The sequence below is a fragment of the Streptomyces shenzhenensis genome (assembly GCF_003688995.1).
GTDB classification, from domain to species: domain Bacteria; phylum Actinomycetota; class Actinomycetes; order Streptomycetales; family Streptomycetaceae; genus Streptomyces; species Streptomyces shenzhenensis_A.
Map to the genome: position 1 here is coordinate 57179 of NZ_PENI01000028.1, position 57671 is coordinate 114849.

The window sequence follows — 57671 nt, forward strand, 5'->3', positions numbered from 1 at the left end:
ACGATCATGGCCTTGCTGGTGGCGGGCTGCACGGCGCGGCACCGCCCGGTGGACGACGGCCGCGGCCGGGAGGTCCGCCCGGCGCCGTCGACGAGCGCCACGACGGGCGCGGGGCCCGGCACCGCGAGCGGCCCGGTACTCGCGGTGAAGATCGACAATGTGGGTGCCGCCCGCCCGCAGACGGGCCTGGACGCGGCGGACGTGGTGTACGCGGAGCAGGTCGAGGGCGGGCTGAGCCGGCTGATGGCGGTGTACGCCGCCAGACTGCCCGCGGTCGTGGGACCGGTACGCAGCGCCCGCGAGTCCGATCTGGAGCTGCTGCGTCAGTTCGACCGGCCGACGCTCGCCTTCTCCGGGGCGCAGCACAAGCTGCTCCCGCTGATCGACCGGGCGCCGCTGCGGCCGGCGACGCCCGACGACACGCCCGACGCGTACTTCCGCGCGGGCGACAGACCCGCGCCGCACAACCTGTATCTGCGCCCGCGGCGGCTGCTGTCCGAGCCGCCCGGCGCGGCGGCCCTGACCACGGGCTTCCACTACGGCGCCGCGCCCTCGGGGGGCCGGGCCGAGAGCTCGCGCACCGTGCGCTATCCGTCGGCCCGCTTCACGTTCACCTGGTCCGCGGACCGCGGTCGCTGGCTGGTCTCCATGGACGGCAGACCCGCCGAGACCGCCGACGGTGCGCGGGTGGCTCCCGCGACGGTCGTGGTGCAGTACGTGACGGTGCGCCCGTCCGCCTACCACGATGTGCTCGGCAACAACACGCCGTACACGGAGACGGTGGGCTCCGGGACGGCGGAGGTGCTGCGCGGCGGCCGGGCCTACGACGCCGTCTGGAAACGGGCGGACGCGAGCGGCGGCACCGAGTTCAGCACGGCGGACGGGGAACCGCTGAACTTCGCCGAGGGCCAGGTGTGGGTGGTGTTCGCGCGGGCCGCCCGCTGAGCTCAGGGCCGGGCGGCCAGGGGCTCCGCGGGATGGCGCAGCCCCTCCGCCGCGTCCGCGACCCGGCGGATCAGATCGAAGAACACGCCCTGCTCCGCGGCGGAGAGCGGGGCCAGGAAGACCTGGTTCATCCGGGCGGTGCGCACGGTCAGCTTGCGGTGGGTGCGCAGGCCGTCCTCGGTGAGCCGGAGCAGAAAGCGCCGGCCGTCCCGCGGGTCGCGCACCTTGCCCAGCAGTCCCCGGCGGCCGAGCCGGCTGATCACCTCGGCGACGGTGGACCGGTCGAGGCCCACCCGCTCCCCCACGGTGCGCTGGTCCAGGCCTGGCTCGACGACGAGCGCGTTCAGGACCGCGAACTGCGGCGAGGTGATCTCCTCCGAGACCATCGTGTTCCACAGCAGGTAGTGCGCCTGCTGGAGCCGCCGGGCCAGGTGCCCGGGATGGGTGGTGAGGTCCACCGCGGCCATGTGTGCTCCCGTGGTCGAATTCGTCGGTGCACTGAACGATACCCATCGGCAGCTCGCCTGTCTGCGGCCACTATCCGCGTCACCCGAGGTCTTGACGCCCTCGTGGGGCGGTGGCAGCGTGAGGGGCACTTCAGCGAATAGTCAGTGCCCTGATTAATTCCGGGCTTGAGCTTGACTTGGCGTGCTTGCTGCACCGTCGTCGGGGTGTTCGGACGAGAGAGGGCTTCACGGATGGACAAGGTGGTCGCCACGGCCCTGGAGGCGGTGGCGGATGTGCCGGACGGTGCGTCGCTGGCAGTGGGCGGCTTCGGGCTGAGCGGCGTGCCGAACGTGCTGATCCAGGCGGTGTACGAGCGGGGTGTCTCGGGTCTGGGCGTGGTCTCGAACAACTGCGGGGCGATGGAGTCCGGGCTGGCGGTGCTGCTGGCGGCGGGCCGGATCGCCCGGGTGACCGGGTCCTACATCGGGGCGAACAAGGAGTTCGCGCGGCAGTATCTGGCCGGTGAGCTGGAGGTCGAGCTGATCCCGCAGGGCACGCTGGCGGAGCGGCTGCGGGCCGGCGGTGCCGGGATCCCCGCGTTCTACACGCCGGCCGGGGTGGGCACGCAGGTCGCCGAGGGCGGGCTGCCCTGGCGCTACGACGGCTCCGGCGGCGTCGCGCTGGCCTCCCCGGCGAAGGAGGTGCGGGAGTTCGACGGCGTCGAGTACGTGCTGGAGCGGGGGATCCGGACGGACTTCGCGCTGGTGCGCGCGGCCAGGGGCGACCGGCACGGGAACCTCGTCTTCAACAAGTCCGCCCGGAACTTCAACCCGCTCGCGGCGATGGCCGGCCGGGTGACGGTGGCCGAGGTGGAGGAACTGGTGGAACCCGGCGCCATCGACCCGGACGCGGTGCAGCTGCCGGGCGTCTTCGTGCAGCGGGTGATCGCCCTGACGCCCGAGCAGGCCGCGGACAAGAAGATCGAGCAGCGGACGGTGAGCAGCTGATGGCCTGGAGCCGCGAGGAGATGGCCGCGCGGGCCGCACGCGAGCTGGCGGACGGCCAGTACGTCAATCTCGGCATCGGGCTGCCGACGCTCATCCCGAACCATCTGCCGCCCGGCGTCGAGGTGATCCTGGAGTCGGAGAACGGCATTCTGGGCACCGGCCCGTACCCGGCCGAGGACCAGGTCGACCCGGATCTGATCAACGCGGGCAAGGAGACCGTCACCGTGCTGCCGGGTGCGTCCTTCTTCGACTCGGCGCTGTCCTTCTCGATGATCCGCGGCGGGCACATCGACGTCGCGGTGCTGGGCGCCATGCAGGTGTCGCGGAGCGGCGATCTGGCGAACTGGGCGGTCCCGGGGAAGATGATCACCGGGATCGGCGGGGCGATGGACCTGGTGCACGGCGCCCGCACGGTGATCGTGGTGATGACCCACACCGCGAGGGACGGCTCACCGAAGATCGTGGAGCGGTGTGCGCTGCCGCTCACCGGCAAGGCATGTGTGAACCGGATCATCACCGATCTCGGCGTGATCGACGTGACCGACGACGGGCTGTCGCTCGTCGAGTGCGCGCCCCACGTGGACGCGGACGAGATCGTCGCGAAGACCGACGCCGAACTGAGCGTCGCGGAGGGACTGCTGTGAACCCGGTGTACATCGTCGATGCCGTACGCACGCCGATCGGACGGTACAACGGCGCGCTCGCGTCCGTCCGCCCGGACGACCTGGCCGCCCACGCGATCGGCGCGCTCCTCGGCCGTACCCCCGGCCTGGATCCGGCGCGGATCGAGGACGTGTACGTCGGCAACGCCAACGGAGCGGGCGAGGAGAACCGCAACGTCGGCCGCATGGCCGCACTGCTGGCGGGGCTGCCGGTCTCCGTGCCGGGCGTCACCGTCAACCGGCTGTGCGCGTCCGGTCTGGAGGCGGTCGTGCAGGCGGCCCGGGCCGTCGCGGCCGGCGACGCCTCCGTCGTCGTGGCGGGCGGGGTCGAGTCGATGACCCGGGCGCCCTATGTCCTGCCCAAGTCCGACCGGCCCTTCCCGGCCGGGCACGCCGAGCTGTACTCGACCACGCTCGGCTGGCGCATGGTCAACCCCCGGATGGACCCGCAGTGGACCGTCCCGCTCGGCGAGTCCGCCGAACTCATCGCGGAGAAACACAAGATCAGCCGCGCGCAGCAGGACGAGTTCGCCCTGGACAGCCACCGGAAGGCGGCAGCGGCCCAGGCGGCGGGCCTGTTCGACGCCGAACTCGCCCCCGTGACGATCCCGCGGCGCGCCGGCGACCCGGTCGTCCTCGCCGCCGACGAGTCCGTACGGCCCGACGCCTCGCTCGCCGCGATGGCGAAGCTCAAGCCGTCCTTCCGGGACGCGAACGGCACCGTCACCGCGGGCAACGCGTCCCCGTTGAACGACGGCGCCGCGGCCCTGCTGCTCACCGACGAGGAGGGCCTGCGGGCCACCGGGCGCGAGCCGCTGGCCCGCGTCGCGGCGACCGGGGTCGCCGCGCTCGACCCGCAGTACTTCGGGCTCGCCCCGGTCGAGGCCGTGCACCGCGCGCTCGCCAGGGCCGGCCGGGGATTCGGCGATCTGTCCGTGCTGGAGCTGAACGAGGCCTTCGCCGCGCAGGTCCTCGGCTGTCTCGCCGAGTGGCCCGAGTTCGACCCGGCGATCCTCAACCCGCGGGGCGGAGCCATCGCGCTCGGCCACCCGCTCGGCGCCTCCGGCGCCCGGCTCGCGGGCACCGTCGCCCACCAGCTCGCCCGGCGCGGCTCCGGCACCGGTGTGGCCACCCTCTGCATCGGCGTCGGCCAGGGCCTCGCCCTCGTCCTCGAACGGTAGCGCCGCGCCGCCCGCGCCCGATGACGACCGCGGGCCGGCTGCGGCTGGTCGCGCGGTTCCCGCGCCCTCGCCGGGGTGCGACACCGCCCCTGCTCCGATGAGCCCCTCCGGATCGCCAGGAAGCCCCCATGACTCTCACCCAGCACGACATCGACCAGGAGATCGCGGCCGCGCACGCCGCGTACGAGAAGCGGGTCGCCGAGGGCGCCCCCGTGGAGCACCATCCGCGCCGCGACTACGCCCCGTACCGCTCCTCGGTGCTGCGCCACCCGAAGCAGCCGCCGGTCGCCGTCGACGTACGGCAGGACCCGGAGCTGGTGGAGCTGCACTCCCCCGCCTTCGGGGAACGCGACATCACCGAGACCGACAACGACCTCACCCGGCAGCACACGGGTGAGCCGATCGGGGAGCGCATCACCGTCTCCGGCCGACTCCTGGACCGCGACGGCCGTCCGGTGCGCGGCCAGCTGATCGAGATCTGGCAGGCCAACTCGGCCGGCCGCTACGCCCACCGGCGCGAGCAGCACGACGCCCCGCTGGACCCCCACTTCACCGGCGTCGGCCGCACCCTGACCGACGCCGGGGGCCGCTACCGGTTCACGACCGTCCAGCCGGGCCCCTACCCCTGGCGCAACCACGTCAACGCGTGGCGCCCGGCGCACATCCACTTCTCGGTGTTCGGCACGGCGTTCACCCAGCGGCTGGTGACGCAGATGTACTTCCCGAACGACCCGCTGTTCCCGTACGACCCGATCCTGCAGTCCGTGACGGACGACGCGGCCCGGCAGCGGCTGGTGGCCACCTACGACCACAGCCTGTCGGTGCCGGAGTTCTCGTTGGGCTACCACTGGGACATCGTGCTGGACGGCCCGCGCGCCACCTGGATCGAGGAAGGACGCTGACCCGCCATGACGAGGATCGACACGGACCGGCCCGAGAGCGTGCTGCCCACCCCCTCGCACACGGTCGGCCCCTTCTACGGCTATGCGCTGCCCTTCCCCGGCGGCGGTGACCTCGCGCCGGTGGGCCACCCGGACACGATCACCCTCCAGGGGCATGTGTACGACGGCGCGGGCGAGCCGCTGCCGGACGCGCTCGTGGAGCTGTGGGGCCCGGACCCGGACGGCACCGTGCCGCGGGTCGACGGCTCGATCCGGCGCGACCCGGCCACCGGCGGCCATCTGGGCCGCAACGGCGTGGAGTTCACCGGCTGGGGGCGGATCCAGACGGACGCCGCCGGGCACTGGTACGCGCGCACGCTGCGGCCCGGCCCGCGCGGGTCCTGCGCCCCCTGCCTGAGCGTGTGCGTCTTCGCGCGCGGACTGCTCGTCCACCTGTTCACCCGGATCTATCTGCCCGGGGACGAGGCCGCCCTGGCCGCGGACCCGCTGCTCGCCCGGGTCGCCCCCGAGCGGCGCGGCACGCTGATCGCCACCGACGAGGGCCGGGGGACGTACCGGTTCGACATCCGGCTGCAGGGCGAGGGCGAGACCGTCTTCCTGGAGTACCGGTGACCCGCGGCGGGCGGGCGGCGCCGCAGGCGGACGGCGACGCCGGTCTGCTCGCCCCCGGGTGGACCGGCTCACCCGCCGCGAACGCGACGAGCGACACCGCGTATCTGCGGGCGCTGCTCGACGCGGAGGCCGCGCTGACCCGCGCCCAGGCCGCACTGGGGCTCGCACCGGCCGAGGCCGCGCGGGCGGTGACCGAGGCCGCCGGTACCGCCCGTTTCGACCTCCGTTCCCTCGCCGACCGCGCCCGGGCCGGCGGGAACCCGGTGCTCCCCCTGGTCGCCGATCTGACCGCGGCGGTCGGCGCGGAGTACGGACCGTACGTCCACCGGGGCGCCACCAGCCAGGACATCCTGGACACGGCGACCATGCTCGTCGCCGTGCGCACCCTGGCGCCGGTCCTCGCCGACCTCACCCGGACCGAGCGGGCCCTGGCCCGGCTGGCCGCCGAGCACCGCGACACGCCGATGCCGGGGCGCACGCTGACCCAGCACGCCGTACCGACCACCTTCGGGCTGAAGGCGGCGGGCTGGCGCTCGCTGGTGCTCGACGCGCGGGACCGCGGCACGCTGGTCCGCGCCGCGCTGCCCGCGCAACTCGGCGGCGCGGCCGGGACGCTGGCCGCCCTCGGCGCGTTCGGCGCGCCGGACGCGCTCGCCCTGCCCGCCGCCTACGCCCAGGAACTCGGGCTCGCCGCACCCCTGTTGCCCTGGCACACGCTGCGCACCCCGATCGCAGACCTGGCGGGCTGCCTGGCCTTCACGACCTGCGCGCTCGGCAAGATCGCCGCGGATGTGCTCACCCTGTCCCGCACCGAGATCGGCGAGGTCACCGAGGGCAGCGGCGGCGGCTCGTCCGCCATGCCGCACAAGGCGAACCCGGTGCGGTCCACGCTGATCGCGGCGGCGGCCCGGCGGGCCCCGCAGCTCGCCGCGACGCTCCACGGCTCGCTGGTGGCCGACGACGAGCGGCCCGCCGGGGCCTGGCACGCCGAGTGGGAGCCGCTGCGCGACCTGCTCCGGCTGACGGGCGGCGCGGCCCGGGACGCGGCGGAGCTGGCGGAGGGGCTGCGGGTGCACCCGGACGCGATGCGCCGCAACCTCGATCTCACCCACGGGCTGATCGTCTCGGAACGGCTGTCGGCCGAGCTGACACCGGTCCTCGGCCGCGCCCGCGCCAAGGAACTGCTCACCGGACTCGCCCACCGCGCCCGCACCGAGGGACGCGCCCTCGGCGCGCTCCTCGCGGCCGAACCCGAGCTGACGGACGTCGACCTCGACGACCTCACCGATCCCGCCCGTTACACCGGCTCCGCCGGAGCCCTCACCGACCGTGCCCTGGAGCGACATTGACCGGAAAACTCCTCAACCACCGTGCCGAAGGCTCCGCTTCGGCTCCCCCGCTGCTGCTCGGCCCCTCCCTCGGCACCTCGTACGCGCTGTGGGACGCGGTCGCCCCCGAACTGTCGACCTCACACCGGGTGGTCCGCTGGGACCTGCCGGGACACGGCGGTTCGGCGGCGGACCTGATCGGGCCGGGGGCCGACGTGGGCGACCTGGCCCACCTGGTGCTCGCGCTCGCCGACTCCCTCGGCATCGAACGCTTCGCCTACGCGGGCGTGTCGCTCGGCGGCGCGGTGGGGCTGCATCTCGCCGTGCACCACCCCGAGCGGCTCGACACGCTGGCCGTGATCTGTACCTCCGCCCACTTCAACGGCGCCGCTCCCTGGCAGGAGCGGGCCGAGCGGGTCCGCCGGGAGGGGGTCCGGTGGCTGGCGGAGAACGCCGACGCCCGCTGGTTCACACCGGGTTTCACCGTGCCGCGGCTCGTCCGGGACCAGCGGGACGCCGACCCGGCTGCCTACGCCGCCTGCTGCGACGCCCTGGCCTCGTTCGATCTGCGGGACCGGCTGGCCTGGATCTCCGTGCGCACGCTGCTGGTCGCGGGCCGGGAGGACCGCGCGACCCCGCCCGCCCACCTGCGGGAGATCGCGGACGCGGTGCCCGGTGCCGCGCTCGTCGAGATCCCCGGGGCCGCGCACCTGGCGCCCGCCCAGTGCCCGCGGGCCGTGCTGACCGCGCTGCGGACGCACCTGGGCGGCGCGGCCGCCGGTACCGGGCAGGGCATGGCGGTGCGCCGGGAGGTGCTGGGCGACGCGCACGTCGACCGGGCGCAGGCCCGGCAGACCCCGTTCACGGCCCGCTTCCAGGACTTCATCTCCCGGTACGCCTGGGGCGAGATCTGGACCGATCCGACGCTCTCGCGCCGCGAACGCAGCATGATCACGCTGACGGCCCTGGTCGCGCGGGGCCACCACGACGAACTCGCGATGCATGTACGGGCGGCCAGGCGCAACGGGCTCACCCCCGAGGAGATCGGCGCGGTCCTGCTGCAGACGGCCGTGTACTGCGGTGTCCCGGCGGCCAATTCGGCGTTCGCCACCGCCCAGCGGGTGCTCGCCGAGGAGGACACGCCGGGCACGGGACCGCACGGAGGGTGACCCTGGTGGTCGTAGCAACAGAAGCATCTGCCGCCCGCCGGCCCGCCGTGCCTAGGGTGGCGGCATGTCCACTGTTCTGATCACCGGCGCGACCTCCGGGCTCGGCCGGTACGTCGCCCTCGAACTGGTCCGCTCCGGCCATGTCGTCCTCGCCCACGGGCGGGACGCGCAGCGGACCGGGCGACTGGTCGACGAGTTGCGTGCGCACGGCGAGGCGGAGGGCTTTGTCGCCGATCTGGCCTCGCTGTGCGAGGTGCGCGAGCTGGGTGCCCGGGTGGCCGCGGCCCATGACGGCCTCGACGTGCTGGTCAACAACGCGGGCGTGGGCAGCGGGCCGCCCGGCGCGGGCCGCGAGCTGAGCGCCGACGGGCACGAACTGCGGCTGGCGGTGAACTACCTCGCGCCGGTCGTGCTGACCCGGGCGCTGCTGCCGGTGCTGCGGGCGCAGACGTCCGCGCGGATCGTCAACGTCGGCTCCGTCGGTCAGGAGCCGCTCGACTTCGCCGATCCCGAACTGCTGCGCGGCTACAGCGGGATGTCCGCCTACCGCCGCAGCAAGTTCGCGCTGGCCGCGTTCACGTTCTCGCTGGCCGCGGAGCTGGCCGGCAGCGGGGTGGCGGTGAACGTGCTGCACCCGGCGACCTTCATGGACACCGCGATGGTGCGCGAGGGCGGGATCACCCCGTGGAACTCGGTCGCGGACGGCGCGCCCGGCGTGCTGGCCCTGGCCACGCGCGAGTCGGGCTCCGGCGGGTTCTACGACGGCACCCGCCCGGCCCGGGCGCACGAGGGGACGTACGACCCCGAGGTGCGCGAACGGCTGACCGCGGTCACCGACCAACTGCTCAGGGTGTGACCGGACCCGGCCGTACGACACGGGCGGTGTGCATCCGGCCCACGGGCGGCACCACCGGCGCCACCGGCACGGTCAGTACAGCCCGCTCGCCGTCTCCAGTTCCTTCTCGGCCCGCGCCACCAGTCCGTCCGCGCCGCATGAACGCGCCAGTGACAGGCCCCGGTTGAGTTCGGTGGCCGAGTGGGCCGCGATGCCGTACTCGATACGGGCCGCCGCGTGCTCGTACTGGCAGGGGGAGGCCTCCAGATACGCCACGGCCTGGGCGGCGAGGCGCACCGCGCGCTGCCCGGTCTCCAGGGCCGCCGCACAGCGCAGCGCCTCGCCGATCGCCGTGTCGGTGCCGAACCGCTCGGCCTGTCGGCGGGCTTCGGTGGCGAGCTGGGCGGCCCGCGCCGGGTCCGTCACGGCGAGCACCCTGGCCAGGTCGACGGCCCAGGGCGCGAGGACCGGGTTGTGGCCGCCGCGGGACGCCGCCGTCTTCTCGGCGGCCTCCAGTTCGTTGATGCCCTCCTCGGTGCGGCCGACGGCGAGCAGCAGCCGGCCGCGCACGGAGCGGGTGTCGGGCAGCACGATGGTCGACGGATAGGGCGGCGCGAAACCGTACTGCTCGGCGACCGTCCAGGCCTCCTCGACCCGGCCGCGGGCCAGCAGGGTGTCGACGAGTCCGCAGGTCGCCGACCAGTGCAGGGGCAGCCGCCGGCCGACCCCCTCGGCCAGTTCCAGCGATTCGCGCAGGATGGTCTCCGCGTCCTTCAGCCGGCCCTGTCTGCGGTAGGCGAGACCCAGGAACGCGTTCGCCAGGGAGAGATGGCCGCCGCTCCAGCGCGCGGTGGTGTAGGCGCGCAGCGCCTCGGCGAACAGGCTCTCGGCACGGTCGAGGCGGTCGGCGTAGGTGTACGAACTGCCCAGCATCATCAGCAGTTCGATGCCCCACTCGGTGTCGGTCCAGCCGAGGCCCGGCGCCAGACGGCCGTTGACCAGGGCGCGGTCGCACAGCTCGACGACCTCCTCGGCGCTCTCGCCGTGCGTCATCGCGTCGAATCCGCGCAGGATCAGCAGGGCCCGCTCGGAGTTGTCGCGGCCGGTGCAGGTCCGGGCGAGGTCGGCGAGCCGCCGGGAGCAGCCCTGCGTCGCGGTCTCGCCGTGGATGCCCTCCCACATGAAGTGCACGGCCTGCAGCCGCATCCGGGCGGGTCCCGGTTCATGGCGGGCCGCCTCGGCCTCGACCGTGCGCACGGCCTCCTCCAACTGGTCGTTGTGGAGGAGCGCCTGGGAGAGGCGGATGACGGCGTCCACGCGGGTGTCTCCGTCGAGGCCGGGCATGCCGAGGGCGCTCTGCAGATGGTCGATGGTGGTGGCGGGCGCCGTCAGCAGGGTGGCGCAGCCCAGTTCGTAGAGCACGCGCGCGTGGACCTCGGGCAGCGGCGGCTCCAGCAGGGCGCGCTCCAGACAGCGGCGGGCCGCGTCGGGCGCGCCGACGGCGAGGTGTTCGCGGGCGGCCTCGCGCAGCTGCTCGACGAGCTCATCGTCGTCGTCCGGGTGCACCCGGAGCAGATGCCGGGAGGCCACGGCGGCACCGCGCCCCGAGTCGGTGACGACCTGGGCGGCGATGCCGTGCATGGCGGTGCACAGCGCTTCGGGGATGGAGTGGTAGACCGCGGTGGCGATCAGCGGATGGACGAACTCCAGGTCGCCGCCGCCCGGACGGGCGTCCGCCGGGTCGGGCTGGGTGAGGATGCGGGCGCTGCACAGCAGATCGGCGCAGCGCTGCGCCACCTCGACGCTCATGGTGGCGAGCTGGGCGACCAGGTCCACGGTGATGCCGGTGCCGAGGATCGCGGCGGCCCAGGCGAACCGGGTGGCGTCGATGCCGAGGCCCTCCAGGCGGGCGACGAGGCCGCCGCCGCGGGCGGAGCGGTTGAGCGGGCGCAGTTCGCCGGCGTGCGTCTCGACCGGGTCGAGTTCGCTGTCCTGGACCTTGGCGAGGAGTTCGACGGTCTCGTACGGGTTGCCGCCGGTGACCGCCCAGACCTCGCGGCAGAACGGGGCGTCCGCGTGCGGGCCGAGGGTGGCGCGGGTCAGTCCGGCCGTGGCGTCCGGGGTGAGGGCGCTGAGGCAGGCGACGGGGCTGCCCGCGGCGGCGGCCACCGCGTCGAGGTGCCGGGCGCTCTCGCCGCTCACCTCGCCGGGCCTGCGGGCGACCACGACCAGCACGGACAGGTCGTGCAGGCGCTCCGTGAAGGCGGTCAGCCAGCGCAGGGTCTCCTGGTCGGCCCAGTGCGCGTCGTCGATCAGCAGCACCAGCGGCCACTCCCGTTTGGCCAGCCGGCTGACCGCGGCGACGAGCCCGTCGCACACGCCCTGCGGGTCGGCCTGCCCCTCCCCGGGGTCCGCTATGCCGAGGGCGGGGCCCGCGATGTCGTACCAGTCGCCGAGGTACTCGCGCGCCTCCTCGGGCATCAGCGACACCAGGGCGGGCTGGAGCAACTGCCGTACCACATTGAACGGGACGGAGCGCAGCGTCTCGCCGCCGCGGGTGGACCACACCGTGCAGCCGCGGCGCTCGGCGATGCGCCGGGTCTCGGCCAGCAGCGCGGTCTTGCCGAGTCCTGCCTCGCCCTGGAACACCAGCAGGTTTCCCGCGGACGACTGGTCGGCGCACAGGACGTCGAGCGCCCGCTTGACGGCGGCGATCTCCGCGTCGCGCTCCCACAGGGAAGCCGAGGCGGCGCGGGGCCGCACCTCCGTCATCCCGTTACCTCCCCAAGTCGCCCGAACGACGTACAGACCCCGAGCGTAGCCGTCCGGCGGGTTGCGCGGAGGAGGGTCCGGACAGCTGCTGCCGTGACGGGTGAACCGGATCGCGACCGAACGACACGCCCCGTCCCGACACGCCGACGTCGAACGAACGGAGGGTCAACGGGCCGTCAACAGAGCCGATTCCCGCACCCTGTGCGACACCGCGGCCGCTGACGCTCCCACGGCTCGTCCAGAACCTGCCGACGGGAGAACAGTCGGGCGGCACGGTGACGTTCCCGCCCCGCCCACGATGACACTGCGGCTACGCAACCGGCAGGGCACGTCGGTTGGCGCATCGCCGGGATCACCGGCCTCGCCACGGCGTACGGATCGGCGCCCGCACCGGCGCGGGCCGCACGAGGCGTGGCAGCCGCCCACGGTGATATTGGGGCCGCTGGGCGGCGCGGGCGTGACGACGGCGCCGACCCCGGCTGCAGAACCGGCCGAGCACACCAGTCACGCATCGGCGGACGGGGCGGTGCTCGGTACCAGGGGTGGCTGCCTGCTCCGGTTCGGCTGGCGGTGTGGATCGTCGCGGCCTGGGCAGCGCGGCTGGTTTCGGGGCCTCTCATCCGGCTTTCACCGAGGCCTCATACGGTGGGGGCATGACGCAGGTGACTCCTCCCGGGTGGTACCCCGACCCCGGGCAGACGAATGACGGTCCGCCCACCGAGCGCTGGTGGGACGGCAAGGCCTGGACGGACCAGACCCGCCCCGCCGGGCCGGCCGCCGCATGGGGTCCCCCGACGCAGCCGGCCGGACTCTATCCGCCGTACCCCGCGCAGCCGCCGGCCGGCGCCCGGCGGGGTCTGCGCACCGGGATCGCGGTCGGCGTGGCGGCGGCGGTGCTCGCATCCATCGGGGTCGGCGTGTACGCGCTGTCCGACAGTGGCTCCGGCGGCGACCGGGCCGGCTCCCAGCGGGGACCGGGCGGGCAGGGCGGTACCGAGGGGCAGAGCGACGGGCCGCGCGATCCCTTCGGCGGGCCGGGCGGCGGCTCGGGCGGCGGGTCCGGCGACTCGGGCGGGTCCGGTGGCGGCTCGCCGGCGCCCGGCCAGTCCGAGGCGCCGAAGGTCGAGGGCGGCGGCACGGTGTCGGACCCGGTCAACGGCATCAGCCTGCCGGTACCGGACGGCTGGACCGGGCAGGCGTTCAGCGCGGGCGCGCAGGTGACGTCCGACCAGTCCTACAAGTGCCCGGGCGACACCTCGCAGACGTGCACCAAGGGCGGTGCCTACTCGGCACCGGCGCTGGCGCTGGGCACCAAGGGGAACACGGCCGAGGAGGTCGCCAAGGCGGACATCGAGGCCAACGCGGAGGAGTCGTACGGAGGCAAGACCTACGGCAGCATCACCTCGCACGAGGTACTGGCCTCCAAGGCGGTCACCGTGGCCGGGCAGAAGGGCTACCTGGTCCGCTGGAAGGCGGTCACGAGCAAGGGCGCCGACGGCTATGTCGAGTCGCTCGCCTTCCCCGCCCCCGCCGGTGCCCGGCAGATGGTGGTGATCCGCTTCGGCGTCGACGCCGGGGAGAACGTGTCGGTGATCGACGAGATCACCCAGGGCATCAAGGTGTCGTCGGGCGGCGGCAACGGACAGGACGTCTGAGCCGGCCGCGGCCACGCCGTCACCGGGGATGCCCCGCTGAAACGGTCGGCCGGGTGGGGCGCCCCTCCGCTCAAGAGGAGCCCCACCCGGCCGGCGGGGTGCGCCGCCCCCGTCCCCACGGTGCGGCGCGCACAGGCCACCGTCCCGTCATCCCGTGGACGGTGGCCTGAGTCTCAGGTCAGGCCCAGCGCGGGCAGCACGGCCGCCTCCACGAACCCGACGAGATAGTCCGCGTCGGCGTACTGGCCGGTCAGCACGGGCCGGATGCGCAGCACGCCGAACATCATGGCGGGCACGTACTCCAGCGCCGGATGGTCCGCGCGTACCTCGCCGCGCTCGACCCCGCGCCGCAGCATCTCCTGGAGCGCGGCGATCTCGGGGTCGACCAGCGCCTCCCGCAGCACGCCTTTCAAGGCGTGGTCGGCCGTGATCGCATGGCCGAGCGACTGCAACAGCCGGGTGTCCTTGCCGGACCAGTCACCCGCGGCGCGCGCGGCCTCGCACAGGTCACCGGCGAGCGATCCGGTGTCGATCCCGCCGAACCGCACCCGGCTGCTGGCGCGCAGCGCCGCCGCCACGAACTGGGGTTTCGTCTTCCACTGCCGGTAGAGGGTGGACTTGCTGCACCGCGTGCTGGCGGCGACGCCCTCCATGGTGACGGAGTCGTAGCCGCACTCGCGGATCTGGTCGAGCACGGCGTCGAAGAACTCCCGCTCACGCTCGGGCGTGATCTTGGAGCGGCGCGAGGAGGCGACCGTCTCCGGTCCGTCCGCGGCCTGCGACGTCATGCGCTGTTCCCCTCACTCCTCGGCCCGCCCGAGTTGCGTTCGAAGGGCGGGTCCACCACCTGTTCCCAGTGTGTCGCACATCAATCGATACGCCAGTGTACCGGTACAGGCGCGTATCGGTACACTGTCGTTTCGGTACGCATACGTATCGATGAGTCCCGGTCGGGGTCCGGGGCTCCGCACCACCACTCGTACGACCGTCAGTGAAAGCGAAAGGGCCGGGGGATGAATGCCCGCACCGAGCCTGCAGAAACGGAGCCGGACTCCATAGCCCGGCCCTCGCTCGTCCGTGAGTTCCTGCTCGTCGCGGGGCTCTTCCTCGTCTACAAGTTCGGCCGCCAACTGGCCACGGGCCACACCGGCGAGGCCTTCCACAACGCCCACCGCGTGTGGGACCTGGAACGGACACTGCGACTGCCGGACGAGGGCGCCGTGCAGTCCGCACTGCTGCACGGCGACGCGCTCGTCCGCCTGGCGAACACCTACTACGCGACGGTCCACTTCCCGGCCACGCTGGCCTTCCTGGCCTGGCTGTACCTGCGGCGCCCCGCGCACTACCTCTGGGCCCGCCGGGTCCTCGCCGCGGTCACCACCGCCGCCCTGGTGCTGCCCTTCACGTTCCCGCTCGCCCCGCCGCGCATGCTGGCCGCCACGGGCCTGGTCGACACCGCCCGCGTCTACGGTCCTTCGGTGTACGGCCCACCGTCGAGCGACCACCTCTCCAACCAGTTCGCGGCGATGCCGTCGCTGCACTTCGGCTGGGCCCTGATGGTGGCGGTCGGGCTGATCGCGGCGACCCGCTCACGCGCGCGCTGGCTGTGGCTGCTGCACCCGCTGATCACCCTCCTCGTGATCGTCGGAACGGCGAACCACTTCTGGCTGGACGCGATCGTCGCCGCGGCCATGCTCGGCCTCGCCCTCGCCGTGATCCGACGGCCGCATCGGCCGCGCCGCTGCACCGGGACGGCGGGCCGCGGCACCCGGCGGTTCGTACCGAAGGAGCAGGTCCTGGTGGGGGCGGGCCGATGAGCGCCGCGCTGGTCGCCGTCGTCCTCTCCCTGGTCTCGGCCGTCGCCTACGCGGCCGCCGCGGTCGCGCAGGAGCGCCTGGCCGCCCGCAGCTCCGGCACCGGCCTGCTGCGGCTGCTGGGCACCGGCGCGTGGTGGACGTCGGTCGCATTGAACGCGGGCGCCGCGGTGCTGCATGTGGTGGCCCTGAAGTACGGTCCGCTGACCGTCGTCCAGCCGCTCGGCGCGCTCACCCTGGTGGCCGCGGTGCCGATGGGGGCCCGGCTCGCCGGGCGGCGGGTCGGCGCCGCCGAGTGGCGGGGCACCGCCCTGACCCTGCTCGGGCTCGCGGCACTGCTGGTCACCGCGTCGGGTCCGGCGCCGCACCGGGTGCTGTCGCTGACCGAGGCGCTGGCGGTGGCGGGTTCGACGGCCGCCCTGGTCGGCGTGCTGGCCCGGCCCGGCGCCCGGCCGGGCCTGCGGCACGCGACGGCGTCCGGCGTCGCCTCGGGCGTGGCCTCGGCGCTCACCCAGACGGTGACGGTGGCGGCGACGGACCGCACCGAACCTGTGCTGAGCCCGGCGGTGATCGTGGTCGCGCTCTTGGTCGCCGCGTTCGCCACCGGCGGGCTGCTGCTGGCGCAGACCGCCTACCGGGACGGCCTGGGCGCGCCGCTCGCCGTGGTGACGCTGGCCAACCCGGTGGCCGCCGCGGTGATCGGCCTCACCCTGCTGGGGCAGGGCCTGCGGGGCGGCACCGGCGGTGTCCTGCTGGCGCTCGCCGGGGCGGCGGTGGCGTCCTGGGGCGTGCTGCTGCTGACCCGGGTACCACGCACCGCCGCACACTCGGTGACCGCGGTGCTGACCCTGGACCCACACACCACGTCGGCCGATCCACCCCACCGCCCGGACCCCGAACGCCTCACCACCCTGTAGGGAGCGCGAACGCGGGCGGCGGCCGGTGCGGGCGGAGATCCTCCGCGCACCGGCCGCCGTCGCCGTGCTGCCGTGCCCTGCCCCGGGGTGCCGGGCCGGGCGGGGTCAGCCCAGGCCCCGCGAGTCCTGCTTGAGCGCGGTGTCGACGGTCAGGGCCGTGGCCACCACGAGGCTCAGCAGGGGCTCGGGGAGCTGGTAGTGGATCTGCAGGACGTAGTTGTCCGCGGTCGTGAACATCGTCTTGGCGAGCCCTTCCCAGGTCTTGGTGATCCGGGCCACCTCGTTGTCCGCGTGGTCGACGATCGCGAAGTTCCACGCCCGCCAGTTCTCCGCCCTGATCGCACCGACCTGCCGGCCGTCCGCGTTCATCGCGAAGTTGATCTTCCCGATCATGTTCTGCTGGACGATCTCACCGACCGGCGAGCCGTCCGGGCGGGTCACGATCACCCGGGACTTGAAGAACTTCGCGGGCCGGGTGAGCACCAGCTGGGGCTGCCCGTAGGGGTCGCGGATCTCCAGCCGGTGCGTCATGAACTGGTCGAGGCTGGAGACGAACCGCAGGACCTTCTTGAGGGCGCTCTGCCCGACCTCGACCACGGCGCCGAGGTCGCGGCCGTGCTGGTCCATGACCTTGTACTCGTTGGTCAGCTCGATCAGCTTGGCCTTCTGGTTCACCACCAGGACGGGCTCGGTGAACAGCGTCCCGCCGCCGGCGGCGCCGCCCGCGGCCCCGACCTGCTGCTGCACCTGCCGCTGGACACGCGGGTCAGCGGCAGGCTGCTGCGGCGCCGAGGCCTGCGGGGCGGCCGCCTGCTGGGCGCCCCGCTGGTCCGGATTGGTGTGTTCGGTCCATTGCGCGCCGTCCCAGTAGCGGAGCGTCTGGGACGCTCCGTGCGGATCGGGATACCAGCCCGCGGGTGTGTTCGATTGCGTGGTCACCGGGGCACAGTACCCCTATGTGACCCGTACCTGACCAGCCCGTCCATTGTGGTCCTCAACCGGGCGTCACTGCGCGCCGATCGCCGGATCGCTGACCCCGGCGCGTCCGTTCTCGACGTGCCCGGCGAAGGCGCGCAGGAAGCCCGGGTCGGCCTCGGACGTCACGGTCAGGTCGTACCAGCGCCGGCTCGCCGAGAGGTCCACGGTGCGCCGGACGGTGGCCCCGGCCCGCACCGTCACCGTCCACGGCCTGCCGCCGTACCCGTCGGTGACCTTCAGCCGCACCGTGCCGGAACCCTTGTTGGCGAAGGTGAGCCGCACGTCGTCGCCGGAGGGGCGCGCGGTGACCTCGGGTCCTGCGGTCCTCCCGGGGCCCTTGAACACCCGCAGGAAGCCGTTCGGGCCGTGCACGGTCAGGTCGTACGAGCCGTTCGAGTACGCCGAGTTCCAGGCGTCGGTGACGGACCTGCCCGCCTCGGTGGTGTACGTCCAGGGTCCGTCGGTGCGGTTGCCCGAGGTGACGAGGAAGGCGGCGCCGGCCCGCGCGCCTGAGGCGAAGGCGAGCGTGAACGTCCCGGCCGCGGGATCGGCCGAGCCGTCCGCCACGGGGGCGTAGCCGAGCGGGCGGGCGCGCCGCAGGCCGCGCTCCTGCCGGGGCAGGGCCGGGTCGGCGGGCGGGGTGGGCACATAGTCGGGGTGCCGGTCGCGGTCGGGCGGCAGATAGCCGTCGGTGGCGGGCAGCGAGGCCGGCCGCGTGTCCTTGCGGGAGAAGTCGAAGGCGGCCGTCAGGTCGCCGCAGACCGCGCGCCGCCAGGGGGAGATGTTCGGCTCGTGCACGCCGAAGCGGCGCTCCATGAACCGGATGATCGAGGTGTGGTCGAGGGTCTCGGAGCAGACGAAGCCGCCCCTGCTCCACGGGGAGACCACCAGCATCGGCACCCGCTGGCCCAGCCCGTAGGGGCCGGCGACATGGCTGCTGTCGCCCTCGAACAGGTCGGGGCCCGCGTCGACCGTGGACCTGCCCTGCGCGGCGGAGGCCGGCGGGAACGGCGGGACCAGGTGGTCGAAGAAGCCGTCGTTCTCGTCGTAGGTGATGAACAGGGCTGTCCTCGACCACACCTCGGGGTTCGAGGTGAGCGCGTCGAGCACCTGGGAGACGTACCAGGCGCCATAGTTCGCGGGCCAGTTGGGGTGTTCGGTGAACGCCTCGGGCGCGGCGATCCAGGAGATCTGCGGCAGGCTGCCGGACGCCACGTCCGCCCGCAGCCGGTCGAAGAAGCCCTCGCCCTTGCGGGCGTCGGTGCCGGTGCGGGCCTTGTCGTACAGCGGGTCGCCGGGCTGGGCGTTCCGGTACTGCTCGAAGTACAGCAGCGAGTTGTCGCCGTAGTTGCCGCGGTACGCGTCCTGTATCCAGCCCCAGCCGCCCTTGGCGTCGAGGCCGTCACCGATGTCCTGGTAGATCCTCCAGGAGATCCCGGCCTGCTCCAGGCGCTCGGGGTAGGTCGTCCAGGAGTAGCCCGCCTCGTCGTTGCCGAGGACCGGGCCGCCGCCGCGGCCGTCGTTGCCCGTGTAGCCCGTCCACAGGTAGTAGCGGTTCGGGTCGGTCGAGCCGATGAACGAGCAGTGGTAGGCGTCGCAGATGGTGAACGCGTCCGCGAGCGCGTAGTGGAAGGGGATGTCGTCCCGGGTCAGGTACGCCATGGTCGTGGCGCCCTTGGCGGGCACCCACTTGTCGTACCTGCCCCCGTCGACGGCGGCGTGCCCGTCGTTCCAGCCGTGCGGGAGGTCCTGGATGAAGGCCAGGCCCAGGTCGTCGGCGTCGGGGCGGAAGGGCAGCAGGTCCTTGCGGCCGTCCGACTGGTACCAGACCGGCCTGCCGTCCGGCCGCGCCACCGGGCGCGGGTCACCGAAGCCGCGAACGCCTCTGAGCGAGCCGAAGTAGTGGTCGAAGGAGCGGTTCTCCTGCATCAGGACGACGATGTGCTCCACGTCCTCGAGCGAGCCCGTGCGGTGGTTCGCGGGCAGCGCGGCGGCCCGTTCGATGCTGCCGGACAGGGCGGTGAAGGCCGAGGTGGCGCCCGCGAGTTGGAGGAATCTGCGCCGGTTGACTTCAGGCATGGGAGAGGGCCTCTCGTCTCTGGCGTACGCGACGTCAGGGGGGGGTGGCGGAAAGTGCGCGGTGCGAGTTTTCCAAGAGCGGCGAACGTCGGGGAAGGGCGCGATGGCGTCGGCGTGAAAGTGGGCGGTACAGGAGAGGAGCGGACGCCCGACGGGTCCGTGCGGACCATAACCCCGGCCGGGCGGCGGGAGCCCGATCCACGCCGCGGCGAGCGCCGCGGCCAGGCTGACGGCCGGTCAGGGCCGGACCGGGGCCGCCCTGCGCGGCTCGCCCACGAGGGTGGCACTGACAGTGACACCCACCCGCTGCCGCGCTCGGTTAGCGTGACACCTGCGGCCGGCGCCCGGAATCATGGGGTTCGCCGGAAGGGGCCAGGGCACACAGCGGCGAGAGGAACCCCCATGCAGTACCGGAAGCTCGGCAGTTCGGACCTGGAGGTCTCGGAGATCTCGCTCGGGTCCTGGCTCACCTACTCCGGCGGCGTCGAGGCGGACGCGACCCGCGCCTGCACCGAAGCCGCGTTCGACGCGGGCATCAACTTCTTCGACACGGCGAACGTCTACGGCCGCGGGGCCGCCGAGACGGCGTGGGGCGAGATCCTGTCGGCCCATCCGCGTGACTCCTACATCCTGGCCACCAAGGTCTGGGGCCCGATGTCCGACGACCCTGCCGACAGGGGCCTGTCCCCCGCGCAGATCGCCCGACAGATCGACGCCTCCCTCACCCGGCTGCGGACCGACTACGTCGACCTCTACCAGGCCCACCGCTTCGACCCGACCGTACCGATCGAGGACACCATCGAGGCGTTCCAGCAGGTCGTCGAGCAGGGCAAGGCCCGCTACCTCGGCTTCAGCGAGTGGACCACCGAACAGATCCAGGCGGCGGTCGACATCGCGGGACCCGACCTGTTCGCCTCCTCGCAGCCGCAGTACTCGATGCTCTGGCAGGCCCCCGAGGCCGAACTCCTCGGGCTGTGCGCGGCCGACGACATCGCGCAGATCGTCTGGTCGCCGCTGGCGCAGGGGGTGCTGACCGGCAAGTACCGGCCCGGCCTGCCCGTGCCCGAGGGCAGCCGGTTCGCCAGCGAGGAGATGTCGGTATCCAAGGGTCTCGTCTACTCCGACGCCGCCCTCGAAGCGGTGCAGCGCCTCGTCCCGATCGCCGAGGAGGCCGGGATGACCATGCCCACGCTGGCGCTCGCGTGGGTGCTGCGCCGCCCCGAGGTCGCCTCGGCCATCACCGGCGCCTCCCGCCCCGAGCAGGTGTACGACAACGCCGCCGCCTCCGGTGTCACTCTCTCCGCCGATGTGCTGGCCGCCGTCGACGAGGCGCTCGGCACGGCCCCGGTCACCGGCCCGGTCCTCGCCCCGCTGGCCCAGCCGGGCGTGAAACACCGCTGAACGGGGCGCCGGTGTCCCGCTCTCAGGGACGGGAGCGCATGCCGCAGATGTCCGCAGAGGGGTCTGAGTCGGCCGGTGTGGATCACGCTGACGACTCCGGCCCGACTCCGACTTGTCTCTGATCCGGTGCCGGGTGAAGGTCGGTCCGGACACGTGAAGCACCCTTCCGCTGACGTTGCCGCTGGGGTTGAAAGGGTGGGGTGACAGCGGATGTTGGCGGTGGTGAAGGCCGGGCGAGACCAGGCTGATCTGCCGGACGCAGACGTACCGGGGCCGAGTCGAACTCCCGCTCTACGCACCCGACCTCAACCCCGTCTAATGCGTACGGGCCCACCTCAAGAATTCCCTGACCAACCTCACACGACATCCACCGCCACCCCGAAGCACTCGACGGCCTCCTCCCCGGGACCGCAAGGGAACGGGAGCCCCCTCAGCGGCAACGCCGGCGGCAACAGGAATGCACATCAGGGGACTTCCCCGTACTTGCACGGACCGCCCGGAATCCACTGACCGGAAAACACGCAGATGACGGCCACCCGGCGCGCACACGTACTATGTGCTGGCTGGGGCTGCGCCGGCCCTTAAGAGGCTATCGGATTCAACATGTTTTTCGAAGAGGGGAACATATCGGAGGCTTGGTTCTCTCGAAGCGTGAACAGAAGAAATCAGGGGCTCTCATGGCGCCTCTAGGTGCGAGGCAGGAGATCATGGATGCAATAGCCAGCGCTACGGGCAGGCGAGTGAGGTCGCGATGAATGGCAATGGAGGGTTCTGTGAGCCGATTTTCGGCATGCCGCTCCCTGCTTGCCTGACCACGTCGATACAAGATCGCAGCTGGATGGATTTGGCCAACTCCCCCAGGATCGAAGAGGTGTTCGGTCAGACCCCCGTACGTCCCCGTTTCTACTCGACCTCCGGAATCACCGCGGCGACGAAGTGGTGGCGCAACGAGCTCGATGAAGAGACCCTGCAGTGCTATCTCGGTACATCCGAAGAATGTGCCACCCCCGGGAATATTTCACGGATGAAGACCGTGATAATCGGGGACCTGGGGCCAGATCTTCCTTTCGTCTTGGACTACCGCGATTCCCTCGCCGACCCAAGCGTCGCCTTTCTGGGGGAAGGTGACGCCTGGCGAAGGGTCTCCGAGAATGTCTGCGACCTGCTCGCCATGCTCGGCTCGCAGCGGCCCGATGTCTGATCCGTGAGGGTGTGAGGTGTAACCTCCCCACTCGACCAACTGTTGCACTGGATAGCAGTAGCAAACATGAAGCCCCGTCAGGAGCGTCCTGGCGGGGCTGCAGCACATCGTGACGGCAGTAGTTGACGCTGAGGTTGAAAGGGTGGGGTGACAGGATTACGGGGGCTCCAGCCCCAGTCCGGTCTCGGCGATGGAGCCGTCGAGTACAGCAGGGCGGCGTTGGATTCCGCGTAAGCGGCTCTTCACGAGCGGCGCGAGGTTGGCCAGGGACTTTTTCAGATGTGCCCGGACACCTTCGGCAGGATTGAGGTCGGGTGCGTGGGGCGGGAGTTTGACGATGGTGAGCCAGTCGCTGTTGCGGTCGCAGAACTCCCGCAGGGCCCGCCTGCGCATCGCCGAGCCGGCAGGGAAAGCCGCCGGCCCCCTTGGACGTCAGGGCCGCTCTGCCGCTCTCACGCCAGGCGGCGTACCAGGCGTATGCCGACTTCCGCGACACCCGTAACCTGCGGGCCACCTCCCGCGGCCGCACCCCCTGCTCGAACATCCCCGCGGCCTCGAAGCGCACCGCTTCACGCTCTGCCCGCCCCGCGGCGGTCAGACCGCCGCCATCCGCATACCTACTCCATGCAGCTGCTATTTACCACGGCTGCCACGCCAGAGAACTCTGCGGGGCGCCCGTCCGAGGAAGCCGACCGTATCGCCCATCGGACACGCTGCAAGCAGATCATGACATAGTTAACGCGGAACCATGGCCGGCCATGAAACATCAGGATGGCATTGTGGATTTGATCAATCTGTCGGACGGTAAGAACAGCGTCCGCGTGCATGTTCTGGGGCGGCGAGGACCGGTTCTACCAGTACACGACTTGCTCGATGCTGTGATCATCGTAGAGAGCAGTTTTATCAGTGGGCTCCTCGATATCTGTTTCTATCCCTCGGATCTGGAGGAGTGGTCCCTGGCACTGGATGCCCTCGGCGCGGGTCAGAACGTCGAATGGCTGGACAACGGAAATGGCCCAGTAATCGGGATCAAATTGCCCAACGAAGATTGCGACGTCCCAGCAGTGCTTATCGCGGACACGTCCGGTTCCGGCACGTCGGCAACCATCCCGGTCGTCCTGGATGACGGGTGGATCGAGGAGCAGCGCGAGCACCTCCGCGAGGTGACGCAAACTTGGCCGAGCAAGGTACTGAAGACGTCACCAGGCGCCTACGAATGGCGTCACTGAACAACTCTCCGAAGTCGGCCGGCATCCGGCACTCCCTCCAGCGCACCCGCACCGACTGCCTCATGCACCTCCCCACCAAGACCCGCGCGTCCGAACGCCGTATCGCGCTCCCGACCGAATGGCCTCCACCCCCTCAAGGAACACAAGGAACGGCAGGATCGGAATGGCGAGACAGCGGCCTCGTCTTCACCACCCCGATCGGCGGACGTCTCGATCCAGCCAACCTCACCCGCCGCCTCCACAGCTTCCTCGACCGGGCCAGACTCCGGCACATCCCCACGAGGAATCTCGTGGGATGCGGCCGTCCGGCTGCGTTGCCGCTGCGTCAAGCACCTCAGAAAGCCCCACAGACGCTCTCGCCAGTGGGGCTTTCTGTCAAATCTGCGAGTTATCTCCTAATCACTCGACGCGCCATCCGAAGGGTGGGCTACTTCTTTCGCGTAAGCGATCGCTTCCACCACCACGTTCACGTCAATTTCCCCCAGTGTCGGCATTAGGGAAAGGGTATCCGCAGAATCCATGCGGATCTCACAGACGCAGTCCCCAGTGTCCATGGCGCGACATTCCACGTAGTTGGCTTCCTCGTGAATGCTGGCCACAAAGAAGAGACGGTATTTGCGTCCCGCGATCTCTACTACCCTCATCCGAGGAACCCCTCGAATGTGAGCCCGCCTCCGCGCATACTCCAGCGTGCACCGTAGCTGCCGTCCGGATGCCAGACGTCGCGAACCGTACCTCCATAGTGCGCCGAGGCAGAACCCACTGTGTCTGTACTACCTGGATTGGTCAGCAACTCAAGGACCATATTGTCGCCCATTTCAGTACGCTCTGCATCTGAAGCGAGAGTCGGGAACTTACTCGCATGAACCGGTCCACGGCTGGGGTCTGCGTGCTTCTGCAATGCCCTCCCGGCATTGCTTTGACCGCGTGCAATTTTGCCGGTACGAGTATCGATTTTGGCCTTCTTGTAAGGCCCGGTCGCCGCATCGGCAAGCTCGTCAACGGACGCGCCTCCACAGTTATGAACCAGGACCGGCGCAGCCCCAGCCAGGACATAGTACGTGTGCGCGCTGCTGACCGTCAGGTTGTGGACCGTTGCGTTCAGGGTCGTCCAGCGGTGGAGTGCCGTGATCTGGACCAGGGTTCCCGAGCCCGTTCGGAGCCACTCTCCCGGCTTCAGGTCCGTCGCGTCGATCCACTCGCCGAGTTCGGGAACCCAGAACGGGTGCCCCGCCGTTGCCGTGACCTCGGCTGTCCTGCCGTCGATGTCGATGGTGACCTGGACCAGGTGCTTCACGCCCTGGCCCTTGATCTCCGCGGTGACCGTCTCCGCTCTCGTCTCGCCCGTTTCCGGGTCCGTCGCCAGGACCCGGTCGCCGGCCTTGACGTCCTTGATCGGCTTGGTGGAGCCGTCGGCCATCAGGACAAGGGTCTGCGGGACGAAGCTGTTCGCCGTGCAGGCTTCGGCGCCGCCGCCATCGCCACCGCCGCCGCCACCGCCGCCCGAGTTCTCCTTGCCCGAACTGCTTCTCGATCCCCCGGACTTGTTCTCCGCCTTGCCGCCGCCCGTGGAGCCCTTGTGCTGTGCCTGGGTCCGGGCCTTCACCTGGACCGGGTTGCCCCGGGCTCCCTTGGAACCGGTGTGGGCCTTCTTCCGGGCCGCCGCTGCCGCGGCCTTGGCCGCTTCGCGTGCCTTGCGTTTCGCCTCCGCCGCGGCTGCTTCTGCCGCCTTCTTCGCCTTGATCAGCGCCGCCTTCGCCGCACGGGCCGCCTTGATGCCGGCCTCCGCGGCCCGTTTCGCCGCGCGGAACGCCTTCACCGCGCCCATCGTCGCCTCGAAGGCACGCCACATCTTCTTGCCCTTGGAGAAGATGCTGGTCCACGGAATGGCGTCCATCAGCAGACTGCCGCAGGCCCACAGGTCGCCCTGCGAGAAGCAGCCGACGACGTCGTTCCAGCCGACGAACTCCTTGAAGACGGCCCAGCCGGTCGCCAGGATGACGTCGCCGATCGTGCGGTTCAGCGTCTTCTGGTAGTCGGCGATCTTCGCGTCCAGCGCGGCGATCGACGCGTCGAAGCTGGACGCCGACGACGTCAGACCGGACGGATCCGCATGTGTCACCGGGTTGTTGTTGGCGTAGGAGTAGCCGTTCGCCTGGAGCGGGTCGCTGTCGTCCAGGACCGGGTCCGCCGAGATGAAACGGCCCGTGCCGGGGTCGTACTCGCGGGCGCCCAGGTGGGTCAGGCCGGTGCCGGTGTCGTCGTCGCCGGTATGGAAGCCGGTGTGCGAGCGGGGCGCGAGGTTCGCCGCGCGGTCCTCGCCCCACGGGTCCTTCTTGGCCACCCGCACGCTCATGCCGCCGTCGAGACGGACCTCCGCCAGCGGGGTGCCGTTGAGGTCGGTCGCCTGGGCGAAGACCTGTTCCGTGACACCGGATACGGCGGTGGAGCCCTCCAGGTAGCGCGTCACGGACGGGCCGCCGATGCCCGCGTAGGTGCGCTCCACGTAGCGGACCTTGCCCGCGGTGGTCAGGGAGATCTTCGTGTCCGGCAGGCTGAGCACCGCGCCCGCGCTGGTGCGCTCCAGCAGCCGGTTGCCCATGGCGTCGTAGACGTAGCTCGTCTCCGAGGCGGGAGTCCACAGTTGGGTCGCCGCCGTCGTGTCGCAGGTCGCGAGCGTCAGGTCGGTGCCCGACGTGGCGGCGGGCGCGGACAGGCACCGGGTCGAGGAGACGTGCTGGATCTGACCGGTGCTCAGCGTCTGCCAGCGCTGGGACTCCACGCTCTTGTCACAGGGCTGGATCAGGACCGCGGACCCGATGGCGGTGCCGGTCGGCTGGGCGCACTGTCCGGCGACGACGAGCGAGCCGGTCGAGGGGGAGTCGACCGTACCGCTGTCCTCCGTGTCGGCGGCCTGGACGCGGAAGTTCTGCGCCCTGCTGCCGTTGCAGACGTAGAGCTGGAGCGCGGTGCCCGCGGTGGCGATGCCTCCGGCCAGGTCGAGACACATGGCGCCGGCGCCCACCCAGGCCCCGGAGCCGTCGGCGCCGAAGCCGGTCACGGACTCGGTCTTGCCGTCCCAGGTCCAGGAGATGGCCTGGGCGGTGTCGCCGCCGGTGGAGCGGGACTCCAGTGCGCCGGCCGCGTCGTACGTCTGCGTCGAGCGGGTCTTCACGGTCGCGCCGGCCGCGGTCGTGGAGGTCGTGGTGTACGACGTCAACGTGTGCGGCTGGTCGTTCTTCGCCGTGTCGCTGGTGCCGAAGGCGTAGTCGGTGACCACGTCCTGCTTGGTGTCACGCGCCCCGGACGTGAAGGTCGGGTCGGCCTGGTGGTCGGTCTTCCGCTTGCGGTTGCCGAGGACGTCGTACTCGTAGGACTGCCAGTAGCCGGAGTTGTCGGAGGAGACGTTGACCAGTCCGTCGGAGTAGACCGGTGCGGCCGTGGTCCTGCCGGTGGCCGTGCAGGCGCCGCCGCCCGGTGTGGTCCATGCCTCCTTGAGCTGACCGATGAAGTCGTAGGTGAAGCACTGCCGGTCGGTGGTCGTGCCCATGCGGTCGGCGACGGACAGGACGTTGCCCGAGGGGTCGTAGGCGTAGGAGCGCTTGCTGACCTCACTGCCGGGGACCACGGTCTTGTCGGGGGTCTCGGCCTCCCGGACGAGTCTGCTGGTGCCGAGTTCGCCGGTGGACTCGTCGAAGGTGTTCTCCTGCCACAGCCGGTGGCCCGCCTCGCCGACGGTGGCGGTGAGCACCTGGCCGTAGGGCGAGTAGGAGGTCTCGGCCGCGTACCAGTCCTGGCCGGACACGGAGGTCGGCAGGCCGGCCTCGTTGTACCGGGTGATGACGTCCTCGGCGCTGAGGCCGCCGGCCGCCGGGGCGGTGTACTTCTCCAGCTGGCCGTCGTCGTTGTACGCGTACTGGTAGCGGTACTGGGTCGCGAAGCCGTCGGCGGTGTGGCCCGGAGTGGAGCCGGGCGGCAGGGCCAGCGTCATCTCGGTGGGCTGGTAGTCGGCCGTGTACCCGGTGATGGCGGTGGTGTACGGCTTGCCGTCGGTGTACCGGGTGGCCGAGGCGAGCTGCCCCTTGCCGCCGGTCGCGGCGTCGTAGGCGTAGGCCTGGACGAGTGTGGCGGTGGCGGAGTCCGGCGGGGTCGCCCTGACCTCTTCGACGCGGTTGAGGCGCTCGTAGGTGTACGTGACGGTCTGGCCGCGGGCGTCGCGCGCCGAGTCCACCCGCCCGTAGGTGTCGTACTCGGTGTGGGTGGCGCCCGTGTCCGGGTCGGTGGTGTCGGTGACCCGGCCGAGCGCGTCGTAGGTCCAGGTGCGGGTGTTGCCGACGTCGTCGGTGGTGGTGACCAGGTCGCCGCGGACGTCGTAGTCGTAGGTCGTGGTGACCGCGCCGGCCTCGGTCAGGGCGGCGTCGGTGAAGGTGTCCTGGCGGACCGTGCGGCCCAGCGCGTCCGTCCACACCCGGGAGGCGGGTGTGCCCTGGGGCTGGCGGATCACCGTGTGGTCGAGGCCGTACTCGTAGCGGGTGCGGCGGTCCGTGGTCGGCACCGGCTTGTCGCCGTTCATGGCGGTCGCGCCGGTCTGCGCGTACGAGTGGTGCACCGGGGTGACGGTGAGGACCCGGCCGAGGCCGTCGTAGGTGTAGGTGGTGGCGTTGGGGATCTCGGACTCGGATCTGGGGACGACGAGTTCGGTGCCGGGTTCGCCCTCCGTGTAGTAGGCGTTGCGTGTGTAGCGCACCTGGCCCGCGCTGTTGTGCAGGGTGTCGGTGACCAGCCGGCCGCCGCCGACCGCCGGGGTCTGGGTCTGCCGCTCGCGGCCGAGGCCGTCGTAGATCGCGGTGGACGCCTGGTAGGTGCCGTCACCCGCGGCGCGGGTGGGGTTGTCCTTGAGGGACTCGGTGACCACGGAGACCGGCTTGCCCGGGTCGGTGTGGTACGCGTAGCGGACCGTGGGGTCGTCGGTGGCCGACTGGGTGGCGTCCCAGGCGGCGACGGTGCGGCCGAGCGGGTCGTACTCGTAGGACGTGACACGGTCGTTGGCGTCGGTGGACTTCAGGGTGGCGCCGCGGCCGGGCTCGACGAGGGTGGTTTCCCGGAAGCCGGTCTCGGCGCCGTCGACGATCTTGTGGCCCGTGACCGTCTCTATCTTGTAGACCTGGCCGTCGGACGGTGTGTACGTCGTGATGTTCTCGACGCCGGTCGGGTCGGTGGCCTTCAGGACCCGGCCGGTGGCGTCGTACTCGGTGCGCGACTCGGGGTGCGTGGTCTGCCAGCCGGTGCCCGCGCCGGTCGGGGCGACGGTCTTGGTGACCAGGCCCTTGGTGGGCGTGGCGGTGTGCGAACTCGCGCCGTCGTAGAACATGCGCGAGCCGCTGACCATGGTCTTGGCAGTGGCGCTCGAGAGGTCGGTGGAGCAGGTGCTGGTGCCGGTGGTGGTGACGGTCTGGGCGACCAGGCCGACGAGGTAGTTGGTCCCCGAGGTGTTGTGCACGTACGAGGTCGCCGTGCAGGTGTTGTCCTTGGGATCGGCCTCGTCGCCCAGCTCCCGTACCAGAGTGGGCAGTCCGTAGGTGTCGTCGTACTCGGTCCTGGTGGTGACCGTGCGCAGGGTGGAGCCGTCCGCGCCCTTGCCGGAGGCCTTGGTGATCGTCCTCGTCTCGCCGAGGGTGACGCGCTCGGCGGTGACGTCGGGGCCGTCCGTGCGCTTGCGGGTGGCGAGGCGGACAGGGGCGTCGGGGATGTTGACGGAGCGGGATATCCAGCCGGATGCGGTGGCCGCCCGGTCGTCGGGGTAGGTCAGCGACTCGGCGACCAGGCCGGCGTACGCCTTGCGGTCGGTGGCGAGGACCGCGCCGGTGACGTCGGTCATCGTGGAGCCGCGCTTGACGTCGTCGGACGACTTCTCGGGGGTGTCGTCGGCGAGGACGTCGTCGGCCATGCCCCGGAAGTAGCGGGTGACCGACTTGGAACCGGTGGTGCCGTCGGTCTCGTCCGTGGCCGAGGTGACGGCGGTGACGACGGGGTAGCCGCGCCAGTCGTCCCAGGTGCGCTTCTTGGGCCGGGTGAACTCGCCCTGGTTCTTGGCCCACAGCGCGCCGTCGACGGCGTCGCCGAAGGTGGCGTACGCGTACGTCGTGGTGATGTCCTTGGACTCCTCGGGCTCCGCGAGACGCGGGTGCTCGGTGATCTTCTCGACGACGTACTTGTGGAACCAGGAGATCCGCTTGTCCTCCAGCTCGCCGTCGGCGTGCCAGTACGCGGGGTAGCAGAGCTGGTCGTTCTTGTCCTTGGCCGGACGGCCGGAGCCGGTGAGGCACTTGTCGGTGGGTACCTTGTACACGACCTCGGTGCGGCCGCCGTACTCGGAGACGACGTCCTGGATGCGCAGCCGGGCGAAGAGCGGGTCGGTGTCCGATGAGCCGTTCTTGACCCGGTTGGGCAGGGGTCTGTCGTTGTGGCCGAAGGTGACCGGGTTGAGGCGCTGGGTGGAGCCGTCCACCGCGTAGCCGGTGCGGGAGACGGACTCCAGCCACAGCGCGGTGTACTCGCCGGTCAGGTTCCACGGGAACGACTGCTTCAGGCCCCAGGAGTCGACCTTGGAGAGGAGCGTCGTGGTGGCCGAGTCGCCGGACAGGCCGCAGGCGTTGCGGCTGCCGGTCTCGTTGCCGTCGGCGTCGACGCTGTACTCGGTCAGCCGGACGCCCTGCTCACGCTGGGCGCACGCGTCGACGGAGGCGAGGCGCTTGCGCGACCAGAAGGTGGGGGCGTAGGTCGTGCACTTCTTGCCGCTCGCGCAGGCGAGGTCGGCGGGGGTGTCGAACCAGGGGCGGGTGCGGTCGGAGCGCTTGGAGGCGAAGTTGGCCTCGGAGCACTCCACCTTCAGGGAGTTGTCCTCGAAGCAGCGCTCCTTGGCGGTGAACAGCATCCGGCCGAGCGGCTCGGCGCTGTAGAGGGTGCCTGCGCGCTGCCCGTAGTCGATGTGGGAGAGGTAGCCGGCGCGGTCGTACGCGACGGCCTTGGCCTCCTTCATGTCCTGCGCGTAGGCGTTCTTCTCCTTCTCCCACCACAGGGTCATCGCGTTGCCGCTGGTGTCGACGACGTAGTCGAGCTGGAAGCGCCAGCCCTGGTCACAGAAGGAGTCCTTGAACGCCGGCTTGTAGCAGGGGTCCTCGGTGTGGTTGCCGGCGACGGGGACGTTGAGTACTGAGTTGGTCTCGGGCTCGCCCGGGCTCCAGCCGGGCAACCGGTTCATGCCGAAGTAGTACTGGGTGCCGTCGCTGGTGGTGACTCGCCAGAACTCCCCGTTGTCGTCACCGTTGCCGGAGCCGCTGATGCCCGTCAGGGTCTTGTAGTCGGCCGCGTCGAGCAGCTCCACGCGCAGGTTGTCGCCGCGCGCGCTCTTCCACTCCTTGGTGGCGTCGTCGCGGACCAGTTCGGTGGTGGTGCCGTTGAGGGAGAGGACCGCGTTGTACGAACCCCAGCACTGGTCGCCGGTGAAGTGGTCCTTGTTGTTGGCGTTCGCGGTGTCGGCGGCGCAGCCCACGAAGGTGCGGGTGATGGAGCCGGGGTTGTAGTCCCAGCCCTCACCGGCCCAGGAGACCTGGTTGTTGGTGGCGGACGTACGGCCGTCGGAGGTCTGCGAGTTGTAGCTGAGGGTGACGTTCGGCGACGGGCCGGACGGGACCTGCGGGGCGGCCATCGTGTAGGAGTAGGTGAACGCGCCGGAGGAGCCGCCGGCCGTCCAGGAACCGGCGGACACGATCGGGCTCGCGCCGAAGTCGCCGCCGGCGCCGGAGCCGTAGGAGCCGCCCACCAGCAGGCCGCCGCTCGCGGAGTCGGCGATCCGCCGTACGGCATCGGCCGCCTTGGCGCCCCGCCGGACGGCGGAGTCGACGACCGCGTCGCCGCCGGTGCTCGCGGCGGTGTTCGCGGTGGTGTTCGCGGTGGTGTTCGCGGTGGATGTGCCCGCCGCGACAGTCCGCAGGTCGGCGGTGTCCAGGGTGACGTTGACGAGGGTCTCGGGGACCTCGGCGGTGGTGGCGCCGGGCTCCTCCGGCTCGTCGCCCGCGCCGTCCTCGCCCGGGTCCGGCTCGGAGCCCGAGGAGTCGCCCGCGTCGAGCGGCACGGTGACGGTGGAGCCGGTGCGCTCGACGGCGGTGGTCACCGGAATCCCGGTGGAGCACTCCTCCACCTCGGGCGTCGTGGTGTAGCAGGCCGGCATCAGGCTGAAGGAGAGCCGGTCGAGCCACTGGGCGCTGTAGGTCTCGGCGAGCTTGCTGGCGTCGATGGAGACGACGGCGTCGCCGGTGGCGGTGGCGGGTGCGTCGACGGCGAGCAGGAAGCCCTGGGCGCCGCCCGCCACCGCGTCGTCCTCGGACGCGGCGGCCACGCTCCAGGCCCCCTTGAGAGCCTCGGCTTCGGCGGCGGAGGCGCCCTCGGGTGCGCCGACACCGATGGTCATCGTGCCGTCGGCCGACGCGGCGACCTCGGTGGTGGTGCCCACGCCCGGGTGGTCGAGGGTCTTGGTGCCGGACGCGGCGGGCACCTCGGCCACGGCGGCCGGGTCGTACGCCCGCACGCCCGTGATGGTCGTCCCGGCGAGTTCCGCCAGGTCGCTGCTCTTCTTTTCGTCGATCTCGACGGGGTCCGTCCGCTGTTCCTCGGCGAGGTCGACGGCGACGCGGGAGTCGGCGGGGCCGACGGCCGCGGCGCCGGGCAGAAGGGTGACGTTGAGGGCGAGGAACAGACCGGCGACGACACCGATTCGTGCTCTGCGTCGGATCAGGCGTTCGCGCGGCGATCGCGCCAGCGAACCCCGACCGCACCAGGACAGCACCGTACGCACGGCCAGGCCGACCTTTCCCCCCGTCACCACGATCGAATGCGGTCGCCCCGATGGCACATGGTGAGCAATGGCTTACAGACTGAACAGGAAGATAAGGAGGTCGTGAAGATCTTCGTCAAGCTGTGCCGATTCCGTGTTAGCTATGTCACGTTCCAAAACAAGACAAAGAACTGCAAAGAAAGATTCCTTCGCCCTTTACCCGGACGTTGCCAAGTCATCACCGACCGAAGGGTGTTGATCTCTCCCGGAAGAGCCGTCCATACTCCAACCGCCCACTCCGGCATGTCGTGCAACCGTCACGAGCAGTCACCACGCCCCAGGGCACCCGAGAAAGAGCACGCCGCCGCGGTGCCCGCCGTGTCGCGTCCCAGCCTGTTGGAGAAGGGCCCTTGAGCGACCTCGACAGCGCCATCGGAACGAGCGCCCCGGCGCCGTCGACCGAGCCGACTCCCCCTGGCCGACGGCGTGTTCGGCGTGCCGTGGCGGCCACCGTCGCGCTCGCCGTACTGGCCGGTGGCGGCATCCTGCTGGCCCTCCGGGGCCAGGACGACGCCGGCTCAGCCGCGAAGTCACCGCGCGCCGCGCGGCCGGTGGCCGAGGACGAGGCGCAACGCCGGGCGCGTGAGACCGACCGGAAGGTCGACGTCACGGCGCTGACCGACGAGTTCTCCACGACCTACGCCAACCCGGACGGGACGTTCACGTACCGGGCGTCGGTCGCTCCGGTCCGCGCGCGCACCGAAGAGGGCGCGTGGGCCCCGGTCGACATCAGCCTGGAGCGGGACGGAAGGAACGGCTGGCGCACCGTCAACTCTCCTTATCCGGTGACCTTTTCGTCGGGTGGCGGCTCCGGGGTGAACCGGGCGGGTGCGCGCACGTCCGATACGTCGGTCCGGTCCGCCGTGTTCCGCGCCGACGCCGCCGCCGATGCCGACGCCGCCGCCGAGGCCGCCGAGGCGGCCGACGGGGACACCTGGTCGCCGCTGCTGACGATGACCGCCGAGGGCCACGAGGTCGCGTTCGCGTGGCCGGGTCCGCTGCCCGAGCCGGTCGTCGAGAACAACAGGGCGCTGTACGAAGGCGTGTTGCCGGGCGTCGACCTGATGCTGTCGGCGCGCGACACGGGGTTCACCCACGTCCTGGTGGTCCACTCGGCCGAGGCCGCCGCCGCGTTGGCCGCCGATCCGCCGCGCTACCGGGTCACCTCGCCGACCCTCGCCTTCACGCTCGACCCGGCCACCGACGTGCTCACGGCGAAGAACGAGGCAGGCCAGGAGATCGTGGTCTCCCCGACGCCGTTCCTGTGGGACTCGGCGGGCACCCACGACACGGACGAGCCGGCCGCCGACCCGGACGCCGCGACCGGCACCAACGAGAACCCCGAGCGGGTGGAGGACGGTCCGTCCCGTACGCCCGAGGCTCCCGAGACCGAAGGGAGCCGGGACGAGGACCCCGACGAGCACGCCGTGGAGAACGACCCGGACGCGCAGGCCGACCCAGTCGCGTTCACCGCGGGCAACGCGCTGGCCCTGCCCGCGGCGGGCGGTCCCGGTGAGGGCGCCCACGCCGCCACGGCGGGCGCGGCCTTCGCCGGTGACGTCCTGACGATCACCCCGCCGAGGGACTACCTCTCCGAGACCGAGGGGCTCACCTACCCGCTGTTCCTCGACCCCTCCACCGTCGGTATCCGCTCCAACTGGACGACGGTGTACAAGAAATACCCCGGCTCCAGCTTCTACGACGGGGCGAACTACAACGAGGACACCAAGGAGGCCCGGGTCGGCTTCGAGCGGCAGACCTGGGGCACGGCCCGGTCGTTCTTCAAGCTGAAGCTGAAGAACTCCATCAAGGGGGCGGACGTCTCCAGCGCCACCCTGAAGGTCCTGGAGACGCACTCCTGGTCGTGCAGCAAACGCACCGTCCAGCTGTGGCGCACCGACGCCTTCAACACCAAGACCACCTGGAACCGCCAGCCCGCCTGGAAACGGAAAATCACCTCGAAGTCGTTCGCCTACGGCTGGAAGGCCAACAGCGCCTGCCCGGACACGAACGTCAACTTCACCGTCACGACACTGGCCCAGGAGGCGGCCGACAACGGCTGGACGGACTTCAACGTGGGCATGGTGGCGTCGACCTCCTCGTCGGCGCCGACGGGTTCGGCGAGCAGCCTGGAGACGGACACGTACTCCTGGAAGAAGTTCAAGGCGGAGGGCAGCGGTGCGCCCTCCGTGACCATCAACTACAACCGCAAGCCCAACACCCCGACGTCGGTGACGATGAGCCCGGGCACCTGCGACACGAGCACCTCCCCGTACGTCAAGGTCGGCAAGTCGGAGACCCTCGCGATCAGCGCCAAGGCGACCGACCCGGACGGTGACCTCGCCAAGCTGGAGTACGAACTCTGGGAGACGGGCAAGCAGGACACCACCACGCGCAAGCTCACCAAGAACGTGGACGACGGGGAGACCGGCGCCGTCGCGATCAAGTCGTACCTGACCAACGGGAAGACCTACTCGTGGCGGGTGCGCGGCTGGGACGCCAAGGTGAGCGGCAGGTGGGCACCCACCGGCGGTGACGGCGTCTGCCGGTTCACGTACGACACCACCCTGCCCGACTCCCCCGCGCCGGTGATCTCGACGGACTTCCCGAGCGACAGGGACGACGGGATCGACGGGAACGAGGAGGACGACGTCCCCGACGTGTGGTCGAAGGAGCCCTTCGGCACCGCCGGAAGCTTCACCTTCGAGGTCCAGAAGCCGGTCGACCCCGCCAAGGATCCGAACGCGGACATCGTCAAGTTCGTCTACTCCATCAACAACACCACCTACGCCGGGTGGGCCTGCGCGAACGGCGCCCAGGGCACCACGGGCGGTCTCACCAAGTCCTGCGCGACCCCCATCAAGACGGCCACCGTCACCGGCGTCCAGCCGCCGGCCGCCGGACCCAACACCCTCTACGTCAAGGCCGTCGACGCGGCCGGCAACATCTCGCCCAGCCCCACCAAGCACGTCTTCAACGTCAAACCGCGCTCCAAGCCGGACGGCCCGGGCGACCTGAACGGCGACGGCACCGCCGATCTCGGCCATGTCACCCTCGCGGGAAACCTCTGGATCGGCGCGGTCTCGCAGAACGGCGCCTACCAGGTCAACACCTACGGCACGCACGAGAAGGGGACCTCGCTGAAGGGCGGCGCCACCGCCCCGCACATCTGGGACGGCAACGGCACCTACTCCCTCGTCACCCACAACGGCGACTTCGCGCCCGCCGACGGCATCACCGACTGGGTGGTCCGCACCCCCGAGGGCCGTCTGTTCGTCTACCCCGGCGACGGCTACGGCTCGATCGACGTGAGCAAGCGCATCGAGGTGCGGCTGCCCGCCAACGCCCCCGATCCGTCGACGTTCTCGGAGATCAAGGCGGCGGGCGACATCACCGGCGACGGTCAGCCGGAGCTGTTCGTGGCAGGCGGCGCGAACGGCGCCGAGCTATGGGTGTTCAGCGGATACAGCGGCGGCACGTTCGCCGAGGCGACCCAGATGACGACGAGCGCGTGGGGCGACGCCGAACGGGACTTCGTCGCCGTCGGCGACTACAACGGCGACGGCGCGGCCGATCTGACCTACCGCACCGCGGCCGGCAACATCATCCTGCGCAAAGGCATCCTCGACAGCAGCGGCAAGGGCACGGTCCTCAAGAGCCTCGGCCAGTCCGGCTGGAGCCTGGACGGCGACAAGGTCTACGCCGCGTCGTCCTTCACCCGGGCCGCCTTCCCACTGGTCTACGGCACCCCCGACATCACCGGCGACGGCATCCCCGACCTGTGGACCACCAACGCGGCCGGCGCACTGCTCCTCCACAAGGGCGGTGCGGCGAGCCTGGGTTCGTCGATCACGGTCCGCACCGGCGGCTGGGGAGCGACGGTGGTGCAGCAACTGGGCTGACCCGCAAGGCCGTTCACGCCACGACGCAGGGCCGGGCGACAACGTAGGAGATTTGACGAGCCGTCAGGCCGCGTCGCCCGGTCGAGAACCTTCCGTGGGGCGGAAGCCGTATTGCGTCCCCGTCACGCACTTCCCGACGATGCCGCCATCACCCGATGACGGGAGCCGCAGCCATGCCGCACATGACCGCTTTCGCCAGGAATCAGTGGTACGTCGCCGCCTACCGTCACGAGGTGGGGCGCGCGGGGTTGCTCGGCCGGACCGTCCTCGGTGAGCCGCTCGTCCTCTACCGCACCGAGCGGGAGGGGACCCCGGTCGCCCTGCACGACCGCTGTGTGCACCGGCGTTACCCGCTCTCCGCGAGCCGCCTCGACGGCGACCGCGTGGTGTGCGGCTACCACGGGTTCACCTACGACCCGACCGGCACCTGTGTGTACGTGCCGGGGCAGAAACGCGTCCCGCGCACCGCCCGGGTCGCCGCCTACCCGGTGGCCGAGCGGGACTCGCTGGTGTGGGTGTGGATCGGCGACCCCGCACGGGCCGACCCGGAGACGATTCCGCGGGCCCGGCACCTGGACTCCCCCGGCTGGGTCACCGTGCGCGGCATGGAGCCGATCGACGCCGACTACGGGCTCCTCGTGGACAACCTCCTCGACCTCTCCCACGAGACGTATCTGCACGGCGGTTACATCGGCACCCCGGAGGTCGCGGAGACGCCGATCACCACCGAGGTCGACGAGGGCGCGGGCATCGTACGGGTCAGCCGGCACATGGACGACGCCGCGTGCCCGCCGTTCTACGCCCGGTCCACCGGCATCGAGGGCCGCATCACCCGCCGGCAGGACATCGAGTACCACGCGCCGTGCCTGTACCTGCTGCACAGCCGGATCGCGCCGGTCGGTGCACGGCCCGCGGCGGACGGCGACGGCCCGGACGGTTTCCGCACCGAGATCACCTATGCGATCACGCCGTCGGCGGCGGGCAAGGTGTACGACTTCTGGCTGGTCTCCCGGGACTGGGCGACGGACGACACCGAGGTCACCGAGTTCCTGCGGGACAACAACCATACGGTCGTCAGGCAGGACGTGGACGCGCTCAACCTGCTCCAGCGCACCCTCGGCGGCGAGCGCACCGGGTACCAGGAGCTGAGCATCAACATCGACACCGGCGGTCTCGCCGCCCGCCGTATCCTGGCCCGGCTGGTCGAGGAGGGCGACAAGCCGGTGGAGCGGGTACGGTGACGGGCCGCCCGCCCGGGGCGCCGCGCGAGATCTACCGGATCGACTGGCTGCCCGGCACCGACATCCTGCACGGCATCTGTCACTGCGGCGCCGAGCACACCGCGCAGGACCCGGTCCTGATGTGGGAGTGGATGCTCGGCCACCCGGCCGGGCACCGGCCGCCGAGGACCACCGCATGACCGAGGACGAGCGCGAACTCCTCGTCGAGAGGCGGGAGTTCGCGGCCGACGGCGTGCTGGCGCTCGCCCTGCGCCACCCGCTCGGCGAGCCGCTGCCGGCCTGGGAGCCGGGCGCCCACATCGATCTCGTCCTCGGCCGGGGGCTGGAGCGGCAGTACTCGCTGTGCGGTGACCCGGCGGACCGCGGCACCTGGCGGATCGCGGTGCTGCGGGAACCCGCGGGCCGGGGCGGATCGGCCCGGGTGCACGACGCGTTGGGGCCGGGCGACAGGGTCCGGGTGCGCGGCCCGCGCAACCACTTCGCCCTGCGGCCCGCGCCCCGGTACCGGTTCATCGCGGGCGGCATCGGCATCACCCCGCTCCTGCCGATGCTGGCGGCGGCCGAGGCGGCGGGCGCGCAGTGGACGCTGCTGTACGGCGGCCGCACCCGGGCCGGCATGGCGTTCACCGGGGAACTGGCGCGCTACGGCGACCGGGTGACCCTCGCACCGCAGGACGAGACGGGGCTGCTGGACCTGGGCCCGGTGCTGGACGCCCTGCCCGCGGGCACCCTCGTCTACTGCTGCGGTCCCGGCCCGCTGCTCGACGCGGTCGAGGCGCGCTGCCCGGCGGGCGCACTGCACCTGGAGCGGTTCCGGCCCACGGAGCGACGGGGTGGCGCGGACGGCGGGTTCGAGGTGGTGCTGGCGCGCAGCGGCCGGACGCTGACCGTCCGGCCCGGGGTCTCCGTGCTGGACGCCGTGCGCGCCTCGGGGACCGAGGTGCTGTACTCCTGCGCCGAGGGCACCTGCGGCACCTGCGAGACCGACGTCCTGGAGGGCACCCCGGACCACCGGGACTCGGTGCTCACGGACGCGGAGCGGGACGCGGGCGCAACCATGCTCATCTGTGTGTCCCGGTGCCGCGGGCGGCGGCTCGTGCTGGATCTGTAGGCCCCTCCGCCGCGCGGGTCAGGTCTCAGGAAGCATTGACCCGGGCTTGCGCGGGCTCTACCTTCCGGCTGAGCACCTTGGAACCACGCGCCACTGTGCGCCCCGCGCACAGCCTGTCGGAACGCCGTCGCGCCGTTGTCTGCACAGGAGGAGCCATGCGTCGTCCGCTCGTCGGCCTGGTGGCCGGAAGTCTGCTGGTCGCCGCGACGGCCTGTGGCTCGTCCGGCGGCTCCACGGACAAGGACACCTCGTCGGGCGGGACGACGACCGTCAAGGTCGGGATGATCCCCATCGTCGACGTCGCACCGGTCTATCTGGGGCAGCAGAAGGGCATCTACGCCGAACACGGTCTGAAGCTGTCCATGACGACCGCGCAGGGCGGCGCGGCGATCGTGCCGGGCGTGGTCAGCGGCCAGTTCCAGTTCGGCTTCTCCAACATGACCTCCCTGATGATCGCCCAGTCGCAGAACGTCCCGGTGCAGGCGATCGCCAACGGCGTCGCCTCGACGGGCGTCCCGGGCAAGGACTTCGGCGCGATCGTGGTCGCGCGGGACAGCCCGATCCAGTCGGCCGGGGATCTCGTCGGCAAGAAGGTCGCCGTCAACACGCTGAAGAACATCAACGAGACCGCGGTGCGGGAGTCGGTGCGCAAGGCGGGCGGTGACCCGGACCGGGTGAACTTCGTCGAGCTGGCCTTCGACCAGATGCCGGCCGCCCTGGACGGCGGGCGGATCGACGCGGCCATGGTGGTCGAGCCCGCCCTCGCCACCGTGCTCGGCGACGGCGGCCGGCAGATCGCCTCCGCCATGGTGGACGTCGCGAAGAACCTCACCGTGGCGATGTACTTCACCTCTGTTCCGTACGCGCGGCAGCACCCGGACGTCGTGCGGAAGTTCCAGCAGGCCACGGCCGAGTCCCTGGCCTATGCCGACGCCCATCCGGACGAGGTCCGGCAGACCGTCACCACGTACACCGAGATCCCGGCGGCGGTGCTGGCGAAGGTGACCCTGCCGAAGTGGCCGGCCCGGCCGAACCGCGCCTCGATCGAGGCACTGGAGCAACTCGGCGCGCGGGACGGGCTGTTCAAGACGGCCCCGGACCTGGACAAGCTGCTGCCGTGAGGAGCGGACTCGGGGTGAACGCGGCGCTCGGCGCGGCCGGGCTCGCGGCCTTCCTCGCCCTGGGCGAGGCGGTGCCGCGGCTCGGCCTGGTCAAGGAGGCGTACTTCCCGCCGACCAGCCGGATCGCCGTCGCGCTCGGGGACGAGGTGCGCGACGGCGCGTTCTGGTCGGCGCTCGGCGACACCCTCACCGGCTGGGCGCTGGGCCTGGTGATCGCCGTGGCCGCGGGGATCACGGCGGGCGTGGTCGTCTCCGTCGTCCCGTATCTGCGCGCGGCGACGGCCTCCACCATCGAGTTCCTGCGGCCCATCCCGTCGGTCGCGCTGATCCCGCTGGCCGTGCTGCTCCACGGCACCGGACTCCGCTCGGTCCTGCTGCTGGTGGTGTACGCCGCCTTCTGGCAGGTCCTCGTCCAGACCCTGTACGGCATCCAGGACGTCGACCCGGTCGCCGACGAGACGGCCCGCTCCTACGGCCTGGGCACCTGGGCGCGGATCCGGCATGTGCTGTGGCCGACCGCCCTGCCGTACGTGATGACCGGGGTGCGGCTCGCGGCCTCAGTGGCGCTGATCCTCGCCGTCACCGCCGAACTCGTCATCGGGGCGCCGGGGCTGGGCGCCCGGATCGCGGTCGCCCAGACCTCGCAGGCGGTGCCCGAGATGTACGCGCTGATCGTGGTCACCGGCCTGCTGGGGCTGCTCGTCAACGTGGGGGCGCGCACCGTGGAGCGGCGGGCCCTGGCCTGGCATCAGTCGGTGCGCGGGGAGGTGGCGGTGTGAGGCGGCTGCTGCTGCGGGTGTTCCTCGTCCTCGCCCTGCCCGTGCTGCTCCTGCTGGCCTGGTGGGTGGCGTCCGACGGCAGTACGCAGGTGTACTGGCCGCCGCTGCGGACGATCCTGCGGACCTTCCCGGACGTCTGGACGGGTGAGCGGCTGCGGGCGGACGTGCTGCCCAGCGTGCTGCGGCTCCTGGCGGGCTATGGGACCGCGGCCGTCGCCGGTGTGGCGCTCGGCACGCTCATCGGTTCCCACCGGCGGGTGCGGGCGGTGTGCGAGCCGGTCCTGGAGTTCCTGCGGGCGGTGCCGCCGCCGGTCCTCGTCCCGGTCATCATGCTGTTCGCGGGCATCGGCGACACCATGAAGATCGTGGTGATCGCGAGCGGCTGTGTGTGGCCGGTGCTGCTCAACACGGTGGAGGGCGTGCGCGCGGTGGACCCGGTGATGCTGGACACGGCCCGCTGCTACGGCATCACAGGCCCGGCCCGGCTGCGCCATCTGGTGCTGCGCGGGGCGAGCCCGCAGATCTTCGCGGGGCTGCGCCAGGCGCTGTCCCTCGGCATCATCCTCATGGTCATCAGCGAGATGTTCGCGGCGAGCGACGGCATCGGCTTCACGATCGTCCAGTTCCAGCGTGGCTTCGCCATCCCCGGCATGTGGACCGGGATCCTCGTCCTCGGTCTGCTCGGTTTCCTCCTGTCCGTCGTCTTCCGGTTAGTGGAGCGGCGGGTGCTCGACTGGTACCACGGTCTGCGCGCCTCGGCCCGGCGCTCGCCGTGACTTCACGAAGGGGCGGTCCATGCTCGACGTACGCGGTCTCCGCAAGGTCTACGAGGGCTCCGGGCGCCGGGTGGAGGCGGTGCGGGACCTCAGCCTCACCGTGGAGGCGGGTGAACTCGTCTGTCTCGTCGGCCCGTCGGGCTGCGGCAAGACCACCCTGTTGAAGTGCGTGGGCGGGCTGCTGACGGCCACGGCAGGCGAGGTGCTGCTGGAGGGGCGGCGGGTGACGGGGCCGCCGCCCGGGATGGCGTTCGTGTTCCAGGAGTACGGGCGCAGCCTGTTCCCCTGGCTGCGGGTGGGCGCCAACGTCGAACTGCCCCTGAAGCAGAAGGGCCTGGCCGGGGCGCGGCGCCGGGAGCTGGTCGCGGACGCGTTGGAGTCGGTGGGGCTCGCGGACGCGGCCGGGGCGTATCCGTGGCAGCTGTCGGGCGGGATGCAGCAGCGGGTCGCGATCGCCCGCGCGCTGGCCTACGAGCCCCGGGTCCTGCTGATGGACGAGCCGTTCGCCGCGGTCGACGCCCAGACCCGGGCCGATCTGGAGGATCTGGTGCGCGGGCTGTGGCGGGAGCGCGGGATGACGATCCTGTTCGTCACGCACGACATCGACGAGGCCGTGTACCTGGGTGAGCGGGTGGTGGTTCTGTCGGCGTCGCCGACGGTCGTACGGGAGCAGCTGAAGGTCGATCTGCCGGCGTCCCGGGACCAGTTGCACACCCGGGTGGCCCCGCGCTTCGCCGAGCTGCGGACCCATGTGTACGAGCAGATCCAGGCGGCGAAGCGCGGGGCACCGGCCCGTGTCACGGCGTCAGATAGGCCTCCACCTCACTGAACTGACCTGCGGGCCAGCCGGTGTTGGCGCTGACGGTCAGCCGCAGGTGGCGCAGGCTGGTGCCGCTTGGCAGGGAGACGGTGGCCGTGTTGCCGGTGGCCGGGTCGAAGCGGTAGCCCTGTGCGCCGACCACCGTGGTGTAGTTCTGGCCGTCGGTGCTGCCGAGCACGGTGATGGTCTGGGTGCGTGCGCCCCAGGCCGTGGACGGCGGCAGCTTCAGCACCAGGCGGCGCACCGCCTCGGCGGAGCCGAGGTCGACCGTCAGGGACTGCGGGAAGGCGTTGTTGGCCGACTCCCAGTAGCTGTCGGCATCGCCGTCCACCGCCTTGCCGGGTGTGTAGACGTCCACGGAGCCGGTGGCGTCGGCGGGGCGGCCCTTGGCCAGGTTGCGGGCCGGGTCGGGGTCCGGGTTGCCCTGGCCCGGCTGGGGCCAGCTGGCGCAGTCCGACCAGGTGCTGTTCCAGCCGGAGTTGCCGCCGCCGTCGGTGAGGGTGAAGGAGCCGGACCCGGCCGGGTAGGGGCAGTTGTAGAGGCCGGCGGCGCCCACCGCGGTGGCGGTGACGTTGCGGAAGGTGGCGGCGCCCTGGGCCTCGGCCTGGACGACGACGGTTCCGGTGTTGCGCACCGTCGCGCCGTCCACGGTGACGTTCCGGACCGGGTGGCCCTGGCCGCCGCCGGAGACGAACTCGAAGGCGCTGTAGGGGCTGTCGGTGATGGTGGTGTCGGTGATGGCGACGGTCGCGTTGATGGCGCTGTCGTACGAGTCGACGCGCAGCGCGCCCATCGGGTGGTTCCAGTTGGGGTTCATGGCGCCGGTGCGCACGAGGGTGTTGCCGTCGACGGTGATGGTGCCGGCCAGCGGGGAGAAGGGGTCGAGGAACTTCTGGTTGGAGATCGCGATGCCGCTGCCGAGGGCGTTGGTGTCGGAGATCAGGTTGTTCTTCACGGCGATGTCCGTGCCGCCGTAGACGGCGATGCCGTTGGCGAGGTTGGGCTGGGAGATGGTGTTGTTCTCGAAGCTGCTGTCGGTGTCCGGCGCGTACAGCGACCACATGGCGAGCGCGTCGTCGCCCTGGTTGCGCAGGAAGTTGTTGCGGACCCGGACACCCCTGGCGTTGCCGTTGAGGTTGAGGCCGTCGGCGGTGGTGTCGAGGATGCGGTTGTTCTCGACGACCAGGTTGTCGTTGGTGCCCATCAGCCAGAGGCCGACCTTGACGTGCTGGATCCACATGCCGGACACCGAACTGTTCGGCCCCAGCGACCCGTTGACGAAGTTGTCGGGGCTGGAGTCGACGCGTTCGGTGACCTCGCCGATGACCGCGAAGTCCTTGATGTGGACGTTTCCCGAGGAGCTGGACTGGTCGATGAAGCGGGAGGTGTGCAGGACGGAGTGCCAGCTGCCGGCGCCCTGGAGGGTCACGTTCTGCACGCCGCCGAGCGACGAGGTCAGCCGGTAGTCGCCCGGCGGGATCCAGACCACTCCGCCCTGCGCGGCGGCGATGGCGTCCCGGAAGGCCTGGGTGGAGTCGCCGTTGCCGCTGGGGTCGGCGCCCTTGGAGGTGACGGAGACCGACCCGGCGGGCTGGGTGGCCGCGGCGGCCACCTGCTCGAAGTCGGCGACGTCCACGGTGACCTGGGTGCCCGTCGACTGGAAGGCGATCGTGTCGCCCGCCTGTACGTTCTGGCCGAGCAGGAGGCGGGCGTTGTCGAAGAAGTGGTGGGTCCTGGCGCCCGGGATCCAGCCGGTGTCGACGTAGGAGTACTTGGCGGTGACCGTGAGGGTCTTCGCCAGTCTCTGCCCGTTGACGTACACGTCGAGGGTGCCGGACTGGCCGTCCGGGACGCTGTAGGCGACGTTCACCGCGTTGGCCGCGCGCGGCACGGTGAACTCGACGCGCTGGCCCGAGGTGAGCCGGACGGCCTGACGTCCGGAGGCCTCGGAGGCGAGGGTGCCCTGGGTGTGGTCAGGGCCGATCCTGGTGCCGGTGGTGGTCGCCGACTCGGCCTCGATCGAGGTGAAGGGCAGGGTGGCGCCCGCCGCCGCGTGCGCGGACGGCGCGAGGGTGACGAGCATGCCGGCCGCGAGGGCGACGGCCGCGCCGATGGCTGGCATGCGCCTGACAGATCTGCGGGTGCTGCTGAGCATGTGCTGATCCCTTCGTGGTGGGGGTGCGGGGATAGCAGGGGTGGTGCGGCGGCGGTTCAGGCGCGCAGCCAGGCCGCCGTGTCCTGGGGCAGCCGGCCCGCGTCGTCCAGGGGGCCGCTGCTGAGCAGGAGTTCACTGTGCGCGGGGAGGCCGACGGGGGCCGCGGCGAGGTTCACCACACAGCCGGCGCCCCGCGCGCGGGTGAAGGCGAGCACGCCCTCGGGGGCGGGCAGCCAGGTCAGCGGGCCGTCGCCGAAGGCGGCACGCAGCCGGATCGCCGCGCGGTAGAGGGCGAGCATCGAGCCGGGGTCCTCCGCCTGTACGTCGGCCGCGTAGTCCGCCCAGCCGGCCGGCTGCGGCAGCCACGGTTCCTCACGGGAGCCGAAACCGGCGTACGGCGCCTCGGCCACCCAGGGCAGCGGGACCCGGCAGCCGTCCCGGCCGGGGTCGGTGCCGCCCGAACGGGAGTACATCGGGTCCTGGATGCGGTCGACGGGGATGTCCGCCTCGGGCAGGCCGAGTTCCTCGCCCTGGTAGACGTAGACCGCGCCGGGCAGGGCCAGGGACAGCAGGGCGGCGGCGCGGGCGCGCCGGGTGCCGAGCGCGAGGTCGGTCGGGGTGCCGAAGGCCTTGGCGGCGAAGTCGAAGCCGGTGTCCGCGCGGCCGTAGCGGGTGACGGTGCGGGTCACGTCGTGGTTGCACAGCACCCAGGTGGCGGGGGCGCCCACCGGGGCGTGCTCGGCGAGCGTCGTGTCGATCGAGGCCCGCAGCCGTCCGGCGTCCCAGGGGCAGGACAGGAAGGAGAAATTGAAGGCGGTGTGGAGCTCGTCGGGGCGCAGGTAGCGGGCGAAGCGCTCGGGGTCGGGCAGCCACACCTCGCCGACGAAGACGCCGTCGTAGGCGTCGGCCACGGACCGCCAGGAGCGGTAGATGTCGTGGAGTTCGTCGCGGTCGACGAACGGGTTGGGGTCCCGACCGGGCACGAAATCCGGCAGCGCGGGGTCCTTGGCGAGCAAGGCGGCCGAGTCGATGCGGACGCCCGCGACTCCGCGCTCGAACCAGAAGCGCAGGATGTCCTCGTGTTCCTGACGGACCACCGGATGGGCCCAGTTGAGGTCGGGCTGCTCGGGCGTGAACAGGTGCAGGTACCAGTCGCCGTCGGCCAGCCGGGTCCACACGGGCTCGGTGGAGCCGACGAACTGCGACGGCCAGTCGTTGGGCGGGAGTTCACCGTGCTCTCCCCCAAGCTCTCCCCGCCGTCCGGGCCGGAAGTGGAACAGCTCGCGCTCGGGGCTGCCGGGACCGGCGGCGAGCGCGGCCCGGAACCAGGGGTGCTGGTCGGAGACATGGTTCGGTACGACGTCGACGATGGTGCGGATGCCCAGTTCCCGGGCCTCCGCGATCAGTTTCTCCGCCTCCGCGAGGGTCCCGAAGGCCGGGTCGACGGCCCGGTAGTCGGCGACGTCGTAGCCGCCGTCCTTCATCGGTGACAGGTACCACGGGTTGAACCACAGTGCGTCCACGCCGAGTTCGGCGAGGTAGGGGAGCTTCGCGCGGACGCCCGCGAGGTCGCCGGTGCCGTCCCCGTCGCCGTCCGCGAAACTGCGCACGTAGACCTGGTAGATGACGGCGGTGCGCCACCAGTCGGTCTGCTCGCGGGCATGGGTGGGCTCTCCCACAATGCGTGCCTTTCTGTCGAGGGGCCGGGTCAGCCCTTGGCGCTGCCGGCGCTGATCCCGGCGATGATGTGCCGCTGGAAGACGAGGAACAGGGCGACCATCGGGATGCTGGCGATCACCATGGCCGCGATCAGCACGGTCAGCTGGATGTTCGCCGACAGCTGGACCAGGGCCACGCTGATCGGCTGCTTGTCGGTGTCGGAGAAGACCATCAGCGGCCACAGGAAGTCCTGCCACACGGCGACCAGCGCGAAGATCGAGACCACGCCGAGGACCGGCCGGGACATGGGCAGCACGATCGACCACAGGATGCGCAGCTTTCCCGCGCCGTCGATCTCGGCGGCCTCCAGCACGTCCCGCGGGAGCTGGTCGAAGAACCGCTTGAGGAGGTAGAGGTTGAAGGCGTTGGCGACGGCCGGCAGCCAGATCGCGAGCGGGTCGTTGAGCAGGTTCGTGTGGATCAGCGGCAGATCGGCGACCGTCAGGTACTTCGGTACGACCAGGGCCTGGGCCGGGACCATCAGGGTGGCCAGGATGCCGCCGAGGACCACCTTGCCGAAGGCGGGTCGCAGCCTGGACAGGGCGTAGGCGGCGGCCGTGCACAGCACCAGCTGGAACGCCCAGGCTCCGGCGGCCTGCACCACCGTGTTCCACAGGTGCCGCGGGAGCTGCATGAGGTCCCAGGCGTCGGTGAAGCCGTCGGTGTGCCAGCGCTCCGGGACGAGGGTGGGCGGGGTCCGCGCCACCTCGTCCGGCGACTTCATCGCGCCGGTCACCATCCAGTAGACCGGGAAGAGGAAGGCGAGCGCGAAGAGCAGGACGACACCGGTGAACACGGTCCAGTAGGCGGCCTTGCCGCGCGGGCGTGCCAGGACGGACGGGGAGACGAGGGTCCGGGTGCTCATGTGTCCCCCTCCGAGCGGGTGAGCCGGAGATAGCCGGCGGAGAACGCGCCGAGCAGGACCAGGAGCAGCACGCTGAGCGCGCAGGCCCCGCCGAAGTCGTTGTAGAGGAAGGCGTACTTGTAGATCAGGTACAGGACGGTGACCGTGGCGTTCTCCGGGCCGCCGCCCGTGATGACGAACGGCTCCGTGAACACCTGCATGGTGGCGATGATCTGAAGGAGCATCAGCATGAGGATGACGAACCGGGTCTGCGGGATCGTCACGTGCCGCACGCGCTGGAGGAGGTTCGCGCCGTCCAGTTCGGCCGCCTCGTACAGTTCGCCGGGGATGGACTGGAGCGCGGCCAGGTAGATCAGCACGGTGCCGCCCAGGTTGGCCCAGGTCGCCACGATCACCAGGGAGACCAGGGCGGTGTCGGCGCCGTTGGACCAGTCGGAGGTGGGCAGGTGCAGCGAGCGCAGCGCCTCGTTGGCGAGGCCGGCCCCCGGGTCGTAGAACCACTTCCACAGCAGGGCGCTGACCACCGGCGGGATCATCACCGGCAGATAGACCACGACCCGGAAGAAGGCCCTGGCGTGCCGCAGTTCGTTGAGCACCAGGGCGAGGACGAAGGGGATCGCGAAGCCGATGAGCAGGGCCAGCAGGGTGAAGGTGAGCGTGTTGCGCCAGGCCGCCGCGAACTCCGGGTCGTGCAGGACGCGGGTGAAGTTGGCGGTGCCGACCCACTCGGGCGGGGAGCCCGGTGTGTACTTCTGGAAGGCGATCACGACCGCGCGGATCGCCGGGTACCAGGAGAACAGGGCGAAGCAGACGAGGCCGCCGAGGAGGAATCCATAGGCCTGGAGCTGGTCACGCAGGCGGCGCCGCCCCCGGCCCCCTACCGGGGGCGGCGCCGGAACGGGGCGTACGGCGATCGCCGGGGCCGTTCGCCGCGCTGCCGTCCTGGTCATCGCGTCAGCTCCGGGCCAGAATGCCGTCGATCTTGCCGGAGGCGTCCTTCAGGAGCTGGTCGATGTTCGCGTCCTTCTTGGTGAGGACGGCGGAGACGACCCCGTCGAGGACGGAGTAGATCTGCTGGGCGCCGGGCGGCTCGATCTTCATCCGGAGGTTCTGGTTGCCGTCGAGGAACGCCTGGTAGTTCTCCACGGGGACGTTGGCGTCGGCCTTCTTGGCCTCCTGGTCCTCGGCGTCGGCGGCGCCGGTGAACAGGCGCGGCTCCGGCAGGCCGACCGGGGCGTCGTGCTTCCTGGCGCGGGAGTAGTCGCCGAGGAAGCCGGAGCCGGGGGTGAGGAACATGTGGTCGAGCCACTTGAGGCCGGCCCGGATCTGTTCGGGGGTGGCCTTCTTGTTGACCATGTAGCCGTCGCCGCCGATGAGTGTGGCCTTGCCGCCCGGCATCGGGGCGAGCGCCAGGTCCTTGTAGTCGCCGCCCTTCTCCTTGACCAGGATCGGGATGTTGTCGGGGGCGGCGAGGTACATGCCGAGCTTGCCTGAGCCCATCATCTGCTGCGCGTCGTTGATGATGAGGAGCTGTTTGCTGCCCATCGAATTGTCGGTCCAGCGCATGTCGTGCAGGTTCTGCAGGACGGCGCGGCCCTCAGGGGTGTCGACGGTGGCCTTCGTGCCGTCGGCGCTGACGACGTCGCCGCCCTGGGCGTACAGCTCGGCGGTGAAGTGCCAGCCGCCCTGGTTCTGGGCGCTGTAGTCGGCGTAGCCGACGGTGCCGCCGCCGAGCGCCGCGATCTTCTTGGCGTCGGCGCGGACCTCCTCCCAGGTCGTCGGCGGCTTGTCGGGGTCGAGACCCGCCCTCTCGAAGAGCGTGCGGTTGTAGATCAGGCCCATCGAGTAGCCGGTGCGCGGGATGCCGTAGATCCTCCCGTCGACGGTGTAGATGTCGCGCAGCTGCTGCTGGATGGTCCCGTAGCTCTTCAGCTCCTTGACGTACGGGGTGAGGTCGGCGGCCTGGCCGATGCCCACGACGTGCCTGACGTCGGTGAAGTAGGTGTAGAAGACGTCCTCCATCTGGCCGCCGGCCAGCTTGGCGTCGAACGTCTTCGGGTCCTGGCAGGGGAAGGCGTCGTGCGCGACGACGTCGATGTCCGGGTTCTGCTTCTCGAAGGAGGCGATGTCCTCCTCGAAGAACTTCCGGTCGACCTTGGCGCTCCTGGGCGGCTCGCAGTTGACGGTGATGCGGGTCTTGCCGCCGGCCGACTCGTCGTCGGACGACCCGCAGGCCGCGGCGGCGAGGGCAAGGGAGGAACAGACGCCGATCGCGACAAACGTGCGGCGGAAGCCGGTGCTTGACATCGGTGGACCCCTCTGGACAGGAGCTGTGGGCGCCGCACACTCAAGCACCGGCGCCATTCATCCGCAAGATGTCGCGCAGAATCTGTAATTATTCGACAGCGGGTGGGATCTACTGGATCTCAGCCACGCGGTGCTTGCGCGGTGGAGCCGCGGACCACCAGTTCCGGCTCGAAGAGCAGCTCGTCGGGCGGTACGGAGGTGCCGCCGATCTGCGCGTTGAGCAGCTCGACCGCGGCCCTGCCCATCGACTCGATGGGCTGGCGGACCGTGGTGAGCGGCGGTTCCGTGCAGTTCATCAGCGCGGAGTCGTCGTAGCCCACGACGGAGATCTGCGCGGGCACGTCGAGTCCTTTGCGTCGGGCGGCCCGTACGACGCCCAGCGCGAGCGGGTCGCTGGCGCAGATGAAGCCGGTGACCCCGCGGTCGATCAGCTTGGCGCCGGCCGCGTGCCCGCCCTCGATGGAGAAGATCGCCCGGGAAACGCGGTCGTCGGGCAGCTCGCCCGCGACGGCGCGGGCCGCCGCCAGCTTCCGCGCCGACGGCACATGGTCGCCGGGGCCGAGCACCAGCCCGATCCGCTCGTGTCCGAGGGAGGCCAGATGCCGCCAGGCCTGCTCGACGGCGACCGCGTCGTCGCACGACACCCCGGGGAAACCGAGGTCCTCGATGGCCGCGTTGACGAGCACCACCGGGATGTTGCGGTCGGCGAGCTGCCGGTAGTGGTCGTGCGGCGCGTCCGCCTGGGCGTACAGACCGCCGGCGAACACGACGCCGGAGACCTGCTGTTGCAGCAGCAGCTCCACATAGTCCGCCTCGGAGACCCCGCCCTTGGTCTGGGTGCACAGCACCGGGGTGAGCCCGAGCTGGGCCAGCGCGCCCCCGATGGCCTCGGCGAACGCCGGGAAGATGGGGTTCTGCAGTTCGGGCAGGACCAGGCCCACGAGCCGGGCGCGTTCGCCGCGCAGCTGGGTGGGCCGCTCGTAGCCGAGCACGTCGAGGGCGGACAGCACCGCCTGCCGGGTGGCCTCGGAGACTCCGGGCTTGCTGTTGAGCACCCGGCTGACCGTGGCCTCGCTGACCCCGACCTTCTTGGCCACTTCCGCAAGTCGTCGCGTCATGGCCGCAAGGGTAGCGCAAGTTATGCAAGCTGCTTGCGTAAACGGGGGGCCGGTGGCTGCCCGGGGCGGTGCGGCGGAACGCGGCTCGTGGTGTGCCGCTGGTGCGGGTCGTCGCCACGGACCGAACGGAAGCACGGCAGACCCACCCGCCCGGCGAAAGCCCGCGGCCGGGTCGCGGTCTCCCCGGACCCGGCCCGTCCAGCCGGATCCCGCGGGCGCAGCCGGAGCGGGCATGGGCGGAGGGTGCGGCCGGGACGCAGCTCGTGACGTGCCGCTGGTGCGGGTCGTCGCCACGGGCTGGGCAGGACCCACGGCGGACCCGCCCGGCCGGTGAACGCCCGCGGCCGGGTCACGGTCTCCCCGGACCCGGCCCGTCCAGCCGGATCCCGCGGGCGCGGCCGGAGCGGGCGCGGGCGGAGGGTGCGGCCGGGACGCGGCTCGTGGTGTGCCGCTGGTGCCGGTCGTCGCCACGGACCGAACGGAAGCACGGCAGACCCGGCCCGTCCGGCCGGATCCCGCGGGCGCAGCCGGAGCGGGCACGGGCGGAGGGTGCGGCGGGACGCGGCTCGTGGTGTGCCGCTGGTGCAGGTCGTCGTCACGGGCTGGGCGGGACCCACGGCGGACCCGCCCGGCGCCGTCGGCGACCTGAACGCCGGCGGTGCCGGGTCAGGGCTCCGGGGTGGGTACGACGGTCAGATGGGTGGCCGCGCCACGGGTGCGGCGCGGGCGGCGCGCGGTGCCCCCCGGGCGGCGGGTGTCGCGCAGGACGAGCGTGAGACGGGTGTAGCCGAGTTCCCGGAGGGTCTTCGGGGTGTCGTCCACGATCCGGCAGTCGGTGGCGCCCCAGCGCGGGTCCGGGTGCAGCAGCGGGCGGACGGCGCCGTCGTGCTCGGCGGCGCCCTCACCGACCGCGCGGATCCAGTGCGGCAGGCCCTGCCGGAAGGCGGCCTCCATGATCGGGTCCTGGGCGATCTCCCGGCGGATCGCCTGGAGTCCGTGGTCGTGCGCGTGCCGGTCAAGGGCGCGCTTGAACTGGGCCAGCATCGGCAGGCCCCAGCTCGACTCGTGCTCCCCGAGGACCGTGGCCGCGTCGGGGTGGAACAGGACGAACCGGAGGAAGTTGTCACCGGGCATGGCCGTGGGATGCGGGCCGATCCCCCGGAAGAGCGCCGCGAACGCGCCGTTGGCGAGGACCACGTCCCAGCGGTGGTCGACGACGAGGGACGGGAACGGGACCGATTCCAGGAGCGTGGCGTAGTCCCGGAGGTACGCCTGGGCCTCGCGGCCCTCGGGGACCGGCCGCGGCGCCGGCCGCTGCCCACCTGCCTGATGTGCCATCGGGAGGTCACCCCTCTTGCCTATGCGGCCTTCACGCGGCGATGTGATCCTGCTGCCCAGACGACAGCCATGTCAACTATCGTGGCATTTCATGCCCGTTGACGGCTGAAATTGGCCACAATTGTGGCGAGACCTGGCTGCGGGTTCGCGGCACGGGCTACTCTCCGGGAAGTTCACGGCAATCTCTGGTGGCAGGGCACTGAATCCCTTGAGAGACGTAGGAGTTCTGTCGGTGACGGATGGCTACGAGGATCCGGGCGCCGCGGCGACCGCCCAGCTGCCGGCCGTCGTCGCCCGCGTCACCGCGCTCGCCGACCGGCTCGGCGTGCCGCACCTCGAAATCTTCGACGTCGGGCGGCTCTCCGTCGCCTGCGGCGTCCCCGAGCCCGTCGTCAGGGTCCTGCTGAGCGGCCGGCCCGCGGGCGAACCCGATGTGCAGTCCCGCTTCCTGCAACGCCTCGACCTGTTGCGCCGCACCCGGCTCAAGCCCACCGGACGCAAGTACACCCAGCAGGAGATCGCGGACGGCGCGGGCATGTCCCGGCAGCAGGCCGGCGCCCTCATCAACGGCGACCGGCGGCCCACCATGGAGCACTGCGACGCCCTGCAGCGCTTCTTCCGGGTGCACGCCGGATTCCTCACCGCGGAGGACCCCGAGGCCGTCGCGGGAGCGCTCCAGCGCACCGAGCAGGAGCTGCTGCAGAAGCTCGCCGACCGCGAGCGGGAAGCCGCCGCGGTCGCCGCGGACCCGTTGGAACGGCTGCTGCAGGACCATGGCGTGCGGGGCATCGCCTGGCGCGCCGCGCAGCTGCCCACCGACCAGCACCGGGACAAGGTCGCCGAGTGGCTGGACATGCTCCTGGAGAGCGTCAAGCGGCCCGAGTCGTGAACCGGGGGAGGAACGTGGGCATCGGCAAGGACATGCGGCGGTTGTGCGGGGCGCTGCTCGGAGAACTGACACTGCCCACGCCTGCCCGCCCGCGGGAACTTTACACCGCGCTGTGCGACGCGATGAGCCGCCGCCGCGGCCGTCCCGTCCACTTCCGTACGGCCGTCTTCCCGACCGGCACGGCCAGCGGGCTGTGGCTGGACATGACGGACCAGGACCTCATCGTGATCGAGGAACGCACCGCGCCCGACCACCAGTTGGTGATACTGGGCCATGAGCTGTGGCATATGAAGGCCGGGCACCGCGGCCACCCCGTCGACGGTGTGCCCGTGGCCGCGCGGCTGCTCGGCGAGGGCCTCGGCGACGCCGACCGGGCCGCCCTCCAGGCGGCGGTGCACCGGGTCGCCGCGCGCACCCGCTTCGACCTCCACGACGAGCGCGAGGCCGAGGCATTCGGCCTTCTCCTCGCCAGCAAGTGCCGTACGTGGCTGGCCGGTTCCGCCCTGCGCGGCCCCGTGCAACGGGACCACCTGGCGGGCCGGATCGAGGCGTCCCTGGGCTACCGCGGCCCCCAGGGCTGACCGCCGCGCCGGCCCGCCCGCAGCGGGTCTCACCGAGGTTCCCGCTCGGCCGAGCGGGCGACAACAGGTGCGGACGGGCGGCGTTGTCAGTGCCGGGCGGCAAGCTGGAGGGGCGCCGCCTTCACGCGCGGCGTACGCGCCGTCCCGGCGCGTGACCGCAGAGCCGACCCGGGGAGAGCCGACCGATGCCCACCGCCGTTCTGACCGACCGCGAGCGCACCGCCGTACAGGCCTATCTGCGACTGCTCCAGACGGTGCGCGCGGCCTTCGACGGCCCACCGGACGGCGGTGGGCCGGTCCTGGTCCCTCCCCTTGTGCTCGCCGAGGCGGAACAGGCGATGGCGGACGCGGGGCTCGTGGGCAACGAGGACGCCTTCTTCCGGCTGCTGCACACCTGGTGCCCGCGGCCCTGACGGGCGGCGGAGCCCGGGGAGCGCAAGAACCGACACCCGGCATCAGGCAATCCGTAACACGCACGTTGCAGAGGGGCCTCCGGGAAGCCGTATGATCGCCCCAACACCACCGCCACGATCTCCTTTCCCAGAGCGGTTCGGTGTCCCTCCGACCACCTTGCCCGGGCACGGGCCGCTGAGCCCTGCCCGGAAACCCCCGAAAGGCGGCCTGCATGCTCTCTCGCGTACGCGTCTGGCTCAACCGCACGTACGCGGAGAACGTGTTCTTCATGGATCAGCTGCGCAGAAATCCGAGCGACCGCGCGGTCGAGATCCATGCCACCCACGGGGACGCCGACTCACCCGTGCTGGCCGCCGCCGACACCGCCGATCTCGAACCGGAGGGCCTGTCCCCGGCCGCGTACGTCGAGTACGCGCTGGACCAGTGCGCACGGCGCGGCATCGATGTGTTCGTGCCCCGGCTGCACCAGGGGGCGATCGTGGCGCACCGCGCCGAGTTCGAGGCGGCCGGTACGGCGCTGCTGGCGCCTACGCCGCAGGCGATCGCCGTCTTCGAGGACAAGGTGACCGCGTACGAGGCGGTCCACTCGGTGGGGGTGCCGGTGCCGCCGTTCCGGCGGGTCCGGACGGCCGACGAACTCATCGCGGCCGTCGAGGAGTTGGAGGCGGGTGGGCACAAGGCGTGCTTCAAGCCGGCCAGCGGCGCCGGTGGGGTGGGCTTCCGCGTGATCACCCGCAGCCCGTTCTCGCTGCTGCATCTCGGCGGGTTCCCGGGGCCCTATGTCCAGCTGGACCTGGTCGTTTCGGCGCTCCGCCGGGCCGACCAACCGGTGGACTGGCTGGTGATGCCGCGCCTGGAGCAGCCGGAGGTGTCCGTGGACTGCCTGACCGGTCCGGACAACCGGGTCCGGCTGGCCGTCGGGCGCACCAAGAACGGCCGCCGCCGCGGGTTCACGCTCCACGAGCAGTGGCTGGAGCCGGCCCGGCTGATCGCCGAGGGCTTCGGGCTGCACCATCTGTCCAACATCCAGTTCCGGATGTACGGCGACCGGCCGGTGCTGCTCGACGTCAACACGCGTCCCGCCGGGGGGCTGTACCAGCTGTCCCTGTGCGGGATCAACGCCCCCTGGGCTGCGGTGCAGTTGGCGCTCGGGGAGGACCCGGGTGAGATCGTGCCGCCGTTCCTGGGGCAGGACTACACGGTGGTGTCGGGGCCGCGGCCCGTACGGGCTGCCTTGCCGGCGGCTCAGCAGCGGGCTGAGGTGGCCGAGCCGGCGTTGCCTCCCGCGCCCGCGCCCGCGCCTGCGCCTGCGGCGCCTGTGGAGAGCGCGGGTCAGGCTCTGCGCCTTTAGCTCCGCTGGGTGGGCGGTGGCGTCCGTGGCTGGGTCATCAGCTTCGTCGGCGCCTGCGGCAGCATGTGGCTGAGCGCGCAGTTCCCCGCGCCCCTTACGGGGCACGGTCCCGCTGCACCTTCTTGAACAGCGTGAGATGGAGCGCCAGCTGCGGGTGCATCGTGGCTGAGCGCGCAGTTCCCCGCGCCCCTTGCGGGGCTCGACCTCCGCTGCACGTTCTTGAACACCGCGAGATGGGGGCATCAGCTCCGTCAGCGGCCGCGGGTGCGTTGTGGTTGAGCGCGCAGTTCCCCGCGCCCCTTACGGGGCACGGTTCCGCTGTACCTTCTTGAACAGGCCGCGCCCCTTGCGGGGCACGAGCCCCCTGCGCCTTCTTGAACACCGCGAGGACTAGTGGGGGTAGCCCCAGGTTTTGGCTATTTCTGTTAGGCGGGGGGGTAGGGGCAGGGTCGGGTCGGGTGGGCGGGCCGTGTGGATGCGGCCTGACTTGATCTCCTCGCTCCAGTCGCCGAGCTGGGGGCGGAACGTGCCGTGGTCCTGTTCGCCGTAGTCGAGCATCCCGCGCTCCCAGGGCACCCCGAGATAGGCGCACACGCCGCGGGTGACCTGTTCCGGGTCGGCGGTGAGGTCCTCGTAGGTGATCACATGGCCGTCGAGCCGGCGGCGGGCCTCTTCCAGCTTCTCGGTGTAGTTCAGGACCTCGGCACGTATCGCCTCGTGGTCCGGGTTCGTGCGCCGGTTGGTCAGGGACTGGATGACCGCACCCGGGTGGCGCAGCAGCACGAGGTAGCGGGCGTTGGGCCAACATCGGTGCAGGCGTGGCCAGATGAGGGTGTTGGGCGGGGTCTTGTCGACGATGACGTCCTTGCCGCTGCGGGTCAGCTCCAGGTGCAGCAGCCGGTCCCAGAGCACATGCTCCAGCTCCTGCCGGTCGAGGGACAGCTCCTTCATGGCGGCCGCGGTGAAAGTCCGCGAGAGCTGGACGTGGACCGTGCGCAGATGCATCTCGTGCGGTGCCCGGATGCGGCTGTGGCTGTTGAGCAGCACCCTGAGCAGGGTCGAGCCGGAGCGCACCGAGGAGAGCACGAACACCGGTGACTCCACGAGGCGCGGGGCGGGCGGGGCCACGTAACCGCCCGTGTCCTTGCCGGCGCCGTCCTTGCCGGGGGCCCGGCGTTGGGCCGGCATCGCGTCGAGGGTGCGGCGGGGCGGGCTCACCGCCTGTGCCATGAGCCTCCCCCGGCGCTTCAGCCCCTTGCCGATCGCGGACAGACGCGGGTCTCGCACGGTGCCACCTTTCTCTCTTCCGGTCCCCGCATCTCAGGGGCGGCAGGCGAATTCCAGGTGACGCACAGGCGAACCACCGTGGTCACGGCGGCTGGAACACCCGCCGTGACCAGGTGGCTTACCGGTTTCTTAATTCTTCATGGGAAGCCCGTGGCACGACGGGCGGTCACGCCCCGCCGACGGCCAGGCGCAGCGTCTGCACCTCGAACGGCCGCAGGGTCACCGGCACGGCGTCCCCGTCCGTGTCCGCCGCCCCGAGCGGGCGCTCCAGCAGATCGGTCAGCTGGGCCCCGGCCAGCGGGAACCCGGTGCGCAGCAGGCCGCCGGCCCGGCCGCCGCGGGACTCGTAGATCCGCACGATCACATCGCCTGAGCCGTCGTCGGCGAGCTTCACCGCTTCCACGGTGACGCCCTCGCCCTCGGCGGAGACGACGGGGCGCGGGGCTCCCGCGGAGTCCGCCGACCGCAGCGGCAGGTTGAGGGCGTAGCCCTCGGCGACCGCGTCCTCGATGCTCGCGCCGGGGAGCAGGGAGTATGTGAAGCGGTGCCGGCCCTGGTCCGCCCCCGGGTCCGGGACCCGCGGGGCGCGCACCAGGCTGAGCCGGACCGTGGTGGTCGTGCCGCCGTCCTCGCGGACCGTACGGGTGACGTCGTGGCCGTAGGTCGAGTCGTTGATGACGGCGACGCCGTAGCCGGGCTCGGCGATGTGCACCCAGCGGTGGCCGGAGACCTCGAAGCGGGCCGCCTCCCAGCTGGTGTTGGTGTGGGTGGGCCGCTGGATGTGGCCGAACTGGATCTCGGCGGAGGAGTGCGGCGCCCGGATGTCGACCGGGAAGCCCGCCTTGAGGATCTTCTCCGCCTCGTGCCAGTCGATCACGGTCTCGAAGTCGATGCGCGGGCTGCCGGCCCGGACGGTGATGGTCTGGGTGATCCTGGAGCCCTTGCCGAAGGAGCGCTCGACCCGGACGGCCCCGATCAGCGGGTCCTGTTCGACGACCGTGACCGAGTCCGGCTCCAGCAGGTCGGTGTAGCGGTTGCGGTAGTGCTTGTCGATGTCCCAGGCGTCCCAGTAGTTGGGCAGGTCGGTGTGCAGGCGCAGCAGGTTGCCCCGGTCGGCGAGGACCTCGCGGTCCGCCCGCAGGTCACGCACGGAGGCCAGGGTGCCGTCCGCGGCGACCTCGACGCGGACCAGGCCGTTGTCGAGCACCCGCTGCGACACCTCGACCGGCTGCGGCGGCGTGGCGGTGCCGGTCAGCGGGGCGCTGCCGTTCGCGGGCACCTGTACGTACACCGGCGTGCCCGCGGCCGTGCGGACCACCTCGGCGCGGTCGAAGGGGCTCGTGTTGAACACCCGTGCCGTACCGCCGCCGAGCGCGGCCGTCGCCTCGGCCGTCAGCGCCTCCAGCTCCTGGGCGACGCGGGCGTACTCGGCCTCCGCCTCGCGGTGCACCCAGGCGATCGAGGAGCCCGGCAGGATGTCGTGGAACTGGTGCAGCAGGACCGTCTTCCACAGCCGGTCCAGCCTCTCGTACGGATACGCGTAGCCCGGCGCGTGCAGGGCGGCGGTCGTCGCCCACAACTCCGCCTCGCGCAGCAGGTGTTCGCTGCGCCGGTTGCCCTGTTTGGTGCGCGCCTGCGAGGTGTACGTCGCCCGGTGCAGCTCCAGATACAGCTCGCCGACCCAGACGGGGGCGTCCTCGTACTCGGCGCGGGCCTTGGCGAAGAACGCGTCCGGGTGCTCCACCTCGACCTTCGGGGAGCCCTCCAGGTCGCGCAGCCGGCGGGCCCGTTCCATGAGTTCGCGGGTGGGACCGCCGCCGCCGTCGCCCCAGCCGAAGGGCGCGAGCGAGCGCGTACCGCCGCCCTTCTC

General features: G+C 71.6%; 44 protein-coding genes and 1 pseudogene (2 of these 45 running past the window's edge). 27 read left to right on the forward strand and 18 right to left on the reverse strand.

From position 1 onward, the window contains the following. Positions 1-945: the 3' portion of a DUF3048 domain-containing protein gene (locus CTZ28_RS33435; protein ID WP_121893535.1), read on the forward strand. 81 nt of this gene lie to the left of the window's left edge; only the last 945 of its 1026 coding nucleotides appear in the window; the start codon falls outside the window, past its left edge; the stop codon is at positions 943-945. A 2-nt stretch (positions 946-947) separates the two neighbouring features. Here the strand turns inward: CTZ28_RS33435 and CTZ28_RS33440 are convergent, their stop codons facing one another. Continuing rightward, positions 948-1412, reverse strand: a complete 465-nt coding sequence (locus tag CTZ28_RS33440) for a MarR family winged helix-turn-helix transcriptional regulator (RefSeq protein WP_121893479.1) — start codon at positions 1410-1412, stop codon at positions 948-950. A 231-nt stretch (positions 1413-1643) separates the two neighbouring features. On the opposite strand from CTZ28_RS33440, the gene CTZ28_RS33445 reads away from it, so the two are divergent. From CTZ28_RS33445 to CTZ28_RS33480, 8 genes are all read left to right on the forward strand, one after another. Beyond that, positions 1644-2399, forward strand: coding sequence for a CoA transferase subunit A (locus CTZ28_RS33445; protein WP_121893480.1), 756 nt, complete (start codon positions 1644-1646; stop codon positions 2397-2399). Next, on the forward strand, positions 2399-3043 hold the full coding sequence (locus CTZ28_RS33450; protein ID WP_121893481.1) for a CoA transferase subunit B: 645 nt from the start codon (positions 2399-2401) through the stop codon (positions 3041-3043). The genes CTZ28_RS33445 and CTZ28_RS33450 overlap by 1 nt, the downstream gene beginning before the upstream one ends. Further along, entirely contained in the window at positions 3040-4242 is a 1203-nt protein-coding gene (locus CTZ28_RS33455) for a thiolase family protein (protein WP_121893482.1), read from the forward strand. Before CTZ28_RS33450 ends, CTZ28_RS33455 begins: the two co-directional genes overlap by 4 nt. Positions 4243-4370: 128 nt before the next feature. Continuing rightward, positions 4371-5144, forward strand: coding sequence for a protocatechuate 3,4-dioxygenase subunit beta (pcaH, locus tag CTZ28_RS33460; protein ID WP_121893483.1), 774 nt, complete (start codon positions 4371-4373; stop codon positions 5142-5144). A 6-nt stretch (positions 5145-5150) separates the two neighbouring features. Next, positions 5151-5756, forward strand: coding sequence for a protocatechuate 3,4-dioxygenase subunit alpha (gene pcaG, locus CTZ28_RS33465; protein WP_121893484.1), 606 nt, complete (start codon positions 5151-5153; stop codon positions 5754-5756). After that, complete coding sequence (gene pcaB, locus CTZ28_RS33470; protein WP_121893485.1) at positions 5753-7105, forward strand: 3-carboxy-cis,cis-muconate cycloisomerase; 1353 nt, start codon at positions 5753-5755, stop codon at positions 7103-7105. Before pcaG ends, pcaB begins: the two co-directional genes overlap by 4 nt. Beyond that, on the forward strand, positions 7102-8253 hold the full coding sequence (pcaDC, locus tag CTZ28_RS33475; protein ID WP_121893486.1) for a bifunctional 3-oxoadipate enol-lactonase/4-carboxymuconolactone decarboxylase PcaDC: 1152 nt from the start codon (positions 7102-7104) through the stop codon (positions 8251-8253). The genes pcaB and pcaDC overlap by 4 nt, the downstream gene beginning before the upstream one ends. Positions 8254-8317: 64 nt before the next feature. Then, a complete protein-coding gene (locus CTZ28_RS33480; RefSeq protein WP_121893487.1) occupies positions 8318-9109 on the forward strand; it encodes an SDR family NAD(P)-dependent oxidoreductase in 792 nt (263 codons plus the stop codon). 72 nt (positions 9110-9181) lie between these two features. On the opposite strand, the gene CTZ28_RS33485 is transcribed toward CTZ28_RS33480, so the two are convergent. After that, complete coding sequence (locus tag CTZ28_RS33485) at positions 9182-11860, reverse strand: ATP-binding protein (RefSeq protein ID WP_121893488.1); 2679 nt, start codon at positions 11858-11860, stop codon at positions 9182-9184. A gap of 653 nt (positions 11861-12513) precedes the next feature. Here CTZ28_RS33485 and CTZ28_RS33490 point away from each other — a divergent pair. Further along, entirely contained in the window at positions 12514-13515 is a 1002-nt protein-coding gene (locus tag CTZ28_RS33490) for a DUF2510 domain-containing protein (RefSeq protein ID WP_121893489.1), read from the forward strand. A 173-nt stretch (positions 13516-13688) separates the two neighbouring features. On the opposite strand, the gene CTZ28_RS33495 is transcribed toward CTZ28_RS33490, so the two are convergent. Next, positions 13689-14303, reverse strand: coding sequence for a TetR/AcrR family transcriptional regulator (locus CTZ28_RS33495; RefSeq protein WP_121893490.1), 615 nt, complete (start codon positions 14301-14303; stop codon positions 13689-13691). A 225-nt stretch (positions 14304-14528) separates the two neighbouring features. Between CTZ28_RS33495 and CTZ28_RS33500 the strand changes: the two genes are divergently transcribed. Beyond that, entirely contained in the window at positions 14529-15332 is an 804-nt protein-coding gene (locus CTZ28_RS33500) for a phosphatase PAP2 family protein (RefSeq protein ID WP_121893491.1), read from the forward strand. Then, positions 15329-16246, forward strand: coding sequence for a DMT family protein (locus tag CTZ28_RS33505; protein ID WP_121893492.1), 918 nt, complete (start codon positions 15329-15331; stop codon positions 16244-16246). The genes CTZ28_RS33500 and CTZ28_RS33505 overlap by 4 nt, the downstream gene beginning before the upstream one ends. A gap of 105 nt (positions 16247-16351) precedes the next feature. Here CTZ28_RS33505 and CTZ28_RS33510 read toward each other — a convergent pair whose 3' ends face one another. Then, positions 16352-17185: an LURP-one-related family protein gene (locus CTZ28_RS33510; RefSeq protein ID WP_121893493.1), complete on the reverse strand. Its 834-nt coding sequence runs from the start codon at positions 17183-17185 to the stop codon at positions 16352-16354. A 66-nt stretch (positions 17186-17251) separates the two neighbouring features. Continuing rightward, positions 17252-19303, reverse strand: a complete 2052-nt coding sequence (locus CTZ28_RS33515) for a phosphocholine-specific phospholipase C (RefSeq protein WP_121893494.1) — start codon at positions 19301-19303, stop codon at positions 17252-17254. Between the two features lie 402 nt (positions 19304-19705). Here CTZ28_RS33515 and CTZ28_RS33520 point away from each other — a divergent pair, with 402 nt between their 5' ends. Together CTZ28_RS33520 and CTZ28_RS33525 are read left to right on the forward strand one after the other, a co-directional pair. Then, positions 19706-20704 (forward strand): aldo/keto reductase family protein, encoded by a 999-nt coding sequence (locus CTZ28_RS33520; protein ID WP_121893495.1) that lies wholly within the window; start codon positions 19706-19708, stop codon positions 20702-20704. A gap of 751 nt (positions 20705-21455) precedes the next feature. Further along, complete coding sequence (locus CTZ28_RS33525; RefSeq protein WP_147481230.1) at positions 21456-21905, forward strand: hypothetical protein; 450 nt, start codon at positions 21456-21458, stop codon at positions 21903-21905. Positions 21906-22061: 156 nt separating this feature from the next. On the opposite strand, the gene CTZ28_RS33530 is transcribed toward CTZ28_RS33525, so the two are convergent. Beyond that, positions 22062-22298 (reverse strand): transposase, encoded by a 237-nt coding sequence (locus tag CTZ28_RS33530; protein WP_121893497.1) that lies wholly within the window; start codon positions 22296-22298, stop codon positions 22062-22064. A 4-nt stretch (positions 22299-22302) separates the two neighbouring features. Continuing rightward, a pseudogene (locus CTZ28_RS50020) lies at positions 22303-22542 on the reverse strand (helix-turn-helix domain-containing protein); the annotation flags it as partial. A 121-nt stretch (positions 22543-22663) separates the two neighbouring features. Here CTZ28_RS50020 and CTZ28_RS33540 point away from each other — a divergent pair. Then, a complete protein-coding gene (locus CTZ28_RS33540) occupies positions 22664-23134 on the forward strand; it encodes a DUF5959 family protein (RefSeq protein WP_121893498.1) in 471 nt (156 codons plus the stop codon). A 395-nt stretch (positions 23135-23529) separates the two neighbouring features. On the opposite strand, the gene CTZ28_RS46665 is transcribed toward CTZ28_RS33540, so the two are convergent. Together CTZ28_RS46665 and CTZ28_RS33545 are read right to left on the reverse strand one after the other, a co-directional pair. Further along, positions 23530-23778 (reverse strand): hypothetical protein, encoded by a 249-nt coding sequence (locus tag CTZ28_RS46665; RefSeq protein WP_147481231.1) that lies wholly within the window; start codon positions 23776-23778, stop codon positions 23530-23532. Next, positions 23775-32018, reverse strand: a complete 8244-nt coding sequence (locus CTZ28_RS33545; RefSeq protein ID WP_121893499.1) for a polymorphic toxin-type HINT domain-containing protein — start codon at positions 32016-32018, stop codon at positions 23775-23777. The genes CTZ28_RS46665 and CTZ28_RS33545 overlap by 4 nt, the downstream gene beginning before the upstream one ends. A gap of 359 nt (positions 32019-32377) precedes the next feature. Here CTZ28_RS33545 and CTZ28_RS33550 point away from each other — a divergent pair, with 359 nt between their 5' ends. The 8 genes from CTZ28_RS33550 (at position 32378) to CTZ28_RS33585 (ending at position 41786) form a co-directional block, all read left to right on the forward strand. Next, complete coding sequence (locus tag CTZ28_RS33550) at positions 32378-35929, forward strand: FG-GAP-like repeat-containing protein (protein WP_147481232.1); 3552 nt, start codon at positions 32378-32380, stop codon at positions 35927-35929. 173 nt (positions 35930-36102) lie between these two features. Further along, complete coding sequence (locus tag CTZ28_RS33555; RefSeq protein WP_121893501.1) at positions 36103-37170, forward strand: aromatic ring-hydroxylating oxygenase subunit alpha; 1068 nt, start codon at positions 36103-36105, stop codon at positions 37168-37170. Next, complete coding sequence (locus tag CTZ28_RS33560) at positions 37167-37349, forward strand: hypothetical protein (RefSeq protein WP_121893502.1); 183 nt, start codon at positions 37167-37169, stop codon at positions 37347-37349. Before CTZ28_RS33555 ends, CTZ28_RS33560 begins: the two co-directional genes overlap by 4 nt. Further along, on the forward strand, positions 37346-38281 hold the full coding sequence (locus CTZ28_RS33565; protein ID WP_121893503.1) for a PDR/VanB family oxidoreductase: 936 nt from the start codon (positions 37346-37348) through the stop codon (positions 38279-38281). The genes CTZ28_RS33560 and CTZ28_RS33565 overlap by 4 nt, the downstream gene beginning before the upstream one ends. Positions 38282-38436: 155 nt before the next feature. Next, positions 38437-39402 carry an ABC transporter substrate-binding protein gene (locus tag CTZ28_RS33570; RefSeq protein ID WP_121893504.1) on the forward strand — a complete coding sequence of 322 codons (966 nt, stop codon included), beginning with the start codon at positions 38437-38439 and terminating at the stop codon, positions 39400-39402. Beyond that, a complete protein-coding gene (locus tag CTZ28_RS33575) occupies positions 39399-40181 on the forward strand; it encodes an ABC transporter permease (RefSeq protein ID WP_121893505.1) in 783 nt (260 codons plus the stop codon). Before CTZ28_RS33570 ends, CTZ28_RS33575 begins: the two co-directional genes overlap by 4 nt. Then, positions 40178-40957: an ABC transporter permease gene (locus CTZ28_RS33580; protein ID WP_121893506.1), complete on the forward strand. Its 780-nt coding sequence runs from the start codon at positions 40178-40180 to the stop codon at positions 40955-40957. The genes CTZ28_RS33575 and CTZ28_RS33580 overlap by 4 nt, the downstream gene beginning before the upstream one ends. A 19-nt stretch (positions 40958-40976) precedes the next feature. Beyond that, complete coding sequence (locus CTZ28_RS33585; protein WP_183154713.1) at positions 40977-41786, forward strand: ABC transporter ATP-binding protein; 810 nt, start codon at positions 40977-40979, stop codon at positions 41784-41786. Here CTZ28_RS33585 and CTZ28_RS33590 read toward each other — a convergent pair. The 7 genes from CTZ28_RS33590 to CTZ28_RS33620 form a co-directional block, all read right to left on the reverse strand. Next, complete coding sequence (locus CTZ28_RS33590) at positions 41755-43932, reverse strand: discoidin domain-containing protein (protein ID WP_121893507.1); 2178 nt, start codon at positions 43930-43932, stop codon at positions 41755-41757. The genes CTZ28_RS33585 and CTZ28_RS33590 overlap by 32 nt on opposite strands. A gap of 56 nt (positions 43933-43988) precedes the next feature. Further along, positions 43989-45611, reverse strand: a complete 1623-nt coding sequence (locus CTZ28_RS33595) for a glycoside hydrolase family 13 protein (protein WP_121893508.1) — start codon at positions 45609-45611, stop codon at positions 43989-43991. 29 nt (positions 45612-45640) lie between these two features. Next, entirely contained in the window at positions 45641-46516 is an 876-nt protein-coding gene (locus tag CTZ28_RS33600; protein WP_121893509.1) for a carbohydrate ABC transporter permease, read from the reverse strand. Beyond that, positions 46513-47466, reverse strand: a complete 954-nt coding sequence (locus CTZ28_RS33605; RefSeq protein ID WP_121893510.1) for a carbohydrate ABC transporter permease — start codon at positions 47464-47466, stop codon at positions 46513-46515. The genes CTZ28_RS33600 and CTZ28_RS33605 overlap by 4 nt, the downstream gene beginning before the upstream one ends. A 4-nt stretch (positions 47467-47470) precedes the next feature. Then, positions 47471-48823 carry an ABC transporter substrate-binding protein gene (locus tag CTZ28_RS33610; RefSeq protein ID WP_121893511.1) on the reverse strand — a complete coding sequence of 451 codons (1353 nt, stop codon included), beginning with the start codon at positions 48821-48823 and terminating at the stop codon, positions 47471-47473. A 119-nt stretch (positions 48824-48942) separates the two neighbouring features. Then, positions 48943-49941: a LacI family DNA-binding transcriptional regulator gene (locus CTZ28_RS33615; protein WP_183154714.1), complete on the reverse strand. Its 999-nt coding sequence runs from the start codon at positions 49939-49941 to the stop codon at positions 48943-48945. Between the two features lie 666 nt (positions 49942-50607). Next, positions 50608-51279, reverse strand: coding sequence for an MmyB family transcriptional regulator (locus tag CTZ28_RS33620; protein WP_183154715.1), 672 nt, complete (start codon positions 51277-51279; stop codon positions 50608-50610). A 232-nt stretch (positions 51280-51511) separates the two neighbouring features. Here CTZ28_RS33620 and CTZ28_RS33625 point away from each other — a divergent pair, with 232 nt between their 5' ends. The 4 genes from CTZ28_RS33625 (at position 51512) to CTZ28_RS33640 (ending at position 54514) form a co-directional block, all read left to right on the forward strand. After that, positions 51512-52168: a helix-turn-helix domain-containing protein gene (locus tag CTZ28_RS33625; protein WP_121893514.1), complete on the forward strand. Its 657-nt coding sequence runs from the start codon at positions 51512-51514 to the stop codon at positions 52166-52168. Between the two features lie 32 nt (positions 52169-52200). Beyond that, entirely contained in the window at positions 52201-52749 is a 549-nt protein-coding gene (locus CTZ28_RS33630; RefSeq protein ID WP_121893537.1) for a toxin-antitoxin system, toxin component, read from the forward strand. Positions 52750-52934: 185 nt separating this feature from the next. Further along, entirely contained in the window at positions 52935-53162 is a 228-nt protein-coding gene (locus CTZ28_RS33635; protein ID WP_121893515.1) for a hypothetical protein, read from the forward strand. A 212-nt stretch (positions 53163-53374) separates the two neighbouring features. Next, positions 53375-54514, forward strand: coding sequence for an ATP-grasp domain-containing protein (locus CTZ28_RS33640; RefSeq protein ID WP_121893516.1), 1140 nt, complete (start codon positions 53375-53377; stop codon positions 54512-54514). Between the two features lie 390 nt (positions 54515-54904). Here the strand turns inward: CTZ28_RS33640 and CTZ28_RS33645 are convergent, their stop codons facing one another. Together CTZ28_RS33645 and CTZ28_RS33650 are read right to left on the reverse strand one after the other, a co-directional pair. Beyond that, positions 54905-55801, reverse strand: a complete 897-nt coding sequence (locus CTZ28_RS33645; protein WP_259471926.1) for a sulfotransferase family protein — start codon at positions 55799-55801, stop codon at positions 54905-54907. A gap of 166 nt (positions 55802-55967) precedes the next feature. After that, positions 55968-57671 carry the 3' portion of an alpha-mannosidase gene (locus CTZ28_RS33650; RefSeq protein ID WP_121893517.1) on the reverse strand. 1347 nt of this gene lie beyond the right edge of the window, so 1704 of the gene's 3051 nt are visible here — the last part of the coding sequence; its start codon lies beyond the right edge, outside the window; it ends in the stop codon at positions 55968-55970.

Excerpts from the sequence above, each read along its gene's own strand:
- CTZ28_RS33440 (WP_121893479.1), bottom strand. The coding sequence starts at position 1,412 with ATGGCCGCGGTGGACCTCACCACCCATCCCGGGCACCTGGCCCGGCGG.
- CTZ28_RS33445 (WP_121893480.1), top strand. The coding sequence starts at position 1,644 with ATGGACAAGGTGGTCGCCACGGCCCTGGAGGCGGTGGCGGATGTGCCG.
- CTZ28_RS33450 (WP_121893481.1), top strand. The coding sequence starts at position 2,399 with ATGGCCTGGAGCCGCGAGGAGATGGCCGCGCGGGCCGCACGCGAGCTG.
- pcaH (WP_121893483.1), top strand. The coding sequence starts at position 4,371 with ATGACTCTCACCCAGCACGACATCGACCAGGAGATCGCGGCCGCGCAC.
- pcaG (WP_121893484.1), top strand. The coding sequence starts at position 5,151 with ATGACGAGGATCGACACGGACCGGCCCGAGAGCGTGCTGCCCACCCCC.
- CTZ28_RS33480 (WP_121893487.1), top strand. The coding sequence starts at position 8,318 with ATGTCCACTGTTCTGATCACCGGCGCGACCTCCGGGCTCGGCCGGTAC.
- CTZ28_RS33485 (WP_121893488.1), bottom strand. The coding sequence starts at position 11,860 with ATGACGGAGGTGCGGCCCCGCGCCGCCTCGGCTTCCCTGTGGGAGCGC.
- CTZ28_RS33490 (WP_121893489.1), top strand. The coding sequence starts at position 12,514 with ATGACGCAGGTGACTCCTCCCGGGTGGTACCCCGACCCCGGGCAGACG.
- CTZ28_RS33495 (WP_121893490.1), bottom strand. The coding sequence starts at position 14,303 with ATGACGTCGCAGGCCGCGGACGGACCGGAGACGGTCGCCTCCTCGCGC.
- CTZ28_RS33500 (WP_121893491.1), top strand. The coding sequence starts at position 14,529 with ATGAATGCCCGCACCGAGCCTGCAGAAACGGAGCCGGACTCCATAGCC.
- CTZ28_RS33505 (WP_121893492.1), top strand. The coding sequence starts at position 15,329 with ATGAGCGCCGCGCTGGTCGCCGTCGTCCTCTCCCTGGTCTCGGCCGTC.
- CTZ28_RS33515 (WP_121893494.1), bottom strand. The coding sequence starts at position 19,303 with ATGCCTGAAGTCAACCGGCGCAGATTCCTCCAACTCGCGGGCGCCACC.
- CTZ28_RS33520 (WP_121893495.1), top strand. The coding sequence starts at position 19,706 with ATGCAGTACCGGAAGCTCGGCAGTTCGGACCTGGAGGTCTCGGAGATC.
- CTZ28_RS33525 (WP_147481230.1), top strand. The coding sequence starts at position 21,456 with ATGAATGGCAATGGAGGGTTCTGTGAGCCGATTTTCGGCATGCCGCTC.
- CTZ28_RS33530 (WP_121893497.1), bottom strand. The coding sequence starts at position 22,298 with ATGCGCAGGCGGGCCCTGCGGGAGTTCTGCGACCGCAACAGCGACTGG.
- CTZ28_RS33540 (WP_121893498.1), top strand. The coding sequence starts at position 22,664 with ATGAAACATCAGGATGGCATTGTGGATTTGATCAATCTGTCGGACGGT.
- CTZ28_RS46665 (WP_147481231.1), bottom strand. The coding sequence starts at position 23,778 with ATGAGGGTAGTAGAGATCGCGGGACGCAAATACCGTCTCTTCTTTGTG.
- CTZ28_RS33555 (WP_121893501.1), top strand. The coding sequence starts at position 36,103 with ATGCCGCACATGACCGCTTTCGCCAGGAATCAGTGGTACGTCGCCGCC.
- CTZ28_RS33565 (WP_121893503.1), top strand. The coding sequence starts at position 37,346 with ATGACCGAGGACGAGCGCGAACTCCTCGTCGAGAGGCGGGAGTTCGCG.
- CTZ28_RS33570 (WP_121893504.1), top strand. The coding sequence starts at position 38,437 with ATGCGTCGTCCGCTCGTCGGCCTGGTGGCCGGAAGTCTGCTGGTCGCC.
- CTZ28_RS33585 (WP_183154713.1), top strand. The coding sequence starts at position 40,977 with ATGCTCGACGTACGCGGTCTCCGCAAGGTCTACGAGGGCTCCGGGCGC.
- CTZ28_RS33590 (WP_121893507.1), bottom strand. The coding sequence starts at position 43,932 with ATGCTCAGCAGCACCCGCAGATCTGTCAGGCGCATGCCAGCCATCGGC.
- CTZ28_RS33600 (WP_121893509.1), bottom strand. The coding sequence starts at position 46,516 with ATGAGCACCCGGACCCTCGTCTCCCCGTCCGTCCTGGCACGCCCGCGC.
- CTZ28_RS33605 (WP_121893510.1), bottom strand. The coding sequence starts at position 47,466 with ATGACCAGGACGGCAGCGCGGCGAACGGCCCCGGCGATCGCCGTACGC.
- CTZ28_RS33610 (WP_121893511.1), bottom strand. The coding sequence starts at position 48,823 with ATGTCAAGCACCGGCTTCCGCCGCACGTTTGTCGCGATCGGCGTCTGT.
- CTZ28_RS33615 (WP_183154714.1), bottom strand. The coding sequence starts at position 49,941 with ATGACGCGACGACTTGCGGAAGTGGCCAAGAAGGTCGGGGTCAGCGAG.
- CTZ28_RS33620 (WP_183154715.1), bottom strand. The coding sequence starts at position 51,279 with ATGGCACATCAGGCAGGTGGGCAGCGGCCGGCGCCGCGGCCGGTCCCC.
- CTZ28_RS33630 (WP_121893537.1), top strand. The coding sequence starts at position 52,201 with ATGCGGCGGTTGTGCGGGGCGCTGCTCGGAGAACTGACACTGCCCACG.
- CTZ28_RS33635 (WP_121893515.1), top strand. The coding sequence starts at position 52,935 with ATGCCCACCGCCGTTCTGACCGACCGCGAGCGCACCGCCGTACAGGCC.
- CTZ28_RS33640 (WP_121893516.1), top strand. The coding sequence starts at position 53,375 with ATGCTCTCTCGCGTACGCGTCTGGCTCAACCGCACGTACGCGGAGAAC.